This window comes from Bradyrhizobium sp. USDA 4353 (assembly GCF_054063215.1).
Map to the genome: position 1 here is coordinate 1 of NZ_JBSSGB010000001.1, position 57,671 is coordinate 57,671.

Genomic DNA, 57,671 nt, shown 5'->3' on the forward strand with positions numbered 1-57,671 from the left:
CATCGAACGAGCACCACGTAGACTCATATTGGCTGCTAATTCGCAGAGAGAGATCCAGCCGTCGCAGCACGGACGGTGTGCTCCCTCTCCCCGTTCTTCACGGGGGCGCGACGAGCTTCGCTCGCGCTGAGAGGGTTGGGGTGAGGGGCAGCCACACCCACCGACCGTGCGGAGAGCCCCCCTCACCCGGATTGCATCTTTCGATGCAATCCGACCTCTCCCCGCGCGCGGGGAGAGGTGAGAACTGCGCAAGCCTGGCGATGCGGGCTCGAGTAAACACCAGGAGATAACCGCACGATGTGGGCATCGATCGTATCGGAATGGCTGAGCCTGATCTTTCGCTGGCTGCACGTGATTGCGGCCGTCGCCTGGATCGGCAGCTCGTTCTACTTCATCGCGCTCGACCTCAGCCTGAAGCCGCGCGAGGGCTTGCCGAAGGGCGTGATGGGCGAGGCCTGGCAGGTGCATGGCGGCGGCTTCTATCACATCGTCAAATATCTGGTGGCGCCGGCGCAGATGCCGAGCGAGCTGACCTGGTTCAAATGGGAGGCTTACACCACCTGGCTGTCCGGCTTCGTGCTGATGATCGTGGTGTACTATCTCAACGCCGATCTGTTCCTGGTCGACAAGTCGATCCTCGATCTCACGCCGGTCCAGGCCGGCCTGTTCAGCTTCGGCTCGCTGGCGCTGGCCTGGCTGCTCTACGAAGGCGCCTGTCGCAGCGGGCTGGCGAGGCACGAGCTTCCGTTCGCGATCGGCGGCTACGTCTTTCTGGTCGCGCTCACCTACGCCTTCACCCATGTGCTGAGCGGCCGCGGCGCCTTCAACCAGATCGGCGCGATCATCGGCACCATCATGGTCGCCAACGTGTTCGCGGTGATCATCCCCAACCAGAAGAAGATCGTGGCCGCGCTGCTCGCGGGCCAGGCGCCCGATCCCAAGCTCGGCAAGGCCGGCAAGGAGCGCTCGGTCCACAACAACTACCTGACCCTGCCGGTCGTGGTGCTGATGATCAGCAATCATTATCCGCTGCTGTTCGGCACCCGCTACAATTGGGCGATCGTCGCCATCGTGCTGGCGCTCGGCCCCGTGATCCGGCATTTCTTCAACGAGCGTCACAAGGGCAACCCGTCGCCGTGGTGGGTGTGGGGCGTCGCCGCGGCGGGCATGATCGCGATCCTGCTGTTGTCGGCAGCCGGGCCGCGCGACGCCAAGGCGGCGGCCGTAGCGACGCCGAGCTTCGCTGAGGTCACGGATATCGTGACCTCCCGTTGCAGCATGTGCCACGCGGCCGAGCCGGTGTGGGACGGTATCGTCACCGCGCCGAAAGGCGTGCTGCTCGACACCGCCGACAACATCCAGCGCAACGCGCGGCTGATCGCGCGCAACGCGGCCTGGTCGAACGCGATGCCGCCCGGCAACATCACCGAGATCACCGGCGACGAGCGCGCCGTGCTCGCGGCGTGGGCTGGCGCGCAGTAGAGAACACGCCGCTGTCCAATAAAGCGCCCTCTCCCCTTGTGGGAGAGGGCATGTAGGAAGGTGCCGCACGCTCGGTTGGGTGAGGGGTTTCTCTCAACGAGCGTCGCTGGCGGAAAGGGACCCCTCACCCAACCGCACGTGTGGATGGGCCGTGCATGCCCTCTCCCACAAGGGGAGAGGGCGCTGCATCGGACAGCATGCGTCGCTGATCGTCCGTAGATGGGCAAAGGCGCGCCACCGCAGTCCATGTGATGCGCCGCTGCATCACGCGCCGTGCCCACCATTCGCACCGCGGACGCGGATCGACGGTGGGCACGCTGCTGCCTTCGGCAGCCGCTTTGCCCACCCTACGGCAACTCCAAACTCCGCTGTCGTCCCGGCCTTGAGCCGCCGCAACGCGCTGGCGCGCGTCGTAGCTTGTCCGGGACGACGATGGGGAGATGACTGATTCACATTTCAAAGAGCGCAGCGTGAGGATCAGTAGGAACATCAGGACATCACAGGACGTGAGATCGCAGTCCCGCGGCGCATGGCGCCCGGGTGATGCATCGGTCGTGTCCCTCTCGGCGACGAGAGGGCGCAGGGAAGGCCGGACCTCGGCTGAGGCCCGTGGCCCCCGTGCGAGAAAAATGCACGGGGCAGGAACCACAGGTACAGCCGGACAGACCCGGCCCTCCCTGCGCGATGGGTTTCACGCTTATGGCGTGCTCTCCCCGGTGTCCGGCTTTTAGCCACCGTCGCCTGCGGGCTCATCATCGCCCAAAGACTTGACGCCAGCTTCGGGGCGCCAGGACCACACGCTTTTGCGTCCGCGCCGGACAGCGCTCGTCGCGCACCGCCAACACGGCCACCGCTCCCCACCCCCACGTATCGTGACGACGCGTACGCCCCTCTGCATGAGGCGGGATGGCGATAGACAACCACAATTTCCGATAAAGCGAAACAAGAATATTTTTGGCGAGAAGACTGGACAGGCCAAATCAGCCTGAGAGCACTCACAAAATTCGTCTTGGGGCGCACGTGTCGCAGAGGTGTTCGTGGCGAGCATTCCGCCGTCGTCCGAACTGTTAGTCACCCGTCGCGACATCCGAGGCACGCCTGGAACAGGACCGCACCCGGACAATACCCGCGATGCGACAGGTCTATCCAAACTTCACTCCAGTTGGCGCGACCAGTGCGTGAAGCGCATGAGGAGACAACCGGACGCTCACAACTCGTAGTTGATGGCGATTACAGGCAACGACGAATGATCTCGGGCGCATTCGATTGTCCGCATCCGCTTGCGGCAAAATTTACCGTCCATTTGGACGCAGCTTGGCGGCCGGCATGTTCACGCTAGAGTGAGTTCAACACTCAGCTCTCAGCGAAACGCCCCATCATGTCGATCTCCGTCAAAGGCCTTCTGGCCATTGTCGCGCTCATCGCGCTTGCCTGCGTGGCAAGCTCGGTCCTGAAACTTTATCTCGGGCTGCTGTGCATTTCGCTGCTGGTCAGCTTTGCCGTGGTCGGCGTGATCGCCCGACTGGTGGACGGCATCGCGCGCCGGCGCCATCGCGGCCCGGAACGGCGGCGCGGCCGGCGGCGCCGCGCGTCGGCGCGCGTCCAGAGCCCGCAGCCTTTGCCGATCACGAGCGTCGACCGCATCGATACGCCGTCAGCCGCGGGGCAACTGTGATGAGCAGGATGCGGGCCGTCGGATGGGCCACGCTGCTTTGCCTCATCACCTGCACGAGGACGCATGCCGAGCGGCCTGCCTTCTCCGTCGTCGATCATCCCTCGCAGGACGGCCGCTGCGTCGAGGACATGGGACGCGGCGACCTCGATCGCTCGGAGACCGCCTGCCTTGCCCAGATCCCGAGCTTCGCCCAGCGCAGCGGCGCCGCGCTGAAGCTGACGTTCCGCAACGGACGCAGCCGCATCTATCGCAACCAGGATGCCAAATGCGCCGAAGGCGACACCAAGGCCTGCGTCAAGTTTCAGCTGACGGGCTACTTCCCCGAGCATGATCTGTTCCTGGTGGAATGCGGCCGCCTCGACGGCGTCGATTGGCTCCTGGTGCGCGGCGACAATGGCGACGAGATCGGCATCGTCGCGCCGCCGCATTACTCGCCGGAGAAGCGCTGGCTGGTGGCGGTCGCCGCGCGCCTGAGCTCGTCGGGACCGCCCGAGGGCATCGATATCATCGCGACCAAACGTGATCGCACCTTGAAGGATTGGCACTATCGGACGCCGGAGGACAGCAAATGGCGCTACGAGTTCGAACGCTGGGACGGCGAGGACCAGATCATCCTGTCAGCCAAGCCGATCGAGGACACGATGGCGCCGCGCCTGATTGCGATCCATCGGAAGAAGAGCGAGTGGCAGTTCAAATAGCCGCGCTGATCGCCTCGATCCGCCGCCCGTATCTCAGCCCCTCGTCCGCTTCCGCTTCGCTTCGAGCGCCGTCAGATAGGCCGCCATCATCTCAGGCAGAGCAGCAACGACAACGTCGCGGCTGCGCGGGTCCTGCTCGCGCGTGAACAGCAGCGTGCCGAGCACGACAGCGTCGAAGGTCGTGGCAGCCTGCGCGCCAAGCTCGGCGCCGAGCCTCGCGCGCATCACGCGGTCGATCACCGCCCTGAACTCGGCATGCATGGCCTGGTCGTGCAGATCCAGCGTCGCCAGCGCATCGGGATGGCGCACGAAGTAGCGGATCGCCCAGCCAATCAGTTGCTCGATCATATCGGCGGGCGACAGCGCCGCCCACTCCGCGTCGCTTGTTTGCAGCACGCGATCGAACGCCGGCTGCAGCTCGGCATCATGCCGCTCGGCCAAGGCATCGAGCATCTGATCTTTGTCGCGAAAGAAGTGATAGACCGAGCCGATCGATGCGCCCGCGCGCTCGGCCGCCGCATGCATGCTGACCGCTGCCAGGCCGGACTCGGCGATGAGCGCTGCGGCCGCGTCGAGCAACTGCTCGCGACGCTCGCGCCCGCGCGCCTGGCGCGGCGCCCGCGCCGTGCCGCGCGTGGCAGCGTCCGACTTGGTCACGTCTTTCCGTCGCACGTCCTGCATCGCTCTCGTATGGCCATCCCGGTGCGCGGCGAAGCGCTGTGCCTGCCGGCAGAGGGATTCTTGGCCCACCAACGGGAATTTTACTAGACAATTTTTTCTAGAAATGATTGTCTAATTCACGCGCTGTCAAGGGAACAATGATCTGCTCGTTCCCGAAAGCCCTGACCCTGCCAACCGGCGACCCCGGCGCGGGTTCATTGGCGCGATGTGCAAACGTCCTAAAATGCGCCGGACTCGCGACGACCGCAGCTGCGAGCCCAGGTCGGAGCGACGACGATCAACCCTCAGGCCCGAGCCGAACGTGCAACCCATGATTCCATCCACGCGATCTTCCCCTGCGGCGCGCACCTCACGCTCCCGCCTGCTCGCAGCGCTCGGCTGCGCCGCGGTCGGTCTGCTGCTCGCGGGCTGCGAGCAGAAGACGGCCGCGACCGCGCCACCGGCGCGGCTGGTCCGGACCGAGATGGTGAAGCTGTCGGAGCGGCGGCAATCGATCACGCTGACCGGCGACGTGCAGGCGCGCGTGCTGGCCGAGCTGTCGTTCCGCGTCAGCGGCCGCGTCACCGAGCGGCTGGTCGAGGTCGGCGCCCACGTCAAGGCCGGGCAGGTGCTCGCCAGGATCGATCCGGCCGAGCAGCAGGCGGATCTCGATTCCGCCCAGGCCGCCGTGGTGGCCGCGGAGTCGCAGGTCAAGGTCGCGACCTCCAACTTCAACCGGCAGCAGACCTTGATCACCAGCGGGTTCACCACCCGCGCGACCTTCGACCAGGCGCAAGAGAATTTGCGCACGGCAGAAGGATCGCTGGAAGCCGCGAAAGCACAGCTCGGCACCGCCAAGGACGCGCTGACCTACACCGAGCTGCGTGCCGATGCCGACGGCACCATCACCGCGCGCAACATCGAGGTCGGCCAGGTCGCGCAGGCGGCGCAATCGGTGTTCACGCTGGCGCATGACGGCAGCCGCGATGCGGTCATCGATGTCTACGAGGCCGCGCTGTCGCTGAAATTCGACGACAGCAAGGTGGCGCTGGCGCTGCTCTCCGATCCCTCGGTCACCGCCAAGGGCACCGTGCGCGAGGTGTCGCCGACCATCGATCCGAAGTCGGGCACCGTCCGCGTCAAGATCACGATCGAGAATCCGCCGCCCGAGATGGTGCTCGGCAGCGCCGTCAGCGCCACCGGCTTCATCAAGCCGGAGCAGCGCATCGTGCTGCCATGGAGCGCGCTCAACGCCGCGGGCAAGACGCCGGCGGTGTGGCTGGTCGACGCGAACAAGACGGTGTCGCTCAAGCCGATCACGATCGAGGACTACGAGACCGGCACGATCATCGTGTCCAGCGGGCTCAAGCCCGGTGACCGCATCGTCACCGAGGGCGGCAAGCTCTTGAGCGTCGGGCAACAGGTCCGCTTTGACGAGGAGGCGCGGTCGTGATGATGCCGATGCGTTCTGTATTTCCCCTGCTCGCGCTCGGCGTCCTCGCCGGCTGCAATGAGAAGACCGAGGCGCCCGAGCCGGTCCGGCCGGTGCTGTCAATGAAGGTCGAGCCGCAGGCCGCCAACGCGTCCGCCGTCACCGGCACGATTGAGCCGCGCTACAAGGCTGATCTGAGCTTCCGTGTGCTGGGACGGTTGATCGCGCGTCCGGTCTATGTCGGCGACAAGGTCACGCAGGATCAGGTGGTCGCCGCGATCGATCCGGCCGCGCTGGAGCTTGCGGTGCGCGCGTCTGCCGCGGAGGTGTCGCGCAGCCAGGCGCAGCTCACCAATGCGACGGGCACCGAGGGCCGCCAGCGCACCTTGCTGGAAACCGACGCGACGACCAAGGCGACCTTGGAGAGCGCAGAGCAGTCGCGCGCGGCCGCGCAGGCCTCCGTGATCAAGGCGCAATCCAATCTCGCCAAGGCGCGCGAGCAGCTCGGCTACGCGCAACTGAAAGCCGATTTCGCCGGCATCGTCACCGCCGTCAGCGCCGAGGTCGGCCAGGTGGTATCGCCGGGCCAGAGCGTGGTCACGGTGGCGCGGCCGGACATTCGCGAAGCGGTCATCGACGTCGGCGACGACATCGCCGGGGGCTTGCAGGCGGGCACGCCGTTCACGGTGCGGCTGCAGGTCGATCCGAGCGTCAGCGCGACCGGCAAGGTGCGCGAGATCGCGCCGCGCGCCGACGCCACGACGCGCACGCGCCGCATCCGCATCACGCTCGACAATCCGCCTGAGATCATGCGCCTCGGCACCACCGTCACGGCCAGCATCGACGCCGAGCAGAAGATGGTGATCCGCCTGCCGCGCTCGGCCGTGCTGGAGCAGAACGACAAGCGCTTCGTCTGGCTGGTCGATGCAGCGAGCAAGACGGTGAAGCGGCAGGAAATCACGGCCGCCACCAACGAGGACGGCAGCCTCCGCATCACCGGCGGCCTCGAAGCCGGGCAGCGTGTCGTCACCGCCGGCGTGAACAGTCTCAAGGATGGCCAAGCCATCCGCATCGATCAGGAAACGCAGCCGTGAAGTCCTTCAATCTCTCCGACTGGGCGCTCGAGCACCGCTCGCTGGTCTGGTACTTCATGATCGCCTTCATGGCGGCGGGCCTGTTCTCCTACATCCATCTCGGACGCGAGGAGGATCCGGCCTTCACCATCAAGACGATGCTGATCCAGGCCAAATGGCCGGGCGCCTCCGCGGAGGAGATGACGCGCCAGGTCACCGATCGCATCGAGAAGAAGCTCGAGGAGCTGCCGGCGCTCGACTACACCAAGAGCCTGACCGTGCCCGGCCAGACCACGGTGTTCGTCAATCTGCGCGACACGACCAAGGCGCGCGACGTGGTGCCGACCTGGCTGCAGGTCCGCAACCTCATCAACGACATCAAGGGCGACTTTCCCTCGGGCGTCGTCGGCCCCGGCTTCAACGATCGTTTCGGTGATGTGTTCGGCAACATCTACGCCTTCACCAGCGACGGCCTGAGCCAGCGCCAGTTGCGTGACCGCGTCGAGGAGGTCCGCGCCAAGGTGCTGACGGTGCCGAATGTCGGCCGCGTCGACATCGTCGGCGCCCAGAACGAGGTGATCTATCTCGAATTCTCGCCGCGCAAGGTGGCAGCGCTCGGCATCGACCAACGCACGATCCTGAACGCACTGCAGGCGCAGAACGCGGTGTCGCCGTCGGGCGTGCTGCAGGCCGGACCCGAGCGGGTCGCGGTGCGCGTCTCCGGGCAGTTCACCTCCGAAGAGAGCCTGAAGCAGATCAATCTGCGCATCAACGACCGCTTCTTCCCGCTCACCGACGTCGCCACCATCACCCGCGGCTATGAGGATCCGCCGACCTCGCTGTTCCGCTTCAACGGCCAGCCGGCGATCGGGCTTGCGATCGGCATGAAGGCCGGCGCCAACCTGCTCGATTTCGGCGAGGCGCTGAAGGAGGAGATGACCAAGGTCGTCGCCGACCTGCCCGTCGGTGTCGGCGTGCATCTCGTCTCGGATCAGCCGAAGATCGTCGAGGAGGCCGTCGGCGGCTTCACCAAGGCGCTGTACGAGGCCGTCATCATCGTGCTCGCGATCTCCTTCGTCAGCCTCGGCGTCCGCGCCGGCCTCGTCGTCGCGATCTCGATCCCGCTGGTGCTCGCGATCACCTTCCTGTTCATGGCCTATACCGGCATCTCCTTGCAGCGCATTTCGCTCGGCGCGCTGATCATCGCGCTCGGCCTGCTGGTCGACGACGCCATGATCGCGGTCGAGATGATGGTGGCGCGGCTTGAAGTGGGAGACAGCTTACGCAAGGCCGCGACCTACGTGTACACGTCGACCGCGTTCCCGATGCTGACGGGCACTTTGGTGACGGTCGCCGGCTTCATTCCGATCGGCCTCAACAGCAGCGCCGCCGGCGAGTTCACCTTCACGCTGTTCGTCGTGATCGCGGTGTCGCTGGTGGTGTCGTGGATCGTGGCAGTCCTGTTCACGCCGCTGCTCGGCGTCACCATCCTGCCCGCGACCCTGCCGGCCCATCACGCCGAGGGCGGCCGTCTGACGCGGATGTTCCGCGCCATGCTCAATGCTTGCATGCGCAACCGCTGGACCACGATCATCGTGACCGTCCTGGTGTTCGCGCTGTCGGTGTTCGGCATGCGCTTCGTGCAGCAGCAGTTCTTCCCCTCCTCCGACCGCAACGAGCTCGTCATCGACTTCAACCTGCCGCAGAACTCCTCGATCGCCGAGACCAATGCGCAGATGGCGAAGTTCGAGCAGGAGGCGCTAAAGGGCGATCCGGACATCGACCATTGGTCGACCTATGTCGGCTCCGGCGCGCAGCGCTTCGTGCTGTCGTTCGACGTGCAGCCGGCCGACGTTTCGTTCGGCCAGATCATCATCGTCACCAAGAGCCTGGAGGCGCGCGATCGCGCGCGCGGCAAGCTGCAGGCCTATCTGACCAAGACCTTCCCCGGCACCGATGCCTATGTGCATCTGCTCGACATCGGCCCGCCGGTCGGCCGCCCCGTGCAGTACCGCGTCAGCGGGCCCGAGGTCGCCAAGGTACGCGAGATCGCCCAGGAGTATGCCGGCGTGATGCGCGGCAACAACCATCTCGGCGCGGTCATCTTCGACTGGATGGAGCCGTCGCGGGTCGTGAAGGTCGACGTGCTGCAGGACAAGGCGCGCCAGCTCGGCGTCACCTCCTCCGACATCGCCAACGCGCTGAACGGCGTGCTCGACGGCACCTCGATCACCCAGGTGCGCGACGACATCTACCTGATCGACGTGCGCGGCCGCGCCCAGGCCAAGGAGCGGCAGTCCTTGGAGACCCTGCGCGACCTGCAACTGTCCGGCTCCAACGGCCAGTCGATCCCGCTCGCCGCGCTGGCGACCCTGCGCTACCAGATCGAGCAGCCGGAGATCTGGCGCCGCTCGCGCCTGCCCACGGTGACGCTCAAGGCGAGCGTGATCGACCAGGTGCAGCCGAACACGGTGGTCGATCAGCTCAAGCCGGCGCTGGCGGCCTTCAACGCCAAGCTTCCGGCCGGCTACAAGGTCGTCACCGGCGGCGCGGTCGAGGAAAGCGCCAAGAGCCAGGCGCCGATCATCGCGGTCGTGCCGATCATGCTGTTCACGATGGCCACCATCCTGATGCTGCAGCTGCAGAGCTTCCAGCGGCTGTTCCTGGTGTTCGCGGTGGCCCCGCTGGCGTTGATCGGCGTCGTCGCCGCGCTGCTGCCGAGCGGCGCGCCGCTGGGCTTCGTCGCCATTCTCGGCGTGCTCGCGCTGATCGGCATCCTGATCCGCAACTCCGTGATCCTGATCGTGCAGATCGAGCATCTGCGCGAGGAAGGGCGGCCGCCCTGGGAGGCCGTGATGGAGGCGACCGAGCACCGCATGCGGCCGATCATGCTGACCGCAGCCGCCGCGTCGCTCGCGCTGATCCCGATTGCGCGCGAGGTGTTCTGGGGCCCGATGGCCTATGCGATGATGGGCGGCATCATCGTCGGCACCGTGCTGACCTTGCTGTTCCTGCCGGCGCTCTACGTCGCCTGGTTCCGGATCAAGGCGCCGGACGCAAAGGCGGAGCCCGAGGCCAAGCCGCACGGGGCGTAGTCGCCCGGGAATCGCGGATATTTGCATGGGATAAGCCGTCCGCGTGGGTTAAACGCCGCGCGGCGGCCGGTTAGATTCGGCTCCCATGGAGAGATGCGAATCATGACCGATCCTCAGATCGTCTGCCCCTCCTGCCGCACCGAGATCAAGCTCACCGAGCAGCTCGCAGCGCCCCTGATCGCGGAGACGCGCCGGCAGTTCGAGAAGCAGCTTCAAGCCAAGGAGGCCGATTTCGGCCGCCGCGAAGCGCAGCTCAAGGCCGCGCAGGAGCAGATCGCGCAGGCCAAGGCTGCCATCGACCAGCAGGTCGCCGCCAAGCTGAAGGCCGAGCGCGCGGCGATCGCGCAGGCCGAGGCTGAGCGGGCGCGCCAGGCCGTCGCCGATGAGATGAGCAACCGCGATCGCCAGCTCGCCGAGCTGCATCAGGTGATCGTCAGCAAGGACGCCAAGCTCGCGGATGCGCAGAAGGCGCAGGCCGAGATGCTGCGCAAGCAGCGCGAGCTCGACGAAGCGCGACGCGAGCTCGATCTCACCATCGAGACCAAGGTGCAGGAAAATCTGGTCGCGGTCCGCGACAAGGCGCGGCTCGAAGCCGAGGAGTCGCTGAAGGCCAAGGTCGCCGAGAAGGAAACCCAGATCGCCGGCATGCAGCGGCAGATCGAGGAGCTCCGCCGCAAGGCCGAGCAGGGCTCGCAGCAGCTCCAGGGCGAGGCGCTGGAGATCGAGCTGGAATCACAGCTACGCGCGCGCTTTCCGCGCGACCTCGTCGAGCCCGTGCCGAAGGGCGAGTTCGGCGGCGACGTGATCCATCGCGTGGTCGGCCCAGGCGGCCAGGCCTGCGGCGCAATCCTGTGGGAATCCAAGCGCACCAAGAACTGGAGCGATGGCTGGCTGGTCAAGCTGCGCGACGATTTGCGCGCGGCGAAGGCGGATATCGCGCTGATCGTCTCCACCGCTTTGCCAAAGGGCGTCGACGGCTTCGACCTGATCGACGGCGTCTGGGTTGCCGAGCCGCGCTTCGCGCTGCCGCTGTCGCAGGCGCTGCGTCAGTCGCTGATCGACGTCGCCTGCAGCAAGCTCGCGCAGGAGGGCCAGCAGACCAAGATGGAGATGGTCTACGCCTATCTGACCGGTCCCCGCTTCCGCCACCGCATCGACGCCATCGTCGAGCGCTTCACCGAGATGCAGTCCGACCTCGATCGCGAGCGCAAGACCATGATGCGGCTCTGGGCCAAGCGCGAGGAGCAGCTGCGCGGCGTGCTGGATTCCACGGCGGGACTGTATGGCGATCTGCAGGGCATCGCGGGACGTGCGATGCAGGAGATCGAGAGCCTGGATGTGCTGCTGATCGAGGGCAAGAGCGAGGCCGCGGAGTAGTCAGCGCTTAAGCACGCGCCGCATGCATCAGCATCTGATTGCTCTGTCGTACGAAGTTTTTGGCCCCGATCTCGCAGCTGGCGCAGTGCAACCTCGCCCCGCCAGGGCGAAGCGAAGCTTCGCTAAGGCGGGGAGAGGTCGGATTGCATCGCCAGATGCAATCCGGGTGAGGGGGTACAGGTCTCACCACACACATCACCCGCGCGGCTGCCCCTCACCCCGACCCTCTCCCCGTAAGAACGGGGAGAGGGGGCGCACCACGGATCGTGCGGCGATAACTTAGTCTAGATCAATAATGCGCTCACGCCGCCGGGATGATCTTGCCGGGGTTGAAGATGTTCTGCGGGTCGAGCGCCTGCTTGACGGCGCGCATGGCGTCGAGGGCTTCCTGGCCGAGCTCTGATTTCAGGTATTTCTGCTTGCCCTGGCCGATGCCGTGCTCGCCGGTGCAGGTGCCGCCCATCGCCTGGGCGCGCTCGACCAGGCGATGCATGAAGTCCTCGCCGCGGGCCATCTCGTCGGCATCGTCGACGTCGCACATCAGCGAGCAGTGGAAATTGCCGTCGCCGACATGGCCGACGATCGGCGAGGTCAGCTTGAGACGCGCGAGATCCTCCTCGGTCTCGCCGACGCAATCGGCCAGACGCGAGATCGGCACGCAGACGTCGGTGGCGACGACGCCGACGCCAGGGCGGATGGCCTTGACGGACCAATAGGCATCGTGCCGCGCCTGCCACAGCCTGGTGCGATCCTCCGGCTTGGTGGTCCAGGCGAAGTCGCCGCCGCCGCACTCCCTGGCGATCTCGGCGAAATTCCGCGACTGCTCGGCGACCTCGGCCTCGCTGCCGTGGAACTCCAGGAGCAGCAGCGGCGTCTCCGGCAGGGTCAGCTTAGAATAGGCGTTGCACGCCCGCACCTGCGCCGCGTTGAGCAGCTCGATGCGCGCCATCGGAATGCCGGTCTGGATCGCGAGGATCGTCGCCTGGCAGGCGCCGCGCACGGTCTCGAACGAGCACGATGCGGCTGCGATGGTCTCAGGAATGCCGCGCAGCCGGATCGTCATCTCGCAGATGATGCCGAGCGTGCCCTCGGCGCCGATGAACAGATGAGTGAGGTCGTAACCGGCGGCGGACTTCTTCGCGCGCGTACCGGTCTTGATGATCTCGCCGTCGCCGCGCACCACCTTCAGCGCCAGCACGTTCTCGCGGATGGTGCCGTAGCGCACGGCATTGGTGCCCGAGGCGCGCGTGGAGGCCATGCCGCCGAGCGACGCGTCGGCGCCGGGATCAATCGGGAAGAACAGGCCCTGGTCGCGCAGATATTCGTTGAGCGTCTTGCGGGTGATGCCGGGCTGGATGACACAGTCGAGATCCTCGGCATGCACCTCCAGCACCTTGTTCATGTCGCGCATGTCGATGCAGATGCCCCCCGCAGGTGCGTTGACCTGGCCCTCCAGCGAGGTGCCGGTGCCGAACGGGATGATCGGCACGCCGAGCGGGGCGCAGATGCGAACGACGTCCTGGATGTCGGCGGTCTCCTGCGCCAGCACCACGCCATCCGGCGGCTGCGTCGGCAGCCAGGTCGTGGTATGGCCATGCTGCTCGCGCACGGCCTGCGAGGTGATGAGCTTGTTGCCGAAGCGGGCGGCGAGCGCGTCGAGCGCGCTTTTCAGCGCCTCCGGCGCGGGCCGCTTCAGGTCGTGATGAGGGATCGTCGTCGCCACTTTGTCCTCCGGAAGTTGGGCGGACCGTGGCAAAGGACGCAACAGGGGTCAAGGGAGCAAACGGTAGAGCCGATGAGCGATAATGCAGTGCCCACACAGGCCGGCACAGGCCCGTTCCTGTCGTCCATCATGCAGATCGAGCCGCAATGGATCGACTACAACGGCCATCTCAACATGGCCTATTACAACGTGATGTTCGACCGCGCGATCGACCAGATCTGGGCCGAGCTCGGCATCGGCCCGGCCTATATGAAGGAGCGCCAGGGCTCGACCTTCACCGCCGAATGCCATGTGCGGTACTTGCGCGAGATCCATCTTGGCGATCCCGTTCAGATCGCGGTGTGGCTGATCGCCGCCGACGAGAAACGGCTGCACACCTTCGAGGAGCTGCGCCACGCCGGCGAAGGCTGGATCTCCGCGACCTCCGAGAACATGTCGGTTCATATCGACATGACCAAGCGCAAGGTCGCGCCGTTCCCTCAGGACATCCAGGCCAACATCGGCCGCGTGTTGCAGGCGCATGCTGCGCTGCCGCGCCCAGAGGGGCTCGGCCGCGCCATCGGCATGCCGGCGAAACGATCAGTCTGATCGCACCCAGTCCGGCAGGCGATCGAACCAGGGCTGCGCCTCTTCGAGCTGGCGGGCGAGTTGCAACAGCCGCGCCTCGTCGCCGAGGCGGCCGACGAACTGCACGCCGAGCGGCAGGCCGTCGGCGGTCCAATGCAAGGGCACGCTCATCGCCGGCGTGCCCGTGAGATTGGCGAGTTGCGTGAACGGGACGTATTGCAGGCTGTCGCGGGCGATCTTGTCGATCATGCCGTCGAGCGCGCCCCAGCGTGTCAGCAGTCCGAGCAGGCCGATGCGGTCGAGCATGTCGAGCAGGGTCTGCTCGGCGGTCGACGGATCGCCCTGCCCGTGGCTGACCGGCGGATGCGCGAGCGTCGGCGTCAGCAGCAAGTCGTAGCGCGCATGGAAACCCGCGAGCGCGCGCGCAAAGCCGTTCCATTTCAGGAGCTGCCTGGTCAGTGCGCCCGCCGAGATCGCGCCGCCGAGCGTCGACAGCACCCGCGTCAGCAGCTCGAACTCCTCGCGCTTCGCGCCCTTGGCGCGGGCATCGGCCACGAGGGCTGCGACCTGGCCGAAATAGATGTGCAGGAACGAGGTCGCGAGCGCGGCGCCGTCGAGGTCGGGCGTCGCCTCTTCCAATTCGTGACCGAGACCCTGCAGAAGCTTCACCGCGCTGTCGACCGCGAGTTTCGCCTCATTGTGAACCTCGGTGCCGATCGGCGAGGCCGTGGTATAGCCGATGCGCAGCCGGCCGGGATCGCGCGCCGTGACGTTGGCGAAGACCACGCCGGGCTCGGCCACCAGGAACGGATCGCCGGGCTCAGCGCCCGCGATGACGTCGAGCGCCAGCGCCGTGTCGCGGACACTGCGCGAGATCACGCCTTCGCAGGAGGCACCAAACCAGTATTCGCCGAAGCCGGGCCCTGACGACACCAGCCCGCGCGACGGCTTCAGCCCGAACAGGCCGCAACACGCGGCGGGAATGCGGATCGAGCCGCCGCCGTCATTGCCGGCCGCCATCGGCACCACGCCCGAGGCGACCGCCGCGGCGGCACCGCCGCTGGAGCCGCCCGGCGTATGCGCCGCATTCCAGGGATTGCTGACACGGCCGAAGGCTCGGGAGTCGCTGACGCCCTTGAGCGCGAGCTCCGGCAGATTGGTCTTGCCGAAGATCACCAGGCCCGCTTCGAGATAGCGCCTGACGACAGAGGCATGCTCGGCGGCGACCACGGCGGACAGCGCCTTGCTGCCATAGGCCGTCGGCAGGCCCGCATAGTCCTGCGCGCAATCCTTGATCAGGAAGGGCACGCCGGTGAACGGGCCGGAGGCCAGCTTCGCCAGCTGGGTACGCGCCTCGCGCTCCATCAGTCTGCAGACGGCATTGGTCCGGGGCTGGGCCCGCTCGTTCTGCGTCAGCGCGAGCTGCAGCAGCTCGGCCGCGCTGGTCTCGCCCGCCTTGACCGCAGCGGCCAACGCCGTCGCATCGCGCTGCACGTAGTCCCGAACGTCCACGCTACCCTCCCCATGCGCCATTGTTTGCCGTCATCGTAGCTGATTCTGGCTGCAACAGAGGCGCAGTTGCGCCGAAAGCGGCGGCATCGCGGCATCCCGAAGGCAATCCTGGCGGTATGATGCTTGGCCTCGGTCGATTTGACGGCCGGATTGCGCATCTCGCCCTGATTTTAGTTAATTTGATTCAGATCATTCGTCGCGTTCCTTGCGTCGGCCTAACCTTACGCATCGTTAGTTGCGTAGAGTTGACGAGAGAGCGATGGGACGCCTCGCAAGCCTGCTGAGCAGAGCGCACGGACCGCATGACGATGTCGCGGCCGTCCCCGTGACCACCGCCGACTACTTCATCCTGCTGTCGCGCGCGATGGAGAACCTGCCCGATTCCAGTCCCGAGCGTCGGGCCGAAGTCTATCAGTCCGCACGCCAGGCGCTGGTGACCCAGCTGCAGGCGATGGATCCGCCCGTCTCCCGATCCCGCATCAAGGCCGAGCAGCGCGCGCTGGACGACGCGGTGGAGACGCTCGAAACCCGGGCGCAGACCGCACCGGATCCGACGGACGATCCTGAGACTAATGAGCAGCCAGCCGATCCAGAGATTTCAAATCTTTCAATTGCACCGAGTGAAGACGACAGCATGACCCAGCATCAGTTTCAATCCAGGTTTGCCCCCCGCCCCGCCGTCGAGGAGAAGCCGATGTCACGGCTCGATGAAATCAACCGCGTGCTGCGCAAGCTGCAGAGCGACTCCTTCGGGGTCGAGGCCTGCGCCTTGATCTCCGAGGACGGGCTGATGATCGCGAGCGTGCTCGCCGCCGACATGGAGGAGACGCGGGTCGCCGGCATGACTGCGACGCTTCTCTCGCTCGGCGGCCGCGCCGCCATGGAGCTCGGCCGCAGCCATCTGCAGGAGGTCATCATTCGCGGCGAGTCCGGCTACGCCGTGCTGGTCAGCGCCGGCCGCGGCGCGCTGCTGCTGGCGCTGACCAACGAGAACAGCAAGCTGGGCCTGACCTTCTTCGACATGCGCGAGGCCGTCCGGTCGCTGCAGAAGGTGCTGTAGCGCAATCATACAAATGGGCCGGCGCGCCGCGCCGGCAGGAGGTGCGTACATGGCCAATACCGTCCTCTATGATGACGGCGTTCACAAGAACATCCTGCTGGAGGATTTCAGCGCCGGCGATCTCGCCGTGCAGGCGAACCAGCACCTGATCATCCACGACCGCGTCGGCATGCTGCTCGATCCCGGTGGCCACAAGGTCTACTCCAAGGTGCTGGGCGAGACCTTCAGCGAGCTCTCGGGCGGCCGGCTAAAATATCTGTTCCTGTCGCATCAGGACCCCGACATCGTCGCGGCCATCAATGGCTGGCTGATGACCACCGATGCCGACGCCTACATCTCCTCGCTGTGGACGCGCTTCGTGCCGCATTTCGGCTTCGACCACATCGTCGCCGACCGGCTGAAGCCGATCCCCGACGAAGGCATGGTGTTCGATCTCGCCGGCTGCAAGCTCTATGCGCTGCCCGCGCATTTCCTGCACAGCGAGGGCAATTTCCAGCTCTACGATCCCGTCTCCAAGATCCTCTACAGCGGTGATCTCGGCGCCTCGATCGGCGTCGACTACATCGTGACGCGCGACTTCAAGGCGCATATCCGCTTCATGGAGGGCTTCCACCGCCGCTACATGGTGTCGAACCGGGTGATGAAGGCATGGGCTGACATGGTGCGGCCGCTCGACATCGAGATCATCGCGCCACAGCATGGCGCGCTGTTTCCGGACCAGGCGATGTCGCAGCAGTTCATCGAATGGTGCGCCGGGCTCGAATGCGGCATCGACCTGATCACGCCATTGTTCAAGGTGCCGGGGTTCAAGGTGCCGGTGGGCTGACATGCTGGCGCCTTCGCCCAACATCGTGTTTTCTCCGCCTGCGCCGCGCGCAGATGCGTATCTCGTCGCCGGTGAAGATGCGCCAACCTGGCTCGCGGCCGCCTTTGCCATCGCGGGGACCCTTGTCGCGGTCATGTCGGCCGCGCTCTGGCAACAGGCAGCGGCTGCCCCGGACACCGTGGCCGCCGTGCCGCAGACGATGATCACCCAGCCAGCGCCGAAGCCGCAGGACACGCCGGTGCCTCTGCCCGCACTGATCACGGCTCCTCCGATGCCCTTGCCCTCGGCGATCCCCATCGAGCCGCCTGCCCCGCCCGTATCAACTGCCCGCACCGAGCCCCAGAGCGCTGCGAAGGCGCCCGCCGAATGCTTCGCACCGCTGGCCATTGCGTTCGAGCGCGGCAGCACGCGGCCCCATCCGGGCGACATGAAGCGCGCACAGGCGGTGCTGCAAAAGGCGCTCGCGCGGCATGGCGATGCGACCATCCTGATCGAGGGCCACGCCGACGCCAGCGGCAGCGAGGATCTCAACGTGCTCTTGAGCTACTCGCGCGCCAAGGCCGTCGCGGAGCTCTTGAGGAAGGACGGCATTTCGCCGCAGCGGATGTCGGTGAGCGCAGCCGGCGCAGGCACCGCGCGCGGCGACTCCGCGGCGGCCGCGAACGATCGCAAGGCTGTTCTGCGCATCGCCGGTGTCGACGATTGCGATCACCTCACGGAAGCGAAGCGACCATGACCTTCTATGCCATCGTGAGCGGCCTCGGTGCCGCCATCCTGCTGCTGACCGCAGGCTATCTGTTCGGTGCGCGCCAGGGCGCTGTCGCCCGCGATCATCTGCGCCGGCAGGTGCAAGTGCAGGCCGCCAGCCTCAATCAGTTGCAGGACCAGAGCAGCCACGACGCCAGCGAGCGGGAGACGAGCCTGCGCAGCGCGATCCAGGACTTGCTGGCGCCGCTGGTCGAACGCGAGCGCATCTCGCTCGATCTCGCGCAACTCGCCGCGCGCCCTGGGCGGCGCCGCGAGCTCGTGCCGCTGCTCGACCGGATCGCCGAGGTCGGCCGCTTCGAGACCGTGCTGTTGACGAACGAGGAAGGGCTGCCGCTGGCGGCCAACACAGCCGGCCATCACACCGAGCAATTGGCGGCGGCGGCGACGCGGCTGGCGCTGGTCGCCGAGAAGATCGCCGACGAGAACCACATCGCGCCGCTCTCGGTGATGTTGCGCGACGAAAGCGAGACGACGACGCTGTGTCGCATCTTCCGGGTGCAGGATCAGACGCTCACTTTGACGGCGCTGTCCAACGATGCCCGGCTCGCCTCCGTCGCGCTCGATCCCGCGCTGGCCAAGGTGCAGGTCGCGCTGACCGCGCCGGCCTGAGCCACAACGCAAAGGGCGCAGCACCTCTTGCGAGGCACTGCGCCCTTCGCCGACCTCATTGTCAGGGGATGAGGCCGACTACACGCGGGATCGGCCGCGGGCGAGGCCCACGACAGCCGACACCAGGAACAGCACGATGGCGATGAAGAAGATGATCTTGGCGATCTCGATGGACGCACCGGCGATGCCGCCGAAGCCGAGGATGCCGGCGATCAATGCGATAACCAGGAAGGTGACGACCCAGCCTAACATGACACGACCTCTGTCTCTCGATTGCGGTTCAAAGCGACGCGGAGCTTGCGCCGTTGCCAGGACAATCGAGGCCGGGAACAAAGGTTCCGGCGCTTTCGGGCGGTAAAAATTCGCGATTCGGCGGAACAAATTTGGCGGAAACCGGCGTGCAGCGCCCGCCGGCTGCCGATTTAGGGCTGTAAAACGCGCCGGGCGGCCCCATATCACCGACAATCCCTGCTATGAGGGCTCCTCCCTGCAGACCCCTTGATGTCGTCGTATGATGCCGTCAGAGGGATGAGACTGATTCGCTGATGACCGAGCCCAACCGCGTGAGCCGCTTTCCTGCGCCTGACCACCAGCCCGCACCGGGCGGCATTGCCGCCCGCGCCCGCGCCGCCGCGAGCGGCGGTGCGCGCTATCTCGCAGGTCTGAACCCGGAGCAGCGCGAAGCTGTCGAGACGCTGGATGGTCCGGTGCTGGTGCTGGCCGGCGCGGGCACCGGCAAGACGCGTGTGCTGACGACGCGCATCGCGCACATTCTCAGCATGGGCCGTGCGCGTCCGAGCGAGATCCTGTCGGTGACCTTCACCAACAAGGCCGCGCGCGAGATGAAAACGCGGCTCGCCGAGATGCTGGGACAAGCTGTTGAAGGCATGCCGTGGCTCGGCACCTTCCACTCGATCTCCGGGCGCATCCTGCGCAGCCATGCCGAGCTGGTGCAGCTCAAGTCCAATTTCACCGTGCTCGATGTCGACGACCAGATCCGCCTGCTCAAGCAATTGCTGCAGGCCGAGAACATCGACGACAAGCGCTGGCCGGCGCGCATGCTCGCTGGGCTGATCGACGGCTGGAAGAACCGCGGCCTGGCGCCGTCGCAGGTGCCCTCGGGCGAAGCCGCCGTGTTCGCGAACGGCAAGGGTGGCAAGCTCTATGCGAGCTATCAGGAGCGGCTGAAGATCCTCAACGCCGCCGATTTCGGCGATTTGCTGCTCGAGAGCATCCGGCTGTTCCGCGAGAACCCGGACGTGCTGCGGCAGTATCAGAGCCGCTTCAAGTTCATCCTGGTCGACGAGTATCAGGACACCAACGTCGCGCAATATCTGTGGCTGCGGCTGCTGTCGCAGGCGCCGACGCGTGCTCCCGCCACAGCCGCCGCTGCCCCCTCTCCCCTTGTGGGAGAGGGTGGATCAGTTGAGCGCAGCGAAACTGAGCCGGGTGAGGGGTTCTCTCCGCTTGCTCCTGCGCCTGCGGACAGAGACCCCTCACCCGCCTCGCTGCGCTCGGCACCCTCTCCCACCTTGCGAAGCTCCGCTTCGCTTGGGGGAGAGGGGAAGGACGTTTCCGCGGCCACGACTGCTCCCAAGAACATCTGCTGCGTCGGTGACGACGACCAGTCGATCTATGGCTGGCGCGGCGCCGAGGTCGACAACATCCTGCGCTTCGAGCACGATTTTCCTGGCGCCAAGGTCATTCGCCTCGAACGCAACTACCGCTCGACCGGCCACATCCTCGCCGCCGCGTCGCATCTGATCACGCACAACGAAGGCCGGCTCGGCAAGACGCTGCACACCGAGGACGTCGAGGGCGAGAAGGTCACCGTCACCGGCGCCTGGGATTCGGAAGAGGAAGCGCGCGGCATCGGCGAGGAGATCGAGGAGCTGCAGCGCAAGGGCGAGCATCTCAACGACGTCGCCATTCTCGTGCGCGCGTCCTATCAGATGCGCGAGTTCGAGGACCGCTTCGTCACGCTCGGCCTGCCCTATCGCGTCATCGGCGGCCCCAGATTCTACGAGCGCGCCGAGATCCGCGATGCGCTGGCATACTTGCGCGTCATCAACTCGCCGGCCGATGATCTCGCCTTCGAGCGCATCGTCAACGTGCCGAAGCGCGGGCTTGGCGATGCCACCGTGCAGATGCTGCACGACCACGCGCGCAAGCGCCGCATCCCGTTGTTCGAGGCGGCGCGCGCGGTGGTCGAGACCGACGAATTGAAGCCGAAGGCGCGGGGATCGCTGCGCGGACTGATCCTGCAATTCGAGCGCTGGCGCGCCCAGCGCGAGGTGACGCCGCATACGGAGCTCGCCGAGATCGTGCTCGACGAAAGCGGCTACACCGAGATGTGGCAGAAGGACCGCTCGGCCGACGCGGCCGGACGCCTCGACAACCTCAAAGAGCTGATCCGCTCGATGGAGGAGTTCGAGAATTTGCACGGCTTTCTCGAGCACATCTCGCTGGTGATGGACCGCGAAGGTGCTGGCGACGAAGAGGCCGTGTCGCTGATGACCTTGCACTCGGCGAAGGGCCTGGAATTCGACAACGTGTTCCTGCCGGGCTGGGAGGAAGGCCTGTTCCCAAGCCAGCGGACCCTCGACGAGCAGGGCCGCGCCGGCCTGGAGGAGGAGCGTCGCCTCGCACATGTCGGCCTGACTCGCGCCCGCCGCCGCGCGAAAATCTATTTCGCCACCAACCGCCGCATCCACGGCACCTGGACCACGACGATCCCGTCGCGCTTCCTCGACGAGCTGCCGGCGGCGAGCGTCGAGATCACCGAATCCAAGGGCGGCTCAGGCTGGGGCGGCGCCGGCGGCTACGGCCCGTCGCGGTTCGACAATGTCGAGTCGTTCGGATCGAGCTATTCGACACCCGGCTGGCAGCGCGCGCAGGCGCGGCGTCCCGGCGCCGCGCGCGGCGGCTCCGAGAGCGGCTTCAGCGAGCCACAATCGCCGTTCAGCGGCCGCGATCCGTTCGGCGGCACTTTCGGCCGCAACAAGCGCGGACCGCTGACCATCGAGGGCGAGTTGGTGGCGAAATCCACCGGCGCCACGTCGGAGTTCGCGCCTGACGACCGCGTGTTTCACCAGAAGTTCGGCTATGGCCACGTCATCAAGATCGACGGCAACAAGCTGACCATCGCCTTCGACAAGGCCGGCGAGAAGCACGTCGTCGACAGCTTCGTGCAGCGGGCGTGACCTCGCGGCCACGGCAGGATCCGCCGCTGCGCGCACGATCGCAATCGAACTTCACACTTCGCCTTGGTTAGGCCTTGACCGTGGCGGCGCGCGTCGTATGAGATGCGTGCATGGTCCGGGGATGCAATCTGTTCATTGTTGCGATCGCGCTCAGCGTGCCGTCGTTTGCGACGGCGCAGACGATGAGCTTTGGCGACTCCGCAGGGCTGATCGCATCGAGCTGCGGCGCCGACATCACCGCCAATTGCCGCGGCGTCAATCTCGATTCCAATCGGCTGAAGGAATGCCTGTCGCGTAACCAGGACGTCGTGTCCCCGCAATGCAAGGCGACGTATTTCAAGGCGTTCGAGGCGATCCAGAAGCGCATCTCGGCGCGCGTCACCGTGGCGAACGCTTGCCAACGTGAGATCGTCAAGCTGTGCGGCGGCTCGACCAAGGAAACCAGCAAATCGATTCCCTGCCTGCTGACCACCAACGGCGTCAGCGCGCGCTGCCAGCAATCCCTGGGCGAGGCGGGGTATCGCTGATGCGGCGGACGTCGACATCGCGGCTGGGACTGATCGCCGCATCGCTGCTGCTGGCAAGCGCGCCTGCGCGCGCGCAGGAGGTGACGCGCGAGGATATCGTGCGCCAGCTCAGCCGCTTCGAGACCGCGCCGGCGCTCGATCTGCCCGCGCTCAAGCAGCAGACCCAGGAACGCTCCAAGATCCGCAGCCGCAACGAGCCGCCGCCGCAGAAGCGGACGCCGATTGCGCCGGAGCTCATGAACCTGCCGGCCTTCAACGTCGACATCCAGTTCGACCAGGATACGCCGATCGTCCGACCGGAATCGTATCAGGCCGTCGGCCGGATCGCCGACGCGATGGTGTATGCGGACCTGCTGCCCTACACCTTCCTGATCGTCGGCCATGTCGAAGCCAACGGCAAGCGCGAGTCCAACGTCATCCTGAGCCAGCGCCGCGCCGACGCGATCCGCGACATTCTTGCGAATACCTTCAAGATCTCGGTCAAGCGGCTGCAGTCGATCGGCCTCGGCGAGGAGCAACTGCTCGACCCGTCGAAGCCGACCGCCCCCGTCAATCAGCAGATCCAGATCATGACGGTCGCGAAGACCGTCGAAGAGGCTGCTCCGCCGCCTGCGGCCCCGGCAGCTCCCGCCGCACCCGGCAAGCAGGCCCCCCGCAAGCACCGCAGCTGACGCAAGCGAGGTCTGCGCTGGCGCCTTGAACCCGCGGCGTCACCGGCACGACTGTTCTCCAAAGGACTCTTTCGGCGTCTGGTGCCAATGGAACCCGTTCTCAGACGGGTGCATTGGGCTTTCCGCGCAGCCGGCCAGAGTGCCCTGGGCATCATTGTCGGTTTGTCCATGCAGCCGCTTGATGGTATAGCCCCCTCTTTACGGCCGTCGATTGAGCGGGGGTCGATCTCAGTGACGAGCGAGCCAGTCATGAACGCCATGTTTCGACGCCAGATGATCGACTACGTCGAATACCATCGCGATCCGCGCAACGGCTTGATGCATGTGCTCGGAATCATCCTGCTGTTCCTCGGCGCCGTGCTCCCCTTGAGCTTGTGGCATTTCGACGCTTTTGGCATCCGGATCAGCCTGGGCGCCGTGCTGGCCCTGCCGGTGCTGGTGTATTGGCTGCTGCTCGATGCCGCACTCGGCGCCGGCATCCTGGCCTTCGCCGTGCTGTTCCTTGCTGCGGCCATGATGATTGCCGATCACGTCCACGGATTGGCCCTCTGGGCCTTGTTTGCCGCGCTCGTGATCGTCGGGCTGGTGTCGCAGGCCGTGGGCCACAAGTTTTTCGAGCGGAACAATCCGTCTCTGCTGGATCATCCAGCGCATCTGTTTCTTGGACCGATGTTCGTGATGGCGAAATTGTATATGGCGTTGGGTTTCCGGCCGTCGGTGGCCGACCTCATCGCGCCGAACTGGTCGCCTGATCGGGTGGCATCGGACCGTCTTCAAGGCGATCAACGCTCGCGTCCCTGATGAAAGTCCTCGTTACCGGCGGCAGCGGTTTCATCGGCCACCACCTCGTCTCCGCACTGGCGACGCGGGGCGCCGAGGTGCGGGTGCTCGACATCCGCTCGCCGAGCCACATGATCGCCGATGTCGAGTATATCGAAGGCTCGGTGCTCGATGCCGGCCTGGTGAAGCAGGCGGTTACCGGCGTCGATCAGGTCTATCACCTCGCCGGACTGCCGGGCATGTGGATGCCCGACCGCGAGGACTTCTACCGGGTCAACTGCGTCGGCACGGAGACGGTGCTGGCCGCCGCGCGCGCCGGCCGTGTCCGCCGCTTCCTGCATTGCTCGACTGAATCCATCCTGTTCGACTATCCGGGCTCGACCGGCGCCGCTGCTGCGCCGACCGCGCCGCCGGCTGAGGCGATGCCGGGCGCCTATACCCGCTCCAAGGCGCTGGCCGAGGCGCGCGCGATGGCCGCGGCCGCGGACGGCTTTCCCGTCGTGGTGGGCACGCCGACGATGCCGATCGGGCCTCATGACAGCAACCTGACACCGCCGTCGCAAATGCTGCTACACTTCCTGGACAGCCGCGTGCAGCTCTATCTCGATTTCATCGTCAATCTCGTCGACGTTCGCGACGTCGCCGCGGGCCTGATCCTGGCGATGGAACGCGGCAAGGTCGGCGGCCGCTACGTGTTCGGCGGCGAGAGCCTGCCGCTCAGCCGCATCCTGGAGCTGATGGCGGCGATCAGCGGCCGCAAGCATGTGACCGTTTCGGTGCCGGGACGCCTGGCGGAGCTCTCGGCCGGCATGCTGGAGTTCATCTCCGATCACCTCACCAAGCGCTGCCCCTCCGGCACCGCCGAGGGCGTGCGGATCGCCCGCTCCGCCTCGGACCTGTCGATCGACAAGGCCAAGCGGGAGCTCGGCTATGCCCCGCGCCCGATCGAGCCCACCTTGCGCGAGACCATCGCCTTCCTGCTCGATTCCGAGCAGGCCAAGCGGCTCGACGAGAAACAACACCCTTTTCGCACCGCGGCCGAATAGCTAAGAGCGGCCGGTCCCACGTCTCATAACGGTTTCCAAGACATGTCCGGCGATGCCAGCCCCATCTCGTCAGTTGCGTTCAGCGGCTGGACCACCACCTGGCCCACCTCCCTGCTCGCCATCATCTGGCTGATCTGGCTCGCCAGCTGGGTCGGCGCCTCGTTCTGGTCCGGGCAGACCCGCAAGCATGTGACGGTGATCAAGACCAGTCGCTACCACGCGCTGATCGTGCTCGGCGGTATCCTGTTCACGCCGTGGACCTCGCGCCTTCTCGGCGAGAGGCCGTTCTGGCACCCCGGCGAGACCGGCGTTTACCTGCTGACGATCGTGACCCTGGCCGGCATCGCGTTCACCTGGTGGGCGCGCATCCATCTCGGCCGGTTCTGGTCGAACGCCATCACCCACAAGGAAGGCCACAAGGTCATCGACACCGGCCCCTACGGCATGGTGCGGCATCCGATCTATACCGGCCTGATCCTCGGCATGATCGCCACGGGCATCGCAGTGGGAACGGTGACTGCCGTGCTCGGCGCGATCCTGATCTCGCTCGGCATGGCCTGGAAGGCGAAGATGGAAGAAGGGTTCCTGGCGCAGGAGCTGGGCCCCGATTACGTCGCCTACAGCCAGCGCGTGCCGATGATCATCCCGTTCCTGCCGGCGGGCTAATCCGGCGGTGGGCCTAAAACACACGACACAACGCCGCGATCTCCTTCTCACCCTGCCCTGGAGGGGGAGTGTCGATCGCGCGCGAAGCGGGCGAGCGGGGTGGGGTGAAGCCGCGGAACCGGTGCAAGTGGAGAGATCACCCCACCCCGGCTCACATGACGCTGCGCTCCATGTGAGCCGACCCTCCCCCTCCAGGGGAGGGTGAAAGCGCGGCTGTTCTAGCGCCGGACGGCGGCTTCCGGCGGCTGGGATGCCGGCTGGTTGGCCGCCTGCGGGAGCAGATGGCGCGGCAGGATGATGCGCTGGCCGGGGACCAGCGGCTGGGCGGCGAGGCCGCGATTGGATTGCTGGAGCGCCCAGAGCGGAACGCGGTTCGCTGCCGCGATCTGGTCGAGGGTTTCGCCCGGGCGCACCGGCATGGCGACGCCGCTGTCCCACAGCTCGACCGAAACCTTCGGCGGCACCAGATAGCGCAGCTGGACCGGATCGACGTCGGCGGTGGCCGAGGTCTGCGACAGCTGGCTGATCATGCTGACCAATTGAGCGTGCACATCCTCCATCTTGTCGATGTTGATATGCGTGACCTCGTCATGATCCTTCATGTCGAAGCTGGCGTAATGACCGCGGAAGCCGGGCTCCGGCTTGACGTCGCCGCCGCCGAGGATGTTGTCCGACAGGAACAGATTGATGAAGCGCTGCACGTTCGGCGGCACGCTCTTGGTGGCATGCGCGGGGTCGACGGTGACCACCAGCGCCACCGGGATGTTCTGCTCCTGCAGCGTAATCGCGATGCGGACGCTGCACAGCCCGCCCATGGAATGGCCGATCAGCACGATCGGCGCCTGGTCCTGGCGGTAGTTCTTGGCCACCTGCAGCGCGATCAGGTCGCAGAGGGTGAATTCGTAGACGCTGGCCCAGAAGCCGGCCTTCTCGATCTTCTCGGCGAGGCGGTCCATGCCGGTCGAGAACAGCGGGCCGAGCGCACCACGGAACAGATAGACCCGCGGCGGCGGCAGCGTTGGGACGGGCTCCGGCGAACGCTCCGGCGCCGCAGGGCGGATGGCGGCCTGGGTTGGCGCCGTTGCGGTCTTGGCGGGCTTGCTGGGCGTGGTCGCAGTGGCGGCTCCCGCCTTGGCCGTCGCCGGCGCTGATGTCGCGACGAGCCCGATGACCAGCAGCCCGGACAGTCCCTGCCCGGCCACGGCCTGGGCGGCGTCGAGCCAGCCCCTCGCAATTCGCGACAAACGGGTCATTCGCGCTCCCGGGAAAGCTCAAGCTTGAGATCAGGCAGGACCATGTCCTCCCTGCCATACCGCTTGTCGTCGCCGAATGGGAGCATTTTGGGGCGCGTCAGGCGCCCCACCGGGTGACTACCGGTATCCAGTAGCGCTGGCCGCCCGCTGCGGCGCCGCCATGCGGGTGGGCGGCGCGGCGGGCTGACGTCCCTTGCCGCCGAACACGACCGAATCGATCGCCCCGATCACCTTCTGCTGCATGATCTGGTTCTTCTCGATCGTAATGTGGCCGACGCCCGGGACAGCCGACCCCACGTCGACATTCTCCAGCTTGCCGTGGAAGCCGTCGTCGCGGCGGACCGGCTCGCCGGCGCCGCTGGCGATGTAGAAGTTGATGTAGCGCTCGGCATTGCCGCCGACGAGCTTGGTCTTGAACACCGAGTCGAGGCCGATCGCGAGCTTCACCGGCACGCCGAGCTGCCCGAGCTTGTTGATCATGTCCGGCAGCGCGGTGGCGCCGGAGGAATGGCCGACCAGGATGATCGTCTTGATGCGGCCGGCGCGATAGGCGGCAGCGGCCTCGTCGGCCAGCGACGACCACGATACGAAATTGGCGACCGTGTTCGGGATGCCCTGGGAATCCAGCTTGCCGGCGATGTCGTCGAGCCCGAGCGAGAAGATGTTGAGCACGCCGCGCAGCAGATAGACATGCGTGGTGCTGGCCGCGGCCGCGGCCGCCGGGCTCGGGGCGGCGCGGACCGGTCCGGCTCCGAGCGGGAGAACGAGCGCGAGCGCCAAGGCGACCATGCCGAGCCAGCGCGCCGGCAGGCTGCGCGTCGAAATGGTGCGGGTGGTGCTGAAACGTGGCGTCATCGGTCCTTCTCCACGGCGGAAATGTCGAGACGGCGCGAACCGTACAAGAGATGCTCGCGGACGCAACATGGCGCGACACCGTGGACGGCGTTCGTCCCTCCGACGTGGCCGCACAGCAACACTGGATGGAATTGGCCACCGAAAAGCCGCGATAGTGACACGATCCATTCACGGGCCCGCGATTGCGGGACGGCATCGTCGTTCCTATCTGTGCGCTTCCCTCGCCTCTGCGCCGTTCTCCTCGGCGCAGCTCCCGAATCGCAACGAATCCCCCGTGATGGCTCCCGTCATTTCCGTGTCCGGCCTGTCGAAGACCTATCCGTCGGGCTTCACCTCGCTCAACAACATCAACCTCACGATCGAGCGCAGCGAGATCTTCGCCCTGCTCGGCCCGAACGGCGCCGGCAAGACGACGCTGATCAGCATCATCTGCGGCATTGCCAATGCGTCCACCGGCAAGGTCGCGGTCGGCGGTCATGACATCAACGCCGACTACCGCGCCGCGCGGTCGATGATCGGCCTGGTGCCGCAGGAACTGCACACCGATTCGTTCGAGAGCGTGTGGGCCACCGTCAGCTTCAGCCGCGGGCTGTTCGGCAAGCCGAGGAATCCGGCGCTGATCGAGAAGATCCTCAAGGACCTCTCGCTGTGGGACAAGAAGGACGCCAAGATCATCACACTGTCCGGCGGCATGAAGCGCCGCGTGATGATCGCCAAGGCGCTGTCGCACGAGCCGCAGGTGCTGTTCCTGGACGAGCCGACCGCGGGCGTCGACGTCGAGCTGCGCAAGGGCATGTGGGACGTCGTGCGTGAGCTCAAGGCGGCCGGCGTCACCATCATCCTGACCACGCACTACATCGAGGAAGCCGAGGAGATGGCCGACCGCGTCGGCGTCATCAACAAGGGCGAGATCGTGCTGGTCGAGGACAAGGCCACGCTGATGCAGAAGCTCGGCCGCAAGCGGCTGAGCCTGCAGCTGCAGCACAAGATCGAGACGATCCCGGAAGCGCTGGCGCCCTACCAGCTTGCGCTGTCCGATGACGGCTGGAAGCTGTCCTACGATTACGACACCAAGGGCGAGCGCACCGGGATCACCAGCCTGCTCGGCGATCTCCGCACCGCCGGCATCCGCTTCGTCGATCTCGAGACCAAGCAATCCTCCCTCGAAGACATCTTCGTCAGCCTGGTGAGCCAATGAACCTGCGAGCCGTCGGCGCAATCTACAAATTCGAGATGGCGCGCACCTGGCGCACGATCCTGCAGAGCATCGTGTCGCCGGTCGTCTCGACCTCGCTGTATTTCGTGGTGTTCGGCGCCGCGATCGGCTCGCGCATCAGCGAGGTTCAGGGCGTCAGCTATGGCACCTTCATCGTGCCGGGCCTCGTGATGCTGTCGGTGCTCACGCAGAGCATCGCCAACGCCTCGTTCGGCATTTACTTCCCGAAATTCATCGGCACGATCTATGAGATCCTGTCGGCGCCGATCTCGCATGTCGAGATCGTGCTCGGCTATGTCGGCGCGGCCGCGACCAAGTCGATCATCCTCGGATTGATCATTCTGGCCACGGCCGGGCTGTTCGTGCCGCTGCACATCCAGCATCCGGTGTGGATGCTGTCGTTTCTGGTGCTGACGGCGGTCACGTTCAGCCTGTTCGGCTTCATCATCGGCATCTGGGCCGACGGCTTCGAAAAGCTGCAGATGATTCCGATGCTGGTGGTGACGCCGCTGACGTTCCTGGGCGGCAGCTTCTACTCGGTCAACATGCTGCCGCCGACCTGGCACTCGATCGCACTGCTCAACCCGGTCGTCTATCTGATCTCCGGCTTCCGCTGGAGCTTCTATGAGATCGCCGACGTCCGGGTGGAGATCAGCGTCGCGATGACGCTCGCGTTTCTGGCGATCTGCATGACGGCAATCTGGTGGATCTTCAAGACCGGCTACCGGCTCAAGCGCTGAGCCGGCGCTGCGTCAGTCTGCCTTCAACGGGCGCAGTGAAAGCGGCCGTAGCCGTCACGGTAGCCGCGGCAGTGATAATGCCGGTGGTAATAAGAGCGGTGCGGGATGCCCAGCGCGCCTTCGACGGCGCCCACGGCACCACCGACACCGGCGCCGACAGCGCCTCCGACCACCCCGCCCACCGGGCCGGCGATGCGGTTGCCCTCGTGAGCGCCCTCATGGGCGCCACGGATGATGCCCTGGGCATGAGCGAATTGCGGGAGCGCCAGCCAGGACAGAGCGAGAAAGAACAGCGCAAGCGCTGCGAGCAGATAGGTCAGGCGCTGCGGCGCGCGGTCGTCGAGCACCGCCGTCTTGGCCTTCATCGTGAGCATTTTGAATCCTGGGAACCGCATGGAGGAATGTCTGAAACGCTGATGCGGCCAAAAGGTTGCGCGCTGGCGGCAAATGCGGCCGATTAGAGAAGTCCTAAACTCCGGTCCCGGCGGCGGCGTGATCAGTCGCGAAAATGTCAGCCTCGATGAACGAGCCCAAGCCTTTGCCTGTCACGCGCCCGCCATTAAGGTTGAGACACCGCCAAGCTGGAACAAAGCCTGGACTTCCGACATAGTGCAGGCCGATAGCGAGCCGCGGCATTTTGAAGTCTTGTTCTGAGGCTCTTTTGGACGTCACGTTCTGACAGTCGCAGGCCCGGAGGCCAAAGGTTACATGCGTAGGATTCTTTTTGCGGTTGCCGGCTTTGCCTTGCTGTCCGCCACGCCGGCGCTCGCCAAGATCGACATCACCGTCGACAAGAACAACCAGATCATGACCGTGGCGGTCGATGGCGTCGAGCGATACCGCTGGCCGGTCTCGACTGGCATCCCCTCGCGCGAGACGCCGAACGGCACCTTCCGGGCCTTCCGCATGGAGGCCGACCACTTCTCGAAGGAATTCGACGACGCGCCGATGCCGCACTCGATCTTCTTCACCAAGGTCGGGCATGCGATCCACGGCACCGACTCGGAAGGCCGGCTCGGCACGCCCGCCTCGCACGGCTGCGTCCGGCTATCGAAGGCGAATGCCACGACGCTCTACGACCTCGTGCAGAAGGACGGCGTGCTCAACACCACGGTGACCCTGACCGGATCGGCGGAGGTGGCGCTGGCGCGCAATCCGCGCCGCGGCACCGCCGTGGCCCGCCGCGATACCCAGCCGCAGCAATATGACGACAATGGCGAGCCGGTGGTGCTGACGCCGCAGCCGCAATTGCTGCCGGGACGCCAGATCGTGCCGCAGCAACGTCCGGATGACGGCTACATCTATCCGGCCGACGGCAGCGACAACGGCGTGCGCTATCCGGCGCCGCGCGGCACCAGCCGCCAAGTGTACGGCGCGCAGGCCTATCCGCAGCAATATGATTACGACAGCGGCAATCCGAGCTACGCGCAGCCGCGCTATTACCAGCCGCGCCAATACTACCAGCCGCGCGGCTATTACACCTATCAGGATTGATCCGATCCACTTTGAGCCTGAATGCAGCCGGACGCGCCCTGTCGCCTCCGGCTGCATTCGTTGCAGGGCAGCCTGATGCGGGGCATGCTCATTCGGCGCTGGCGCGCTCGAGCGTGGCGGGCGCAGCTTCCGTACTCGCCTGCCCGCGCGCGGCGGGCGCACGCTTGCGGCGCTGCACGAGATATTGGTCGGCGAGCACGCCGATCAGGATCACCGTGCCCATCACCGCGAAATTCAGCGAGCTCGGAATGCCCAGCAGGTTGACCAGGTTCTGCAGCACCTGCAGCAGGATCGTACCGAGCACGACGCCGATGATCGAGCCCTCGCCGCCGCGTAGCGAGCAGCCCCCGAGCACGGCCGCCGCGATGGCGTAGAGCTCATAGAACGAGCCGTGCACCGCCGGCGAGATCGAGCGGGTGTACATCGCGAGCAGCACGGCCGCGAGCGCGGTCAATCCGCCGCAGATCACATAGGCTGCGATGGTGACGCGATCGGAACGAATGCCGGAATAGCGCGCCGCCTCGTCATTCTTTCCCACTGCATAGAAATAGCGGCCATAGACCGAGCGGTGCAGGACCACCCACGCAACCCCCGCCACGATCACAAGCGCGACGATGCTGTGCGGCAGCGGAAAGCCGAGCACATTGGTGCGGCCTGCGGTCAGCCATTCCAGCATCGGGAAGCTCGCGCCATAGCCGAAGCCGGCGGTCGCGTCCTCGGTGTAGTAGCGGGCGGCACCGCGATAGATCAGCAAGCCGCACAGGGTCACGACGAAGGGCTGAATCTTCATCTTGGTGACGAGCGTGCCGTGGATCATGCCGATGGCGACGCCGCCCGAGATGATCAGTGCAAAGGCCAGGATCCAGTCGATGTCGCGGTTGACGATCAGGTCGATGAACAGCACGCCGAGCAGCGCGATGACGGATCCGACCGCCAGCTCGATGCCGCCGACGATGATGACGAAGGCCTCCGCGATCGAGAAGATGCCGAACATGCCGACCTGGTTGGCGGTGTTGGACAGGTTGCCGACCAGCAGGAAGCGCGGGTTGATGAAGGCCACGACGGCGCCGACCACCAGGATCAGGACCAAGAGGCTGAGATCTTTCTTCTGCACGGGGCGCCTCGCTCAGATGGTGTGGCCGACGGCGAGCTGCAGCACATTGTGCTCGCTGAACTCGGCCCGGTCCAGGAAACCGGAAATCCTGCCCTCATGCATCACGGCGATGCGGTCGCTCACCCCGATCACCTCTTCCATGTCGCTCGAGATCATCAGGATGGCGACGCCGGCGTCCGCCAGCCGCCGCAGCATATCGTAGATCTCCTGCTTGGCCCCGACATCGATGCCGCGCGTCGGCTCGTCGAAGATCAGGACCTTCGGCCGCATCGACAGCCATTTCGCCAGCACGACCTTCTGCTGGTTGCCGCCGGACAAGGTGCCGACCTGCATCTTGACGTCGGGTGCCCGGATCTTGAGGCGTTCGCGCTGGCGGTCGGCGTTGTCGGTCTCGCGAGACCTGTCCACCAGACCGAGGCTTGCGTAGGACGCGAGATCCGGCAGGGAGATATTCTCGGCGATCGGAAAGTCGAGCAGCAGGCCGCAGCCTTTGCGGTCTTCCGGAATGAGATAGATGCCGCGGTCGATCGCCGCGCGCGGCTCGGTGATGCGGACGGGCTCGCCATCGAGGCTGATATTGCCGGCCAACAAGGGTTCGACACCGAAGATGGCGCGCGCGAGCTCGGTCCGTCCGGAGCCGACGAGGCCGGCAAGGCCGAGGATCTCCCCGCGGCGCAGTTGCAGGCTCACGGCCCGGCGTGGATAGGTGGACGTGACGGCATCGACGACATTGAGAACAGTGTCGCCCGGCAGCGTAGCCGGCGGCACGTAGCGCGACCGCAGGTCCCGGCCGATCATCAGCCGGATCATCGCCGCCGGATTGAGCTCACCGCGCGTCAGCGTGCCGACGGTGCGGCCGTCGCGCAGCACGACGGCGCGGTCGGCGCATTGCACCACCTCGTTGAGGCGATGGGTGATGAAGATGACGCTGACGCCGTCGGCCTTCAGGCCGGCGATGACCTGCATCAGCCGCTCAGTCTCCGACAAGGTCAGGCTCGAGGTCGGCTCGTCCATGATGACGCAGCGCGCGTTGAGCGACAGCGCCTTGATGATCTCGACTAGCTGCCGCTGCGCCAGCGACAGCTCCGCCAGCGGCGTATCCGGCTCGAAGTCCGCCGCGAGGCGCGCGATCAGCGGCCGCACCTTGGCGCGCAGCGTGGCGCGGTCGATCAGCCGCAACGGTCCGCCGAACACCGGCTCGCGGCCGATGAAGACATTGTCCGCGACGTCGAGATTGTCGAACAGGTTCAGCTCCTGATGCACGAAGGCGATGCCGGCCGCGATCGCATCCGTCACGGTGTAGCTGGTGCGGTCGACGCCATCGATACGAAGCGTGCCGCTGCTCGGCGGTACGACCCCGCCGAGCACACGCATCAATGTCGACTTGCCGGCGCCGTTCTCGCCGAGCAAGGCAATCACCTCACCGGGCGCGACCGACAGGCTGACGTGGTCGAGCGCGACCACGCCAGGATAGGTCTTGCCGATGTCGATCAGCTCGAGAAAAGGCCCGGACACGCCGGCCGCCGCATCACTTCTTGAGCATCGACTTCATCTGCGCCATGAAGTCCTCGACATTGCCCTTGTCGATGACCTTGCCGGGCACGATGATGATGCCGTTCGCCGGCACGCCGGACTTGTCGCCCTGCACGACCTTGGCCATCAGCTTCATGCCCTGATAGCCCCACTCATAGGGCTGTTGCACGACGGTGCCTTCGATGGCGCCGTCCTTGACGCCGCCGAGGGTGATCGGATCCTCGTCGAAGCCGATGATCTTGATCTTGCCGAGCTTGCCGGCCTCCTTCAGCACCTCATAGATGCGCGGCGTGTTGTAGGAGTAGAAGCCGACCAGGCAGCTGACATCCGGCATCGCGGCCAGAATGTCCTCGACGTTGCGCTTGGCGCGGGTCTGGTCGATCTCGTCGCCGCGGACGTCGACCAGCTCGACCTTCGAGCCCTTGATCGTCTCCTTGACGCCCTCGATGCGCTCGCGCGCATTGTCGGCGCCGGGCAGACCGACGAAGCCGACGCACTTGCCGCCGTTCGGCAGCGCCTTCAACATCAGCTTGCCGGCATCCTTGCCGAGTTCGGTGTTGGAGGAGCCGATATAGGCGATGCGCTTCGACTGCGGCGCGTCGCTGTCGGTGGTGAACAGCACCGTCTGGCCGGCGATCTTGTTGAGGTGCTCGGTCTGGTTCTTCGGATCGACCGCGCTCACCATGATGCCGGCCGCGCCGGCGGCGACGAGGTCATCCAGCATGCGCTGCTGCACGGCGGCCGCGGCCTGCTCCGGATATTTGAGCTGGAGATTGTAGTCGGGCAGCTCGCCCTGCGCCTTCTTCAGGCCGGCCTCGGCGATCTTCCAGAAGTCGGACGCGCCGTTGACCACGAACGCCAGGACCTTCTTGTCGGCGGCTCCTGCCGAGCCGACGCCGAGCGCCATCGCCAACAGAGCAGACGCACCAGCCATCCAAAGACGCTTCATCGAACCCCTCCCATGTCAGCCGGTCTGCTTGATGCGACCGGCATTTGTAATCACCACAAGAACTCATAGGCCCGAGCGGACAGCGTCCGCTCGGTCGGGCCAAACATCTCCGCTCGATCCCAGCAGCCCCGACGTGCTCGTTCCGCTAGGCCAAGCGGCATCAGCCCAAGGGGTCGTGGAGATGTGAATCGAAGATCGCCCGTGCGTGCCTGTGCCGGCCCTTCGAACATCATTGTGGTCGGGAACCAGATATGAGGCACGCACCTCAGGTAGCATGGTCGGGGCAGCCACGCAACAAAGCCGATGAGAAAAGCGGATATTCCTGCGTTTTGCGGCGCAATACGCGCACATAGCCATCCATGCGCCTGGCGAGCTTCTACTGCAATGCAACCGAAAGGAAAGCGCAGTGCGAGGTGCGCACCTCTTGTCACCGCGCGTGTCATGGTCGCCGCAACGAACCGCAGGCCTTCCGGGCGAGGCGCCGTCGGCGCGCGCTATTCGCCATCGCGCAGCCGCCGATACACGGCGCCGAGAATGTTGGAATAGTCGTCGGTCCAGACCCGCTCGCCATCGGTGGGCTCGGTCTCGGTCCATTTGTTCGACGAGGCGAGCTTGCCGACATCGGCCTCCTCGCGCGCGCTGACGACGACGTCGGTGGCAAAGATGTACTCGTCGTCCCGGCCGGAGTCCTCGTTGTAGACCCAGCTCTTCATGTCGTTGGCGTCGGCAATGCCGACCACGACGCTCTCCAGCTCCAGATGACGGTTGGAGACGTGCATCACGACCGCGCCCTGCGGCGCCAGCTTGGCCTTGTAGATCGCCATCGCCTCCTCGGTTGCGAGGTGGATCGGGATCGCATCGGACGAATAGGCATCGACGATGATGAGGTCGTAGACGCCGTCCGGCTCCTTGGCGAAGGTCAGCCTGGCATCGCCGATGACAGGCTTGAAGTCCGGCGCACAGCTCTTGATGTAGCTGAAATATTTCGGGTCGCTGGCGGTATCGACCATGGTCTGGTCGATCTCGAAATACTTCCAGTCCTCGCCCGGCTCCGCCGCGCAGGTCAGCGTGCCCGAGCCGACGCCGATCACGGCGACCTTGAGCGGCGCGCCCTTGCGCTCGCGGATCGCGGTGATGGCCCGGCCGATGCCGCCGTCCTTGTGATAATAGGTGATCGGCTCGGGACGTCCGGTCACCTTGGAGCCGTCGGCGTTGAGATACTTTTCCGCGCCGTGGATCGTCGTGCCATGCATCAGCACGTGATAATGGCCATCGGAGGTGACCACGATCTTGTGCACCCCGAAGAAGCTGCGCACCGTCTCGACGCGGCCGTCATCGGCCGGATAGGCGCGGATGAGGACGAGCGCGAGCGCAGCCGTTGCGAACACCTTCCAGCGGTCGCCATTGAGCAGCAGCGCGAGCAGCGCCGCCAGCACGCCCACGGCGCCCGCGACATAGACGCGATGATCTTCGAGATAGGTCGTGACCTTGCCGGTCATGGCAGCCGGAACCAGCAGGGCGACGGCGATCGCAGCCAGCACGATCCAATACCAGCGTGTCAGCTGCGGCCAGCGCTCGGTCACTGCCGGGCGGCACAGTGCGGCGAACGCGAGCAGGATGGGATATTCGGCGACCCAGGAGAAGGTGAATGGCGCAATCAGCCCGGCGAACAGGCCGCCGACCATGCCGCCGAACGACAGCGCAACGTAGAAGCCGGTGAGATATTTCGCGGCCGGCCGCGTGCGCGCGAGCTCGCCATGGCAGGCCATCGCGATGATGAAGAAACAAAGCTGGTGGCCGCCGAGCGTCAGCGCGAGGTTCTGCTCGCCGCCGAAGGCGAGCAGCACGACGACGCCGGCGATCGCGAGCGGCTGCAGCGCCAGCATCCATTTGTGCGGCAGCAGCGGCCGCGTCTGGAACACCAGCACCCAGGTGAGCAGATAGAGCGACAGCGGCAGCACCCAGAGCAAGGGCGCGGCAGCAACGTCGGTCGAGATGTGGGCGGTCACCGCGATCAGCAGGCCCGAAGGCACCGCTGCGAGGAAGATCCAGCGCAGCCGCAGCAGCCAGCGCGGTGCCGGCGCGTCGCTTTGATCGGTCTGCAGCAAGCTCCTGATGGTCACCGGCGAGCGCAGCAGCAGCACGCCGCAGCCGGCGATCAGCGCGATCAGCAGGCCATAGCCGCCCGCCCAGATCAGGTTCTGCGTGCGCAGGCTGAAGATCGGCTCGATCAGCAGCGGATAGGACAACAGCGCCAGGAAGCTGCCGATGTTCGACGAGGCGTAGAGAAAGTAAGGATCGGGTCCCGATGGATGCCCCGTGCGCACGAACCACGCCTGCAGCAGCGGATTGTTGGCGGCGAGCGCAAAGAACGGCAGGCCGATCGAGGCCGCGAACAGGCCGAGCAGCCAGACCGCATAGCCCGATGTCGGCGGATCGCCCCAGTGGCCCGCGATCGACAGCGGCAGGCTCAGCAACGCGAAGCCGAGCAGCAGGAGATGGATCGCCACCGGGATTACCCGGCTGCGCAGTTGCGTCAGGAAATGCGCGTAGGCGTAGCCGGCGAGCAGCAGCGCCTGGAAGAACACCATCGCCACCGACCACACCGCCGGCGAGCCGCCGAGCCGCGGCAGCACCATCTTGGTGAACAGCGGCTGCACCGAGAACAGCAGCAGCGCGCTGACGAAGATCGCGGCGGTATAGACGACGAGCACCAGCCGGTTGCGGGCGGCGGAGGGCTGGGCGACGGCGGCGGGCGAGGCGATTGAGGTCATGACAACTCCAGCATCGGCGCGGCCGGTATCGGATGCAACGGCCGGATCGCGACGCGCAGACGACACATAGCGGATCGAAGGGCGGTATGGCGAGCAGCTGCGGCAAAACCGAGTTCCCCTTGACGCGGCGCCGATCCGGGGCGACAGCACGTGCAGAGGTTCCCGGCGCACCGGCACAGCCGGTCATTAAGCAAGGCTATTTGAAGCGGACATGAACGAGACCGACGTCATCATCATCGGCGCGGGCCATAATGGCCTCACCTGTGCCGCCTATCTCGCCAAAGCGGGGCTGCGCGTGCATGTGGTCGAACGCCGGAAGGTGATCGGCGGCGCCGCCGTGACCGAGGAATTTCACCCGGGCTTCCGCAACTCCGTCGCGTCCTACACGGTGAGCCTGCTCAATCCGCGCGTGATCTCCGACCTCAGGCTGCATGAGTACGGCTTGGAGATCGTCGAGCGCCGCGCGCAGAACTTCCTGCCCTCCCCCGATGGCCGCTATCTGCTGACCGGCGAGGGCCGCACCCAGGCCTCCGTCGCTCGCTTGAGCCCTGGGGATGCCGAGGCGATCGGCCCCTTCTCGGCGCGGCTGGAGGCGATCGCGGATGTGCTGCGCAGCCTGGTGCTGCGGGCGCCGCCGAACCTCGTGGCGCAGTTCGGGCTGCCGGCGATCCGCGAGGCGTTCAATGCGCTGGGCACCGCCAACACGCTGCGCGGGCTGTCGCTGGAGCAGCAGCGCGACCTGCTCGATCTGTTCACACGGTCCGCCGGCGAAATGCTCGACGAGATCTTCGAGACCGACCTGGTCAAGGCGCTGTTCGGCTTCGACGCCATCGTCGGCAACTATGCCAGTCCCTACGCGGCCGGCTCGGCCTATGTGATGCTGCATCACGCCTTCGGCGAGGTGAACGGCAAGAAGGGGGTCTGGGGCCACGCCATCGGCGGCATGGGTGCGATCACCCAGGCGATGGGCCGGGCGCTGAAGGAGCTGGGCACGCTGGTGGAGGTCGACTGCGGCGTCCGCGAGGTGATCGTCGAGCGCGACCGCGCCGTCGGCGTCGTGCTCGAGGACGGCCGTACGCTCCGCGCCCGCTACGTCGTCGCCAACGTCAATCCGAAGCTGCTCTATACCCGGCTGGTGCCGGCCGGAGCGCTGCCCGCGCCCTTCCTCAGCCGCATCAGAAACTGGCGCAACGGCTCGGGCACCTTCCGCATGAATGTGGCGCTCAGCCGGCTGCCCTCGTTCAGCGCGCTGCCCGGCGAGGGTGATCATCTCTCCGCCGGCATCATCCTGGCGCCCAGCCTCGGCTACATGGACCAGGCCTATCTGGATGCGCGGGCGCATGGCTGGAGCCGCGATCCCGTCGTCGAGCTGCTGATCCCATCCACGCTCGATATGACGCTGGCGCCGGCCGGACAGCACGTCGCCAGCCTGTTCTGCCAGCACGTCGCGCCGGAGCTGCCCGACGGGCGCTCCTGGGACGATCATCGCGACGAGGTCGCCGATCTCATGATCGCGACCGTCGACCGCTACGCGCCGGGCTTCGCGGCCAGCGTTCTCGGCCGGCAGGTGCTGTCACCGCTCGACCTCGAGCGACAGTTCGGCCTGCTCGGCGGCGACATCTTTCACGGCGCGCTGAGCCTGAACCAACTGTTCTCGGCCCGTCCGATGCTGGGCCACGCCGATTATCGCTCGCCGCTGAAGAGCCTCTACCATTGCGGCTCGGGCAGCCATCCCGGCGGCGGCGTCACCGGCGCGCCCGGCCACAATGCGGCGCAGGCCATCCTGGCCGATCATCGCGCCCTGTTCGGTTGAGGACAGGCTGTGGACGGACGGTGGAAAGACCTGCCCGTCACCGCGTGAATAAGCGGTGCAAGACCGGCATTGCCGGATGTGGACGATCGCCGCAAAGGCTGTGCACAACGCTGTGGGACGTCTGTGGATCAGTGGTTGAATTGGCTGTCCAAAAACGAAAAACCGGGCACTCAGGCCCGGTCCCTCGAGAACGCCGCTGCGGCAGATTTACTTCAGTGACGAGTTGATGGAGTCGAACTTGCTGCTGAGCGAAGAGCCCAGTCCGTTGACGGCGGCGATGATCGCCAGGGAGATGCCGGCTGCGATCAACCCATATTCGATCGCCGTGGCACCGGATTCGTCGCGCAAGAACTTAAGAACAATGCTCTTCATCTCTACCTCATTTCCCAGCCCAGGAACCAAGGCTTTTCGGTTCCTATGGCAGGAACAGTAGCCAGGGAGAACCTAAGGTTGGTCTAATGAGGGTCGATCAACTCGTTGAGATATTTTCCGGCAATTGCGATGCAACTTTTAGGCGACGGGCACGCGCGGCAACGACAACCGGAAGCTGCCGCCATTTCACGGCTTTTCCGCCAAAGAGCTTGCGCCGGCGGTGAGATCGCTTAACCACAGCCGACGAATTCTCCCGGACCATGCCCATGACCTCGACTGAGACGCCCGCGACCTACAAAGCCACTTTCACTGTCGCGGACGAAGCCACCGCCCGGCCGGCGGTGGATGTCCTGACCGAAGTGTTCTTCGAGGGCGACGCGGCGGTTGCCGCCTTCGAGCGGCCGGATGGCCAATGGGATGTCACGGTCCACTTCGCCGATCCGCCCGACCAGGCGCTGGTGCGTGAGCTGGTCGGCGGAGCAGCGGGAGCCGCCGTCGCCGAGAACCTGACCTTCGAGGCGGTCGAGGCCAAGGACTGGGTCAAGGCCAGCCTGGATGACCTCGTCCCCGTCCCGGCCGGCCGCTTCATGGTCCATGGCCAGCATGATCGCGAACGGGTGCCCGGAAACAAGCTGGGCATCGAGATCGAGGCGGCGCTGGCGTTCGGCACCGGCCATCACGGCACCACGCGCGGCTGCCTGCTGCTGCTCGACCATGTTCTGAAGCGATGGGCGCCGCGCCACGTGCTCGACCTCGGCACCGGAACCGGCGTGCTGGCGATCGCGGCCGCCAAGGCGACCCGTCGCTCCGTGCTGGCCAGCGACATCGATGCGCCCTCGGTCAGGGTCGCGCGGGACAATGCCCGGCTCAATGGTGCCGGTCCCCTGGTCCAGGTGATCCGCGCCACCGGCTTTGCCGCGGCGGAATTTGCCGAAGCCGGCCCGTTCGACCTGGTGCTGGCCAATATTCTCGCCAACCCGCTGCGGCAACTGGCGGCGCCGATGCAGCGCCACCTCGCGTCCGGAGCCTTCGTGATCCTGTCAGGCCTATTGACGCCGCAAGCGCGCGCCGTTGTCGCCGCATATCGCGCGCGCGGCCTGGTTCCGGTCAGGCATCTCAGGATCGAGGGCTGGAGCAGCCTCTTGCTGCAGAATCAGCGGTGAGAGCGGGCCAGCTTGCGTCACCATTGACGATCGCTGGCCTGCGATGGGCGTGACGTTGCGGCGAACGCGCGACGATTACGTCTTCGGCTGACTTGGCTGTGAGCCCGCCTCGGAACTCTTGCGGGATCCGCGACGGACACGAGGTTCGACGAGACGGTTGACGAGATGGGCCAGCGCGCTACGCGGCTTCTCGACCGGTGTGGGAGCAGGCGCGTGTGGCGCCGGCGCCGACAGTTTCTCGAAGGTAAAAGCAGGCATTGTGCATCCCCTCGCCGCTGAGTTGAGGCACTCCCCGGATCGTGCGACCGTGGCTGATCTTTACGATCTTGGTCGTCCTATCCGCACGTTTCCTCGCCGCATCTCTTTCGGATGACCGGCATGCGACAGCAAATCTTTTTGCACAGGCGAATGCAAGGAGATTCTTCGTGCACTGCACGCCTAACTGGATGAGTATCCGTTACGCGATAAGACCCACGCCTAAAGTATGAGACCGATGTTCGAAGCCCTGTTCCAGACGTTCGAAGAACCCGAAACCGGCGTGGCGCTGACGGCAAGGCTCGCCGCGCTGCGCGAGGAGCTGGCCCGGCGCAAGCTCACAGGCTTCATCGTGCCGCGCGCGGACCAGCAGCAGAACGAATATGTGCCGCCCTCGGACGAGCGGCTGGCGTGGCTGACCGGCTTCACCGGCTCGGCCGGCCTGGCGATGGTGCTGCCGCAGCAGGCCGCGATCTTCGTCGACGGCCGCTACACGCTGCAGGCCGGCAAACAGGTCGACGGCAAGGCGTGGAGCGTCGAGTCGCTGATCGAGCCGCCGCCGGAGACCTGGCTGACCGCTCATCTGCAGAGCGGCGACCGCGTCGGCTTCGATCCCTGGCTGCATACCACGGCCGCGGCGGAGCGCTTTGCGGCCGCCTGCGCCAAGGCCGGCGCGGAGCTGGTGCCGGTCGAGAGCAATCCGATCGACAGCATCTGGACCGAGCGCCCGCTGCCGCCGCTCGGTGCGGTCTCCATCCACGGCGCGGAATTATCCGGCGAGGCCGAGGCCGAGAAGCTCGGGCGCATCCGCCAGGAGATCGAGCGGCTCGGCGTCGAGGCGCTGGTGTTGTCCGACTCGCACAATGTGGCCTGGACCTTCAACATCCGCGGCGCCGACGTGTCGCACACGCCGCTGCCGCTGTCCTATGCGCTGGTGCCGAAGAGCGGACGGCCGACCATCTTCATCGACAGCCGCAAGCTCTCGAACCTCGCGCGCGATCATCTCGAGCAAAGCGCCGACGTGGCCGAGCCCGATGCGTTGACGACGCGGCTGACGGAGCTCGCGCAATCGGGCGCTGCGATCGCGCTCGACAGCGCGACAGCGGCGGATGCGCTGACGCGATTGATCCAGGGCGCCGGCGGCAAGCCCGTGCGCGGCGCCGATCCGGTCAGCCTGCTGAAGGCGGCCAAGAACGGGGTCGAGATCGAAGGCACGCGGCGCGCGCACCGGCGCGACGCCGTCGCGCTGGCGCGCTTCCTCGCCTACATCGATCGCGAGGCGCCCAAGGGCAGCTTGACCGAGATCGATGCGGTCGAGGCGCTGGAGAGTTTTCGGCGCGACACCGGCGCGCTCAAGGACGTCTCGTTCCCCACCATCTCCGGCACGGGTCCGAATGGCGCGATCGTGCATTATCGCGTCACCCGCAAGAGCAACCGCCGCATCATGCCCGGTGATCTGTTGTTGATCGATTCCGGCGCGCAATATCAGGACGGCACCACCGACGTCACCCGCACCATCGCGGTGGGCACCCCGACCGACGAGATGCGTGATCGCTTCACCCGGGTGTTGCGCGGCCATCTGGCGATCGCCCGCGCGCTGTTTCCCGACGGCACCACCGGCGCGCAGCTCGACACCCTGGCGCGCCAGTTCCTGTGGCAGGCCGGCATCGATTTCGAGCACGGCACCGGCCACGGCGTCGGCAGCTATCTGTCGGTGCATGAAGGCCCGGCGCGGATCTCCAAGCTCGGCACCACGCCGCTCAAGCGCGGCATGATCCTGTCCAACGAGCCCGGCTACTACAAGACGGATGCCTTCGGCATCCGCATCGAGAATCTCGAGCTGGTGGTGGCCAAGGAGATCACCGGCGCGGAGAAGCCGATGAACGGGTTCGAGGCGCTGACCTTGGCGCCGATCGATCGCCGGCTGATCGATGTCAACATGCTCAGTGCCGAGGAGCGCGCCTGGCTCGACGCCTATCATGCCCGGGTTAAAGAGACTGTTCGCGCAGCCCTCGATGAGGCCGACCAGCTCTGGCTCGATCAGGCGACCGCGCCATTGTAGTCGCCCAACTATCAGGGCAGTAACTACAAGATCGTCACGATAGTCCCTGGAACGACGAAGCTGAGCACCCTCGACAATAAGCGCGGTGCCCATGACTGGGCCCTCTCGCCTTGCGGGAGAGGGCATGTAGGACAGTTCGGCGAGCTCGGTTGGGTGAGGGGTATTTCTCCACACGTGCGCACGCGGAGAGATACCCCTCGCCCAACCGAGGATTGGATGGGCCGGCGATGCCCTCTCCCGCAAGGGGAGAAGGCACAGTCACGCACAGCGCCGAATGACGTTCAAGCAGCCCGTCAGGCGCTTAGGGCACGGGGGGTCACGACCACCGCCGGCCAAACGCCGGCGGCTCGGCGCCGGGACTGAACGGATAGATCTCTCCAAGATTGCGGCAAGCGCAGCGTGCCCAGCCGACAGATCAGGGCACGAACTACACGAGCACCGTCGCAGCATCGGTTGCAACTGTCCCGCTGCCGGCATGGGCGCATGCGGAAACAGGCATTTCCGTGACGCGGGAGGTCGCTACAGTCGGGCCGTTCACCTGATTTGAGCGGCACCATGCATGGAATGATCAGCAGACCGCCGGGCGCGATCGGAACGCGCGCGGTCCCGTCGCGCACGCTGCTGATCCTGCTGGTCGTGATGACCGGGCTGGCGCCCATCTCGCTGTACCTGCTGGTTCCGGCGCTCCCGCTGCTCGCGACCACGTTCGGACACGACGCCTCCGTTGTGCAGATGACGGTGTCGTTCTACATGATCGGCATCGCGATCTCGCAGCTTCTGCTCGGACCGCTGTCCGACCGGTTCGGTCGCCGCCCCGTGATGCTGGCGGGGCTCGCGCTCTCGATCGTGGCGAGCTTCGGCTGCATCTTCGCCGAGACCTTGCCGCAGCTGATCGCGGCGCGCTTCTTCCAGGCGCTCGGCGGCGCCAGCGGCATGGTGATCAGCCGCGCCATCATCCGCGATCTCTATCCGCGCGAGCGCATCGGCGCGATGATCAGCCTGGTCGTGGCCGTGATGATGATCGCGCAGATGCTGTCGCCCCTGACCGGCGGCCTGATCGAGATCGCGTTCGGCTGGCATGCCATCTTCTACGTCGTCGCAGCGGTGTCGATTGCGGTCGGCGTCGCGGTGACCCTGGCGCTGCCCGAGACACGCCCTGCCCGCGTCGAAGGCGCGAGCTTCCGGCGCGACGTCGTCATGCTGGTCAAGAGCCGCGCCTTTCTCGGCTACATGCTGTGCCAGGTGCTGGCCTCGCAGATCATCTTCGCCTTTGCCGGCGGCGGACCCTACATCGTCGAGGTGCAGATGGGCCGCTCCTCGGCGGAATATGGCGCGTGGTTCGCGACGACAGGCTTCGCCTATTTCGCCGGCAATTTGTTCTGCGTCCGCTACGCGCCGCGTCATTCGCTCGACCGGCTGATCTGGTTCGGACTGATCTTGCAGCTCACGAGCGCGGCGCTGAACTTCACCTGGAGCCTGTTCGGCTTCAACCAGATGCCCTCGGTGCTGTTCGGGACGCAGATGCTGCTGATGTTCGCCAACGCCTTCGTGATGGCGAACTCCGCGGCCGGCGCCATCAGCGTCCGGCCGGGCGCCGCCGGCACCGCCTCCGGCGCGATGGGCTTTCTGCAGATGGGCCTGGGCGCGCTGACCTCGCAGCTCGGCGCCTATCTCGGCGGTCACTACGCGACCACGCTGCCGCTGACATCGGCGATGCTGACGCTGTCGCTGGCCTGTGCCTGCAGCATGATCTTCCTCGTCCCGCGTACGCCGATGACGGTGACGAAGGAGCTGATCGAGCAGGCGGAGGAGGATGAAACCGGGGTGATGTGAGGGATCGCGCTCGCTACTCCCCAATCAGTTGCAGCCACTCGTCCTCGGTCAGCACCTTGACGCCGTGCTTTTCGGCCTCCTTCAGCTTCGAGCCGGCCCCGGGACCGGCGACGACGTAGTCGGTCTTCTTCGACACCGAGCCAGAGACTTTGGCGCCGAGCCGTTCGGCCGTCGCCTTGGCCTCGTCGCGCGTCATCTTCTCCAAGGTACCGGTGAACACCACCGTCTTGGTCGCGATCGGCGAGTTGCGCTTGGGTTTCTCGGCATCGAGGATCTTCACCTCTTCGGTCAGCCGCTCGACGATGCCGCGATTGTGGTCCTCGCGGAAGTACGCGGCGACGCTCTTGATCACGGTGTCGCCGATCTGGTCGAGCGCATCCATCTCGGCGATCGCCTCCTCATCGGCGGCGGCGACCTTGAGGCAGGCGTCGTGGAACGACTCCCACGAGCCATAGCCGCGCGCCAGCGCCAACGCGGTGGTTTCGCCGACATGGCGCATGCCGAGCGCATAGATGAAGCGTTCCAGCGCGATCTCGCGGCGCGCGTCGATGGCGTTGAACAGATTGCGCACCGAGGTCTCGCCATAGCCCTCGACCTCCTCCAACTTCAGCTTGGCGTTGCGCTTCTGCAAGGTGAAGATGTCCGAGGGCTCCTTGACCCAGCCTTCATCGAAGAAGAACTGGATCTGCTTCTCGCCGAGTCCGTCGATGTCGAAAGCGCGGCGTGAGGCAAACAGCTTGAGGTGCTCGATCTTCTGATAGGGACAAGCGAACTCGCCGGTGCAGCGCGCGCGGGAGCCCTCCTCGCCGGCCGCGGTCTCCTCGCGGACCACGTCAGTGTGCAGCGGGCACGGGCATGTCTTGGGGAATTGAAATTCCTTCGCTTCGGCGGGCCGCTTGTCGAGGAGGACGTCGACCACCTGCGGGATCACGTCACCGGCGCGCTGGATCACGACGGTGTCGCCGATCCGGATGTCGCGGCCTTCGCGCAAGCTCTCGCCCTTGTTGCCGATGCCCTTGATGTAGTCCTCGTTGTGCAGGGTGACGTTCTGCACGATGACGCCGCCGACGCCGACCGGCTCGAGCTTTCCGACCGGCGTGAACGAGCCGGTGCGGCCGACCTGGATCTCGATGTCCTTGAGCACGGTCATGGCGCGCTCGGCCGGGAATTTGTGCGCGATCGCCCAACGCGGCGTGCGAGAGACGAAGCCGAGCCGCTCCTGCCAGTCGATGCGATCGACCTTGTAGACGACGCCGTCGATGTCGTAGTCGAGCTCGGCGCGCTGCTCCTCGATGGAGCGATGGAACGCGATCAGTTCCTCGACCGAGTGGCAGAGCTTGGTCAGCGGATTGGTGGTGAAGCCGCAATGCTCGAACCATTTGATCATGCCGCTCTGCGTGCCGGCCGGCATCGCGCTCATCTCGCCCCAGGCATAGGCGAAGAAGCCGAGCGGACGGGACGCCGTGATGGTCGGATCCTTCTGGCGCAGCGAGCCCGCGGCGGAGTTGCGGGGATTGGCGAAGATGGTGTCGCCGGCTTCCTTCTGGCGTTCGTTGAGCGCGAGGAACGCCTGCTTGGTCATGTAGACCTCGCCGCGGATCTCGCAGATGTCCGGCAGGTTGCGGGCCGTGCAGCTTCTGCGGCACGTCCCTCAGGGTACGGATGTTGGCGGTGACGTCCTCGCCCTCGGCGCCGTCGCCGCGGGTGGCCGCCGTAACCAGTTCGCCACCTTCGTAGCGCAAGGACATCGACAGCCCGTCGATCTTAGGCTCGGCAGAGAAATCGATGCGATCGTCATCCGCGAGCTTGAGGAAACGCGCAATGCGGCCGACGAAGTCGCGCACGTCCTCCTCGGCGAAGGCGTTGTCGAGCGACAGCATCGGCACGGCGTGCCGGACCTTCTTGAAACGGCCGGACGGCGCTGCGCCGACCTTCTGCGAGGGTGATTCCGTGCTGACCAGCTCGGGAAAGCGCGTCTCGATGGCGTTGAAGCGGCGACGCAGCTCATCATACGCCGCGTCCGAAATCTTCGGCGCATCGTCCTGATAGTAGAGACGATCGTGGGTTTCGAGCTCGAGCGCCAGCCGCTTCCATTCGACCTTGGCCTGCGCCTTGGTGAGGTCGGCAACGTCGATGGGCTGCTTGGGTTTTGCTGTCGATTTTACTGTCTTGGCCATGCTGCGGACTGTCTGCTCGTCAAACCCGGGGCGACCCGAAGGCCGCCCCGGGGGACGGTTTACACAATGCGCGCGGCGGAGCCAAAAGCGTTCGGGTCGAACCCTCAACTTATGCCGCGGCAGCCTCCAGCAGACGGTCGGCGGCGGCGCGGGCCTCGGCGGTGACCTCGGCGCCGGCCAGCATGCGGGCGATCTCCTCGCGGCGGTGCAGGGTGGCCAGCGTGTTGACGCGGGTGACGACGCGCTTGCCGCGGTCGAGCGCATCCTTGGAGATCAGGAGATGCTGGTCCGCCCGCGCGGCGACCTGCGGGGCATGGGTCACGGCCATCACCTGGACCCCGTGCGCGAGCCGCGCCAGCCGGGCGCCGATGGCATCCGCCACCGCGCCGCCCACGCCGGTGTCGATCTCGTCGAACACCAGGGTCGGCGCGGAGCCGCGGTCGGACAGCACCACCTTGAGCGCCAGCAGGAACCGCGACAGCTCGCCGCCGGAGGCGACCTTCATCATCGGGCCCGGCCGTGTTCCCGGATTGGTCTGCACCCAGAACTCGACCCGGTCGATGCCTTCCGGACCCGGCGCATCGGCGTCGCTGTCGACCTGGGTCATGAACTTGGCGCGTTCCAGCTTCAGGGGCCCGAGCTCGGCATGAACCGCGCGGTTCAGCTTCTCGGACGCCTTGGTGCGAGCCGCCGACAGCTTGGCCGCCGCGGCGGCATAACGGCCATCGGCTGCCGCTGCCGCGGCTTCGAGCTTCTTCAACTGCTCGGCGCCCGCATCGATCAGCACGACATCAGCAGCGTATTTCGCGGCCAGCGCCGCCAGGCCGTCGACCGGGGTCGAATATTTGCGTGCCGCGGCGCGCAGCGCGAACAGCCGCTCCTCGATGCGCTCGAGCTCCAAAGGATCGAAATCGGTGGCCGCCAGTGCCGCGGTCAGATGCTGGTCGGCCTCCTCCAGCGCATTGATCGCGGCATCCATTGCCTTGACGGCCGGGTCGACCAGCGCCGGCGAGCTGACCGCGCGCCGCTCCAACCGACGGACGGCCGCAGCCAGCGCGGCAATCGGCGACTGGTTGCCGCTGACCGCATCCTGCGCATCACGCAGGTCGCCGGCGATCTTCTCGCCCTGCATCATCGCGGTGCGCCGGGCGGCAAGCTGCGTCTCCTCGCCCTCCTTCGGCGCCAGCTTCTTCAATTCATCCGAGGCATGCCGCAGATAGTCGGCCTCGCGGGCGGCGCGCTCCATGCCGGCGCGATGCTGGTCGAGCGCCGTGACGGCGGTCCGCCGGGCGGCCCACAGCGCCTCGACGCCGGCGACCTCTTTCTCCAGACCCGCGAAGGCATCGAGCAGGCGGCGGTGGGTGGCGGCATCCACCAGGGCGCGCTCATCGTGCTGACCATGAATCTCGACCAAGGTGGCGCCGATCGCCTTCAAGGTCTGCACGCTCACCGACTGGTCGTTGATGAAGGCCCGGGTGCGACCGTCGCCATACTGGACGCGGCGCAGGATCATCTCGCCATCGGCATCCAGGCCGTTGGCAGCCAGGATGCGCGCGGCGGGATGGTCCTTGCCGATTTCGAACACCGCGGTGACCTGGCCCTGGTCGGCGCCGTGCCGCACCAGGCTGGCGTCACCCCGGCCGCCAAGGGCCAGGGCAAAGGCATCGAGGAGGATCGACTTGCCGGCGCCGGTCTCGCCGGTCAGCACCGCAAGCCCACGGGAGAATTCGAGATCGAGTCGTTCGATCAGGACGATGTCACGGATCGACAGTCGCGCCAGCATGGAACCGAAGTCCTTCGTAACGGGGCAGGATGCCCCTGAGCGAACGACTCGATGCTAGCAGCAAAACGAGAACAAAACAAGAATTGAGAACAAAGAGAGACCAGCTTCAGCCGGTCCCGGACGCGGTCAGCCGAGCCCCAGCTTCTTGAAGGCGCGCGAGATATAGGAGCCCTTGTTCTCCTCGGGCTCGACGCCGCCGGACTTCACGAGATTATAGGCATCCTTGTACCACTTACTGTCCGGGAAGTTGTGGCCGAGCACGGCGGCTGCCGTCTGCGCCTCGCCGACGATGCCGATGGTCATGTAGGCCTCGGTCAGGCGGTACAGCGCTTCCTCGACATGGCGGGTGGTCTGGTACTGCGTCACCACGGTCTTGAAGCGATTGATGGCCGCGGTGTAGTCGCGCTTCTGCATGTAGTAGCGGCCGACGTCCATCTCCTTGCCGGCGAGCTGGTCGCGGGCGCCCTCCATCTTGGCCTTGGCGCTGGTCGCGTATTCGGAGGTCGGATATTTGCGCACCACCTCTTCAAGCGCCGCGATGGCCTTCTCGGTGCGGCCCTGGTCGCGGCTGATGTCCGGGATCTGGTCGTAATGCGAGGCGGCGATCAGGTATTGCGCGTAGGCCGCGTCAGGGCTGCCCGGATGCAGGGTGACGTAGCGCGTCGCGGCGCCGATGCAGCCGTCATAATCGCCAGCCTGATAGGACGCGTAGGCCGACATCAGCAGCGATTTGCGCGCCCAGTCGGAATAAGGATGCTGGCGATCGACCTCCTCGAACTTCTTGGTCGCCGCCTTCACATCCTTCTTCTCGTTCATCAGGAACAAGCCCTCATTGTAGAGCTTGTCTGCCGGCTCATCGACGAAGGTATCGTCCTTGGCCAGGAACTTGTCCCAGAGACCGCCGGTGCCGCAGCCCGCCAGGGGCAGCGCGAGCATGACCAGCGACGCTGCGAGCCGAACGCCGCGGGCGGCCGAGACGGGATGGGGGAATTCGCGCGTGAGACGCTGGTTCGACATGCTTCTCTGGAACCCGATGCCTGTGATCTGATCTACGCCGCGCACCATGACCATCGTCTCATGATCGCGAAGGAAAGAGCCCCGCTTGTGGCGCATCACGCTGCCACGGCCTCTCTAGCTGAAAACACTTCGTCAACCAACCGCATAGGAAGCCAATCCGTCCGGATTAAGGCGAGACCGAGGCTGCCGCCTCGCATCATGGTTACCGACGGAAAAGCCTCTGGAAAAGCTACAAAAACAGCGAAGACCCGGAACGGTCCGGGATCGTTCGGCAACAATGGCTAACGAAAATGATGAGAAGCCATCGCTGCGCCGAGCGCACGATAAAGCCCTGCAGACCCCCGCGACCAGGACCTCGTCAGGCCATCACGACCAGACGATTCGCGGATCAATGAGCTCAGGACACGTCCGGGCCGAAGGCCGGGGCGATCATGCCACCGACCATGCCGCCGACGACCTCGGCCGCCACGCGGGGACGGCGCACGGTCTCACCTTCGACCAGCCTCCAAGCCGTACGGTCGGCCATCAGCGCGGTCAGGACGGCGTGGTTGAGCTTGTGGCCGCCGCGGACCGAGCGGTAGGTGCCGAGCAGCGGCAGGCCGGCCAGCGCCAGATCGCCGATCGCGTCCAGCACCTTGTGGCGGGCGCATTCGTCGGCGTAGCGGAGACCTTCCGGATTGAGCAGACGCTCCTCGTCGAACACGAGCGTGTTGTCGAACGACGAGCCGAGCGCGAAGCCGGCGTTCCAGAGACGGGAGACATCGCTCATGAAGCCGAAGGTGCGGGCCCGCGCGATCTCGCGGCGGAAGCGCTCCGGATTGAGCTCGAAATGATAGGCCTGACGGCCGATGACGGCGTTGGCGAAGTCGACCTCGACCTCGACGCGGAAGCCGGAGCTGTTGGGGCGAAGCTCGCCCATCGAGGCGCCCATCGTCACCTGGACCGGCTTGAGCACCTGGATGTAACGGCGGGGAGCGGACTGGTTGATGATGCCGGCCTGGTCGATCGCAGCGACGAACGCAGCGGCGCTGCCGTCCATGATCGGCACTTCGGGACCGTCGACCTCGACCAGGGCGTTGTCGACCCCCATGCCGCGCAGCGCGGCCAGGATGTGCTCGGCGGTGGAGACCAGCGGACCGTTGCGGTCACCGAGAACCGTAGCCAGCTCGGTGGCGATCACCGATCCGAAGGAGGCCTGGACCTCGCGGTCGGCGCCATCGAGGCCGGTGCGGAGGAACACGATGCCGGAGTCGATCGGCGCAGGCCCGATCGTCAGGCTGACCGGCGCACCCGAATGGACGCCCACACCCGTGACGGTGGCTTGCGAACGAAGCGTTGTTTGCCGGCTGAATTTCATCGACGACTGCCCAAGACCCCGCCTGAACCCTTCATCGGCCGCCCCTCGCGAACCGACTCATTTCCAGGCATCCCCAAGTCACGGCAGAACTTAACGAGCCCCCCAAAGAGCGCCAACTCACGCTTCTTTACGGATTGTTACCCCATCTCTGCCGTATTCGCGCCAACCCTTAACCAAACTGGAACGTGGCCTTAACCCTCCCCGTTCCGCATCTAAACACCGAAAGAATAATTAATCATTTAAAATCAGTTAGTTGATCGACCATTCGGGGTTCCCGAGAGGCCAATGAACAGGCCCGGCTCTGACGAGCCGGGCCTGTTCAGCACCCGCGGGGCTGTAACAATTCTCACGTGGCCTGCCGGCGCAGGAAGGCCGGGATATCCAAATGGTCGTCGCCCTGTGGCGCGGGGGCCACAGGCGCGGGACGGCCATGGACGTCCAGACCCTGCGGAGCGGGACGGCGTGCGTATTCCGAGACGGGCGATTCGTGACCCGCGACCTGCTGGGCAACGTTCCGCTGCGGCTTTCGTTCCGGCAGCGGCGGCATCTGCGGCATCGCCGGGGCGGCGGCACGGCCCGACATCGGCGGCTCGCTCTCCTCGTCACGACGGCCGAGGCCGACATTGGCGAGACGCTGCAGCAGCGACATCCGGGTCTTCTGCGGATGCTCCTCACCCTCGTCACCCCGCGCCTGCCGGATCTCGGCCTGGGCCGGCATCGGCAGGTCCTCGAACTTCGGCATGCGCGGCGCGCGGGTGGGAACCCGCTCGGCGGCCTGCGGGATGAAGGTCTCCGGCGGAGCAGCCGGCTCGACCGGCGCGGCGCGCTGGGCTTCCGGCTCGGGGAACAGCGACGGCTTCTGCGCGATCGGACGCACGGTCACGTCGCCATAGGACGCCGCGGTCGGCACCGGAGCGGGAGCCGGTGCGGGCTCGTTCGCCATCGCCGCAGCCACGGCAGCCAGAGTGTCGCGCTCGAGATTCGGAGCCGGGCGCGGCGCCGGTGCGACCGGCGCGGGCGCAGGTTGCGCGACGGCCGGAGCCTGCGAGGCCTGCTGCTCGAGCTTGGCAGCGCGTTCCGCCAGCCGCTGATTGTCGGCGCGCAGGCGCGCGGTCAGGTCGGCGAGACGGCTTTCAGGAAGACCCGCATGAGCGGTCGGGGCGGCGGCAATCGGAGCGACAGCCGCCGCCGGCTGTGCAGTCGTCGTGACGCCACGGTTGAACTGCGCCTGCTCGATGCCGGTGGCAACGACGGAGACGCGGATCAAGCCGTCGAGCGATTCGTCGAAGGTGGCGCCGACGATGATGTTGGCGTCCTGGTCGACCTCCTCGCGGATGCGGGTCGCGGCTTCGTCGACCTCGAACAGCGTGAGGTCCTTGCCGCCGGTGATCGAGATCAAGAGGCCGCGGGCGCCCTTCATCGAGGAATCGTCGATCAGCGGGTTGGCGATCGCGGCTTCCGCGGCGGTCAGCGCGCGCTTCTCGCCGGAGGCCTCGCCGGTGCCCATCATCGCCTTGCCCATCTCGCGCATGACGGCGCGGACGTCGGCGAAGTCGAGGTTGATCAGGCCTTCCTTGACCATCAGGTCGGTGATGCAGGCGACGCCCGAATACAGCACCTGGTCGGCCATCGCGAACGCGTCGGCGAAGGTGGTCTTCTCGTTGGCGACCCGGAACAGGTTCTGGTTCGGGATGATCAGCAAGGTGTCGACCACCTTGTGCAGCTCGGAGATGCCGGACTCCGCGGTGCGCATACGGCGCGCGCCCTCGAAGTGGAACGGCTTGGTGACGACACCCACGGTGAGGATGTTCATCTCGCGCGCGGTCTTGGCGATGACCGGAGCAGCGCCCGTGCCCGTGCCGCCGCCCATGCCGGCGGTCACGAACACCATGTTGGCGCCCGAGAGATGATCGCGGATCTCGTCGATCACCTCCTGCGCGGCGGCCGCTCCAACGTCCGGCTGCGAGCCGGCGCCCAACCCTTGCGTCACCTGCGTGCCCATCTGGATGATGCGCTGCGCCTTGGACATGGTCAGCGCCTGCGCGTCGGTGTTGGCGACGACGAAGTCGACGCCCTGCAGGCCGGCCGTGATCATGTTGTTGACGGCGTTGCCGCCCGCGCCGCCGACGCCGAACACGGTGATCCGGGGCTTCAGCTCGTGGATATCAGGAGGGGTAATAGTGAGTGCCATGATTGCCTCTCGATCACGCGCGCGTGGGTTCGCCCCGGCCGCCGGCCGTGGGTGGTGTTGGTGAAAATCTGTTGGGACGGACGTCGGTCATCAGAAGCCCTCGCGTAGCCATCGTCCGACCTTTCCGAAGTAGCCGTCGGTTCCTGTCCCGACCTGCCGCGTATGCCGCGGTTCGACGTGTTCGAGATGCGCGTATTGCGGATAGACCAGGAGCCCGGTGGGCACCGCGAAGGCGGCGTTCTTGGCCTCGTTGGGAAGACGGCCGAAGCCGAGCGGACGGCCGACCCGCACCGGGCGGTCGAGGATCCGGGTCGCCAATTCGACCAGACCCGTCAGCTGGGAGGCGCCACCGCTGAGGACGACGCGCGCCTTGGGTTCTGCCGCAAAGGGCGAATCCTTCAGCCGGTCGCGGACCATTTCAAAAATCTCCTCTGCGCGGTGCCTGACGATGTTCGCGATGGTGGCGCGGGACACGATCTGCGGAACATCCCGCTCGTTGTCACCGGCCGTCGGAACAGACATCAACTCACGCGCGTCGGACCCGCCAGTCAGCACCGTGCCATATAACGTCTTGATTCGCTCGGCATCTGCAATGCACGCTGATAGTCCGCGCGCAAGATCCATGGTCACGTGATGCCCGCCGAGCGCAAATCCGGAGGCATGGACGAAGCGGCCGCCGGAATAGATTGCGATCGTCGTGGTGCCGGCGCCCATCTCGACCACGGCAGCGCCGAGGTCGGCCTCGTCGTCGGTCAAGACCGAGAGACCGGCAACATACGGGCTTGCCGCCATCGCCTCGACATTTAGATGGCAGCGCTCGACCACCAGCATCAGGTTCTTGGCCACGGTGGCGTCGGTCGTGACGACATTCATGTCGACACCAAATTGTCGTGCCAGCATGCCGCGGGGATCGCGGATGCCCTTCACGCCGTCGAGCGTGTAGCCGACCGGCAGCGCATGCAGCACCGCCCGCCCCTCGCCGGTCGCATGATGCATGCCGGTCGATGTCACCCGGCTGACATCGGCCTGCGTCACGGCGCCGCCGCGGATGTCCGAGGTCGCCTCGATCAGGTGGCCCATGACGCGGCCGCCGGCGACCGGCAGCAGCACGGACTCGACCCGCACCTTGGCCATGCGCTCGGCCAGCGCGACCGCCTGCCGCACCGCCTGCTCGCATTCGACCGGATCGACGACCGCACCAGCCTTGACGCCGCGCGACTGGATCTGGCTGTAGCCGATCAGCTCGACCGCATGGGTGCGGCCGCGCAGCGCGTCGCTCGGCGGCGCCGGCCTCAGCCGCGCGATCATGCAGGCGATCTTGCTGGTGCCGACGTCGAGCGAGGCCACCAGCGCGGTGCGCTTCTGGCCCATCGGGCGCGTCTTCGGAGTCTGGCGATCGAAGCCGGTCATGCGTCACCGGCTTTCTTCTTGGACTTCTTGTCCTTGAACAGGTCCTCGCGCGCCTTCGCCGCATCGTCGGACAGCTGCACCGTCAAACGGTCGGACAGCCGCATGTCGATCGCGACGATGTCGCGCGAGAACAACTTGTCATCCTGGTCGAGCTGGCTGAGCGTCGCCAGCGCGTTGCCGACGTCGTTCTCCGGCAGACGAATGTCGAGGCCGTCCTTGGTGCGCAGGTTCCAGCGGCGCTCGCCAACGAACACGGCGGCCTTGGTCACGGCGCGCACCTGCGGATAGCGCGCGAGCAGCGCCAGGAAATCACGCGCACGGCTCTCGGCGCCCTTGCCGACCACGAGCGGCAGCGTCAGGAACGGGCGCGACACATATTGTTCGAGCACGGCGCCGTCATCGGCGATCACCGACAGCCGGCCGTCCTGCTGCCACAGCGCGAACGCCTTGCGCTCGACGATGTCGATCTGCAGCTGGTTCGGGAAGAACTTCTGCACCGTCGCCTCGGCGATCCAGGGATTGGCCTTGAGCTTGTCGCGAACGGCGGCGGCATCCAGGAACAACAGCGAGGAGCGGCCGGAGACGCCACCGATCGCGAGGATCTCGTCCTGGGTCAGCTGCTTGCGGCCGTTGATTGCGACTGCGGTGATCCGGAAGCCGGCCGCATTGGCGAGCGCATTGCGCGTGTCGGACAGCGCCGCATTGACGTCCTGCGCATGACCGCCCTTGACGATGCCGAGCCAGACGCTGCCGAACAGCAAGCCGACGGTCGCGATGGTGCCGAGACGGCGCGGCAGATAGCGCTCGACCAGCTCGACCACCCGCGGCGGCGCCTCGCGCTCGACCAGCGGCGCCAGCGTAGCCGGCCTGTGATCTCGTGGGACCGGCCGCCCGCGGTGCGGCTGCTTCTTGCCGGCGCGCGCCAACCTCACGCGCGGAAGACGGGCTGAGACATACTCGCGCAGCAGGATCGCCGCGCCAAGGGCAGCGGCTTTCAGGTCAGCTTGAGGCCTCTGCGATCGAGCGAGGCGTCCTGCACCATCCATTGCACGAGCTCATCAACTGTTGCGCCCGCAATACTCGCGGACCCACGCCCACGGTCCCGGCGGCTGGTGACCATCGCAATGACGAGGTCACGACCCGGCAGCCGAGCACCACTGAGGCGCCAGCGTTAACCTTCGGACGTCCTGGTAAACAAAAAGTAAAATAGGTCCGAGGAGACGATTTTTTTCTCCGATTTATGAGGACCTTGCTCGGAATTCTTAAGCATTTTACGGGTTACAGGAACCTCCGGGGAACGACGGGCCGGGTTCCTCCGGTGCGATGAGCGAACACTCGTTAACGGCGGACGCGGCGTTCCGCCAAGGCGATCTGCTGCTGCAGGAAGTCCGGGAAGGCAATGCCCTGGGCGGCCAGCGCCTTCGGATAGAGCGAGGCGGCGGTGAGACCGGGCAGCGTGTTGGTCTCGAGATAGACCGGTCCGTTTGCCGAGACGATGAAGTCCGTGCGCGAGTAGCCGCCGCAGGACAGCGCCCGATGCGCCTTGATTGCCTCTCGCTGCAGCGCTGCCGTCACCTCCGGACTGAAACGCCCCGGACAGATCTCCTTCGTCGCTGCGGCCAAGTACTTCGCGAAATAGTTGAAGGCGCCATCTGCGGGAAGGATCTCGATCGGCGGCAGCGCGATCAGCGAGCCGTCCGCCTGCTCGAGCACGCCGCAGGTCGCCTCCGTCCCAGTGACGAACGGCTCGATCAGATACTCCTCGGTCGCGGCGGCCGCCTTGACGGCGATGAGGTCCTGCTTGGCGTTGACGAAGATTAGTCCGAAGCTGGAGCCGTCCTTGACCGGCTTGGCGATCAGCTTGCCGTAACGCGCGAGCGCCGCTTCCGCATGCTCCGGCACAATGCCTTCCGCCGCGGTGACGCCGCCGAGCACGGCGAACCGCTTGGCCGCAACCTTGTCGAAGGCAAGGTGAGAGGACGCCGAGCCCGAGCCGGTGAACGGCACGCCCCGCATCTCACACATCAGTTGAAGCTCGCCATTCTCGGCGCGTCCGCCATGCAGGCCGAGCACCAGGAGCCGGTCCTCGGCGTGGGCGCGATCGAGCGCCGCGGCGAGCGTGCCGATCCTCTGGCCGTCGGCCGTGAACGGCTCCTCGAACGGCTTGGCATGGGCGATCAGCGCCGGCCCGCTCGCCTGATGCACGGTGTCATCGGCGTCCCAGAACCAGAGGTCGGCTTCCGGCAGCGCCGCGTGCAGCGCCTTGGCGCTGGCGACCGAGACGAGGCGTTCCTTGTTGGTGCCGCCGAACAGAATCGTGGTGCGCATCAATGGCTTCTCGATTGATTTCAAAACGCGGTCGCGGACTCCAGGACTTCACTTGAACCGGCGAGCGTCAGCTCGCTTTGATTCCGATCCGCTTGATTTCCCACTGCAGCTCGATGCCGGAAGTCGCCTTGACGCGCTCGCGCACGGTCTCGCCGAGCGTCTCGATGTCGTCGGCGGTGGCGCTGCCGGTGTTGATCAGGAAGTTGCAGTGCATCTCCGAGACCTGCGCGCCGCCGACCTTGAGGCCACGGCAGCCGGCGGCATCGACGAGCTTCCAGGCCGAATGTCCCGGAGGGTTCTTGAAGGTCGAGCCGCCAGTCTTCTCGCGGATTGGCTGCGCGGTCTCGCGATGCGCCTGCACCTCGGCCATGCGCGCCCGGATCGCCTCCTTCGCTGAAGGCGTCCCGCGGAATCGCGCGGCGGTGAAGATCAGCGAAGGGTCGACACCGCTCGCACGATAGGTGAACTTCATGTCGGCATTGGTGAAGCGATGCGTCACGCCCTGGCGATCGATCGCGGTCGCCTCGATCAG

At 66.2% G+C, this 57,671-nt stretch carries 45 protein-coding genes and 1 pseudogene (1 of these 46 running past the window's edge); 25 read left to right on the forward strand and 21 right to left on the reverse strand.

What is annotated here, in order from left to right:
* Positions 1-297 precede the first annotated feature (297 nt).
* The 3 genes from ACVILH_RS00005 to ACVILH_RS00015 all read left to right on the forward strand — a co-directional run bounded on the left by ACVILH_RS00005 (position 298) and on the right by ACVILH_RS00015 (position 3,855).
* Positions 298-1,482 carry a urate hydroxylase PuuD gene (locus ACVILH_RS00005; protein WP_456711039.1) on the forward strand — a complete coding sequence of 395 codons (1,185 nt, stop codon included), beginning with the start codon at positions 298-300 and terminating at the stop codon, positions 1,480-1,482.
* Positions 1,483-2,860: 1,378 nt separating this feature from the next.
* Positions 2,861-3,157: a hypothetical protein gene (locus ACVILH_RS00010; protein WP_456711040.1), complete on the forward strand. Its 297-nt coding sequence runs from the start codon at positions 2,861-2,863 to the stop codon at positions 3,155-3,157.
* Positions 3,157-3,855 carry a hypothetical protein gene (locus ACVILH_RS00015; protein ID WP_456711041.1) on the forward strand — a complete coding sequence of 233 codons (699 nt, stop codon included), beginning with the start codon at positions 3,157-3,159 and terminating at the stop codon, positions 3,853-3,855. The genes ACVILH_RS00010 and ACVILH_RS00015 overlap by 1 nt, the downstream gene beginning before the upstream one ends.
* A 33-nt stretch (positions 3,856-3,888) precedes the next feature.
* On the opposite strand, the gene ACVILH_RS00020 is transcribed toward ACVILH_RS00015, so the two are convergent.
* The gene (locus ACVILH_RS00020; RefSeq protein ID WP_456711042.1) at positions 3,889-4,527 is read right to left on the reverse strand and encodes a TetR/AcrR family transcriptional regulator; all 639 of its coding nucleotides are present in this window, start codon (positions 4,525-4,527) and stop codon (positions 3,889-3,891) included.
* A 319-nt stretch (positions 4,528-4,846) separates the two neighbouring features.
* On the opposite strand from ACVILH_RS00020, the gene ACVILH_RS00025 reads away from it, so the two are divergent.
* From ACVILH_RS00025 to ACVILH_RS00040, 4 genes are all read left to right on the forward strand, one after another.
* On the forward strand, positions 4,847-5,968 hold the full coding sequence (locus ACVILH_RS00025; protein ID WP_456711043.1) for an efflux RND transporter periplasmic adaptor subunit: 1,122 nt from the start codon (positions 4,847-4,849) through the stop codon (positions 5,966-5,968).
* Positions 5,968-7,041 carry an efflux RND transporter periplasmic adaptor subunit gene (locus ACVILH_RS00030; RefSeq protein ID WP_456716828.1) on the forward strand — a complete coding sequence of 358 codons (1,074 nt, stop codon included), beginning with the start codon at positions 5,968-5,970 and terminating at the stop codon, positions 7,039-7,041. Before ACVILH_RS00025 ends, ACVILH_RS00030 begins: the two co-directional genes overlap by 1 nt.
* Positions 7,038-10,115, forward strand: a complete 3,078-nt coding sequence (locus tag ACVILH_RS00035) for an efflux RND transporter permease subunit (protein ID WP_456711044.1) — start codon at positions 7,038-7,040, stop codon at positions 10,113-10,115. Before ACVILH_RS00030 ends, ACVILH_RS00035 begins: the two co-directional genes overlap by 4 nt.
* A 102-nt stretch (positions 10,116-10,217) precedes the next feature.
* A complete protein-coding gene (locus ACVILH_RS00040) occupies positions 10,218-11,492 on the forward strand; it encodes a DUF2130 domain-containing protein (protein WP_456711045.1) in 1,275 nt (424 codons plus the stop codon).
* Between the two features lie 301 nt (positions 11,493-11,793).
* Here ACVILH_RS00040 and ACVILH_RS00045 read toward each other — a convergent pair whose 3' ends face one another.
* On the reverse strand, positions 11,794-13,215 hold the full coding sequence (locus ACVILH_RS00045) for an FAD-binding oxidoreductase (RefSeq protein ID WP_456711046.1): 1,422 nt from the start codon (positions 13,213-13,215) through the stop codon (positions 11,794-11,796).
* Positions 13,216-13,287: 72 nt separating this feature from the next.
* Here ACVILH_RS00045 and ACVILH_RS00050 point away from each other — a divergent pair, with 72 nt between their 5' ends.
* Positions 13,288-13,803 (forward strand): thioesterase family protein, encoded by a 516-nt coding sequence (locus ACVILH_RS00050; RefSeq protein ID WP_456711047.1) that lies wholly within the window; start codon positions 13,288-13,290, stop codon positions 13,801-13,803.
* Here ACVILH_RS00050 and ACVILH_RS00055 read toward each other — a convergent pair.
* Positions 13,795-15,294, reverse strand: coding sequence for an amidase (locus ACVILH_RS00055; protein WP_456711048.1), 1,500 nt, complete (start codon positions 15,292-15,294; stop codon positions 13,795-13,797). The two genes, ACVILH_RS00050 and ACVILH_RS00055, sit on opposite strands and share 9 nt — an antisense overlap.
* 259 nt (positions 15,295-15,553) lie before the next feature.
* Between ACVILH_RS00055 and ACVILH_RS00060 the strand changes: the two genes are divergently transcribed.
* From ACVILH_RS00060 to ACVILH_RS00075, 4 genes are read left to right on the forward strand one after another with little or no spacing between them, the layout of a single operon-like run.
* Positions 15,554-16,354, forward strand: a complete 801-nt coding sequence (locus ACVILH_RS00060; protein WP_456711049.1) for a roadblock/LC7 domain-containing protein — start codon at positions 15,554-15,556, stop codon at positions 16,352-16,354.
* A gap of 49 nt (positions 16,355-16,403) precedes the next feature.
* Complete coding sequence (locus ACVILH_RS00065) at positions 16,404-17,180, forward strand: oxygen-binding di-iron domain-containing protein (RefSeq protein WP_456711050.1); 777 nt, start codon at positions 16,404-16,406, stop codon at positions 17,178-17,180.
* Between the two features lies 1 nt (position 17,181).
* Positions 17,182-17,916 (forward strand): OmpA family protein, encoded by a 735-nt coding sequence (locus ACVILH_RS00070; protein WP_456711051.1) that lies wholly within the window; start codon positions 17,182-17,184, stop codon positions 17,914-17,916.
* Positions 17,913-18,557, forward strand: a complete 645-nt coding sequence (locus tag ACVILH_RS00075) for a hypothetical protein (protein ID WP_456711052.1) — start codon at positions 17,913-17,915, stop codon at positions 18,555-18,557. Before ACVILH_RS00070 ends, ACVILH_RS00075 begins: the two co-directional genes overlap by 4 nt.
* A 78-nt stretch (positions 18,558-18,635) precedes the next feature.
* On the opposite strand, the gene ACVILH_RS00080 is transcribed toward ACVILH_RS00075, so the two are convergent.
* A complete protein-coding gene (locus tag ACVILH_RS00080; protein ID WP_006614063.1) occupies positions 18,636-18,809 on the reverse strand; it encodes a DUF1328 domain-containing protein in 174 nt (57 codons plus the stop codon).
* Positions 18,810-19,102: 293 nt separating this feature from the next.
* On the opposite strand from ACVILH_RS00080, the gene ACVILH_RS00085 reads away from it, so the two are divergent.
* From ACVILH_RS00085 to ACVILH_RS00110, 6 genes are all read left to right on the forward strand, one after another.
* Positions 19,103-21,760 (forward strand): ATP-dependent helicase, encoded by a 2,658-nt coding sequence (locus tag ACVILH_RS00085; RefSeq protein WP_456711053.1) that lies wholly within the window; start codon positions 19,103-19,105, stop codon positions 21,758-21,760.
* 110 nt (positions 21,761-21,870) lie between these two features.
* Complete coding sequence (locus ACVILH_RS00090; RefSeq protein ID WP_456711054.1) at positions 21,871-22,287, forward strand: hypothetical protein; 417 nt, start codon at positions 21,871-21,873, stop codon at positions 22,285-22,287.
* A complete protein-coding gene (locus tag ACVILH_RS00095) occupies positions 22,287-22,958 on the forward strand; it encodes an OmpA family protein (RefSeq protein WP_456711055.1) in 672 nt (223 codons plus the stop codon). Before ACVILH_RS00090 ends, ACVILH_RS00095 begins: the two co-directional genes overlap by 1 nt.
* 249 nt (positions 22,959-23,207) lie before the next feature.
* The gene (locus ACVILH_RS00100) at positions 23,208-23,759 is read left to right on the forward strand and encodes an Mpo1-like protein (protein WP_456716829.1); all 552 of its coding nucleotides are present in this window, start codon (positions 23,208-23,210) and stop codon (positions 23,757-23,759) included.
* Positions 23,759-24,784 carry an NAD-dependent epimerase/dehydratase family protein gene (locus tag ACVILH_RS00105; protein WP_456711056.1) on the forward strand — a complete coding sequence of 342 codons (1,026 nt, stop codon included), beginning with the start codon at positions 23,759-23,761 and terminating at the stop codon, positions 24,782-24,784. Before ACVILH_RS00100 ends, ACVILH_RS00105 begins: the two co-directional genes overlap by 1 nt.
* A 42-nt stretch (positions 24,785-24,826) precedes the next feature.
* Positions 24,827-25,450, forward strand: coding sequence for a methyltransferase family protein (locus ACVILH_RS00110; RefSeq protein WP_006614069.1), 624 nt, complete (start codon positions 24,827-24,829; stop codon positions 25,448-25,450).
* Positions 25,451-25,668: 218 nt separating this feature from the next.
* On the opposite strand, the gene ACVILH_RS00115 is transcribed toward ACVILH_RS00110, so the two are convergent.
* Positions 25,669-26,703 carry a LysM peptidoglycan-binding domain-containing protein gene (locus ACVILH_RS00115; RefSeq protein ID WP_456711057.1) on the reverse strand — a complete coding sequence of 345 codons (1,035 nt, stop codon included), beginning with the start codon at positions 26,701-26,703 and terminating at the stop codon, positions 25,669-25,671.
* A gap of 117 nt (positions 26,704-26,820) precedes the next feature.
* Positions 26,821-27,558 carry a hypothetical protein gene (locus ACVILH_RS00120; protein ID WP_456711058.1) on the reverse strand — a complete coding sequence of 246 codons (738 nt, stop codon included), beginning with the start codon at positions 27,556-27,558 and terminating at the stop codon, positions 26,821-26,823.
* 277 nt (positions 27,559-27,835) lie between these two features.
* On the opposite strand from ACVILH_RS00120, the gene ACVILH_RS00125 reads away from it, so the two are divergent.
* Positions 27,836-28,756, forward strand: a complete 921-nt coding sequence (locus ACVILH_RS00125) for an ABC transporter ATP-binding protein (protein ID WP_456711059.1) — start codon at positions 27,836-27,838, stop codon at positions 28,754-28,756.
* Positions 28,753-29,514, forward strand: a complete 762-nt coding sequence (locus ACVILH_RS00130) for an ABC transporter permease (RefSeq protein WP_006614073.1) — start codon at positions 28,753-28,755, stop codon at positions 29,512-29,514. The genes ACVILH_RS00125 and ACVILH_RS00130 overlap by 4 nt, the downstream gene beginning before the upstream one ends.
* A 23-nt stretch (positions 29,515-29,537) precedes the next feature.
* Here the strand turns inward: ACVILH_RS00130 and ACVILH_RS00135 are convergent, their stop codons facing one another.
* Positions 29,538-29,888, reverse strand: coding sequence for a hypothetical protein (locus tag ACVILH_RS00135; RefSeq protein ID WP_456711060.1), 351 nt, complete (start codon positions 29,886-29,888; stop codon positions 29,538-29,540).
* 334 nt (positions 29,889-30,222) lie between these two features.
* Between ACVILH_RS00135 and ACVILH_RS00140 the strand changes: the two genes are divergently transcribed.
* Complete coding sequence (locus ACVILH_RS00140; RefSeq protein WP_456711061.1) at positions 30,223-31,008, forward strand: L,D-transpeptidase; 786 nt, start codon at positions 30,223-30,225, stop codon at positions 31,006-31,008.
* Between the two features lie 88 nt (positions 31,009-31,096).
* On the opposite strand, the gene ACVILH_RS00145 is transcribed toward ACVILH_RS00140, so the two are convergent.
* The 4 genes from ACVILH_RS00145 to ACVILH_RS00160 form a co-directional block, all read right to left on the reverse strand.
* On the reverse strand, positions 31,097-32,122 hold the full coding sequence (locus ACVILH_RS00145) for an ABC transporter permease (RefSeq protein ID WP_456711062.1): 1,026 nt from the start codon (positions 32,120-32,122) through the stop codon (positions 31,097-31,099).
* Positions 32,123-32,134: 12 nt separating this feature from the next.
* Entirely contained in the window at positions 32,135-33,637 is a 1,503-nt protein-coding gene (locus ACVILH_RS00150; RefSeq protein ID WP_456711063.1) for a sugar ABC transporter ATP-binding protein, read from the reverse strand.
* A 13-nt stretch (positions 33,638-33,650) separates the two neighbouring features.
* A complete protein-coding gene (locus ACVILH_RS00155; protein ID WP_456711064.1) occupies positions 33,651-34,604 on the reverse strand; it encodes a sugar-binding protein in 954 nt (317 codons plus the stop codon).
* Between the two features lie 494 nt (positions 34,605-35,098).
* The gene (locus tag ACVILH_RS00160) at positions 35,099-37,378 is read right to left on the reverse strand and encodes a spermidine synthase (protein ID WP_456711065.1); all 2,280 of its coding nucleotides are present in this window, start codon (positions 37,376-37,378) and stop codon (positions 35,099-35,101) included.
* A gap of 211 nt (positions 37,379-37,589) precedes the next feature.
* Between ACVILH_RS00160 and ACVILH_RS00165 the strand changes: the two genes are divergently transcribed.
* Positions 37,590-39,191: a phytoene desaturase family protein gene (locus ACVILH_RS00165; RefSeq protein ID WP_456711066.1), complete on the forward strand. Its 1,602-nt coding sequence runs from the start codon at positions 37,590-37,592 to the stop codon at positions 39,189-39,191.
* Positions 39,192-39,398: 207 nt separating this feature from the next.
* On the opposite strand, the gene ACVILH_RS00170 is transcribed toward ACVILH_RS00165, so the two are convergent.
* Positions 39,399-39,563: a Flp family type IVb pilin gene (locus ACVILH_RS00170; RefSeq protein WP_006614081.1), complete on the reverse strand. Its 165-nt coding sequence runs from the start codon at positions 39,561-39,563 to the stop codon at positions 39,399-39,401.
* Between the two features lie 266 nt (positions 39,564-39,829).
* On the opposite strand from ACVILH_RS00170, the gene ACVILH_RS00175 reads away from it, so the two are divergent.
* The 3 genes from ACVILH_RS00175 to ACVILH_RS00185 all read left to right on the forward strand — a co-directional run bounded on the left by ACVILH_RS00175 (position 39,830) and on the right by ACVILH_RS00185 (position 44,876).
* Positions 39,830-40,726 (forward strand): 50S ribosomal protein L11 methyltransferase, encoded by an 897-nt coding sequence (locus ACVILH_RS00175; RefSeq protein ID WP_456711067.1) that lies wholly within the window; start codon positions 39,830-39,832, stop codon positions 40,724-40,726.
* A gap of 493 nt (positions 40,727-41,219) precedes the next feature.
* Positions 41,220-43,043 carry an aminopeptidase P family protein gene (locus ACVILH_RS00180; RefSeq protein WP_456711068.1) on the forward strand — a complete coding sequence of 608 codons (1,824 nt, stop codon included), beginning with the start codon at positions 41,220-41,222 and terminating at the stop codon, positions 43,041-43,043.
* Between the two features lie 555 nt (positions 43,044-43,598).
* Positions 43,599-44,876 (forward strand): multidrug effflux MFS transporter, encoded by a 1,278-nt coding sequence (locus ACVILH_RS00185; RefSeq protein ID WP_456711069.1) that lies wholly within the window; start codon positions 43,599-43,601, stop codon positions 44,874-44,876.
* A 13-nt stretch (positions 44,877-44,889) separates the two neighbouring features.
* Here ACVILH_RS00185 and ligA read toward each other — a convergent pair.
* The 9 genes and pseudogenes from ligA to murB form a co-directional block, all read right to left on the reverse strand.
* A pseudogene (ligA, locus tag ACVILH_RS00190) lies at positions 44,890-47,053 on the reverse strand (NAD-dependent DNA ligase LigA).
* Positions 47,054-47,162: 109 nt separating this feature from the next.
* On the reverse strand, positions 47,163-48,836 hold the full coding sequence (recN, locus tag ACVILH_RS00195) for a DNA repair protein RecN (protein WP_456711070.1): 1,674 nt from the start codon (positions 48,834-48,836) through the stop codon (positions 47,163-47,165).
* 126 nt (positions 48,837-48,962) lie between these two features.
* Positions 48,963-49,853 carry an outer membrane protein assembly factor BamD gene (locus ACVILH_RS00200; RefSeq protein WP_456711071.1) on the reverse strand — a complete coding sequence of 297 codons (891 nt, stop codon included), beginning with the start codon at positions 49,851-49,853 and terminating at the stop codon, positions 48,963-48,965.
* A 397-nt stretch (positions 49,854-50,250) separates the two neighbouring features.
* Positions 50,251-51,210: a UDP-3-O-acyl-N-acetylglucosamine deacetylase gene (gene lpxC / locus ACVILH_RS00205; protein WP_456711072.1), complete on the reverse strand. Its 960-nt coding sequence runs from the start codon at positions 51,208-51,210 to the stop codon at positions 50,251-50,253.
* Positions 51,211-51,556: 346 nt separating this feature from the next.
* Positions 51,557-53,401, reverse strand: coding sequence for a cell division protein FtsZ (gene ftsZ / locus ACVILH_RS00210; RefSeq protein WP_456711073.1), 1,845 nt, complete (start codon positions 53,399-53,401; stop codon positions 51,557-51,559).
* A gap of 90 nt (positions 53,402-53,491) precedes the next feature.
* Complete coding sequence (gene ftsA / locus ACVILH_RS00215) at positions 53,492-54,811, reverse strand: cell division protein FtsA (protein WP_456711074.1); 1,320 nt, start codon at positions 54,809-54,811, stop codon at positions 53,492-53,494.
* A complete protein-coding gene (locus ACVILH_RS00220; protein WP_456711075.1) occupies positions 54,808-55,857 on the reverse strand; it encodes a cell division protein FtsQ/DivIB in 1,050 nt (349 codons plus the stop codon). The genes ftsA and ACVILH_RS00220 overlap by 4 nt, the downstream gene beginning before the upstream one ends.
* Positions 55,858-56,149: 292 nt before the next feature.
* Entirely contained in the window at positions 56,150-57,139 is a 990-nt protein-coding gene (locus tag ACVILH_RS00225) for a D-alanine--D-alanine ligase family protein (RefSeq protein ID WP_456711076.1), read from the reverse strand.
* A gap of 67 nt (positions 57,140-57,206) precedes the next feature.
* Positions 57,207-57,671, reverse strand: partial view of a UDP-N-acetylmuramate dehydrogenase gene (murB, locus tag ACVILH_RS00230; RefSeq protein ID WP_456711077.1) — the 3' portion only. It continues 459 nt past the right edge of the window; only the last 465 of its 924 coding nucleotides appear in the window; its start codon lies beyond the right edge, outside the window; it ends in the stop codon at positions 57,207-57,209.

Bases quoted from the DNA above. Each gene is read 5' to 3' on its own strand.
- ACVILH_RS00005 (WP_456711039.1), top strand. From the start codon at position 298: ATGTGGGCATCGATCGTATCGGAATGGCTGAGCCTGATCTTTCGCTGG.
- ACVILH_RS00010 (WP_456711040.1), top strand. From the start codon at position 2,861: ATGTCGATCTCCGTCAAAGGCCTTCTGGCCATTGTCGCGCTCATCGCG.
- ACVILH_RS00015 (WP_456711041.1), top strand. From the start codon at position 3,157: ATGAGCAGGATGCGGGCCGTCGGATGGGCCACGCTGCTTTGCCTCATC.
- ACVILH_RS00025 (WP_456711043.1), top strand. From the start codon at position 4,847: ATGATTCCATCCACGCGATCTTCCCCTGCGGCGCGCACCTCACGCTCC.
- ACVILH_RS00030 (WP_456716828.1), top strand. From the start codon at position 5,968: ATGATGCCGATGCGTTCTGTATTTCCCCTGCTCGCGCTCGGCGTCCTC.
- ACVILH_RS00040 (WP_456711045.1), top strand. From the start codon at position 10,218: ATGACCGATCCTCAGATCGTCTGCCCCTCCTGCCGCACCGAGATCAAG.
- ACVILH_RS00050 (WP_456711047.1), top strand. From the start codon at position 13,288: ATGAGCGATAATGCAGTGCCCACACAGGCCGGCACAGGCCCGTTCCTG.
- ACVILH_RS00060 (WP_456711049.1), top strand. From the start codon at position 15,554: ATGGGACGCCTCGCAAGCCTGCTGAGCAGAGCGCACGGACCGCATGAC.
- ACVILH_RS00065 (WP_456711050.1), top strand. From the start codon at position 16,404: ATGGCCAATACCGTCCTCTATGATGACGGCGTTCACAAGAACATCCTG.
- ACVILH_RS00070 (WP_456711051.1), top strand. From the start codon at position 17,182: ATGCTGGCGCCTTCGCCCAACATCGTGTTTTCTCCGCCTGCGCCGCGC.
- ACVILH_RS00075 (WP_456711052.1), top strand. From the start codon at position 17,913: ATGACCTTCTATGCCATCGTGAGCGGCCTCGGTGCCGCCATCCTGCTG.
- ACVILH_RS00080 (WP_006614063.1), bottom strand. From the start codon at position 18,809: ATGTTAGGCTGGGTCGTCACCTTCCTGGTTATCGCATTGATCGCCGGC.
- ACVILH_RS00085 (WP_456711053.1), top strand. From the start codon at position 19,103: ATGACCGAGCCCAACCGCGTGAGCCGCTTTCCTGCGCCTGACCACCAG.
- ACVILH_RS00090 (WP_456711054.1), top strand. From the start codon at position 21,871: ATGGTCCGGGGATGCAATCTGTTCATTGTTGCGATCGCGCTCAGCGTG.
- ACVILH_RS00095 (WP_456711055.1), top strand. From the start codon at position 22,287: ATGCGGCGGACGTCGACATCGCGGCTGGGACTGATCGCCGCATCGCTG.
- ACVILH_RS00100 (WP_456716829.1), top strand. From the start codon at position 23,208: ATGAACGCCATGTTTCGACGCCAGATGATCGACTACGTCGAATACCAT.
- ACVILH_RS00105 (WP_456711056.1), top strand. From the start codon at position 23,759: ATGAAAGTCCTCGTTACCGGCGGCAGCGGTTTCATCGGCCACCACCTC.
- ACVILH_RS00110 (WP_006614069.1), top strand. From the start codon at position 24,827: ATGTCCGGCGATGCCAGCCCCATCTCGTCAGTTGCGTTCAGCGGCTGG.
- ACVILH_RS00115 (WP_456711057.1), bottom strand. From the start codon at position 26,703: ATGACCCGTTTGTCGCGAATTGCGAGGGGCTGGCTCGACGCCGCCCAG.
- ACVILH_RS00120 (WP_456711058.1), bottom strand. From the start codon at position 27,558: ATGACGCCACGTTTCAGCACCACCCGCACCATTTCGACGCGCAGCCTG.
- ACVILH_RS00125 (WP_456711059.1), top strand. From the start codon at position 27,836: ATGGCTCCCGTCATTTCCGTGTCCGGCCTGTCGAAGACCTATCCGTCG.
- ACVILH_RS00130 (WP_006614073.1), top strand. From the start codon at position 28,753: ATGAACCTGCGAGCCGTCGGCGCAATCTACAAATTCGAGATGGCGCGC.
- ACVILH_RS00135 (WP_456711060.1), bottom strand. From the start codon at position 29,888: ATGCTCACGATGAAGGCCAAGACGGCGGTGCTCGACGACCGCGCGCCG.
- ACVILH_RS00140 (WP_456711061.1), top strand. From the start codon at position 30,223: ATGCGTAGGATTCTTTTTGCGGTTGCCGGCTTTGCCTTGCTGTCCGCC.
- ACVILH_RS00155 (WP_456711064.1), bottom strand. From the start codon at position 34,604: ATGAAGCGTCTTTGGATGGCTGGTGCGTCTGCTCTGTTGGCGATGGCG.
- ACVILH_RS00160 (WP_456711065.1), bottom strand. From the start codon at position 37,378: ATGACCTCAATCGCCTCGCCCGCCGCCGTCGCCCAGCCCTCCGCCGCC.
- ACVILH_RS00165 (WP_456711066.1), top strand. From the start codon at position 37,590: ATGAACGAGACCGACGTCATCATCATCGGCGCGGGCCATAATGGCCTC.
- ACVILH_RS00170 (WP_006614081.1), bottom strand. From the start codon at position 39,563: ATGAAGAGCATTGTTCTTAAGTTCTTGCGCGACGAATCCGGTGCCACG.
- ACVILH_RS00175 (WP_456711067.1), top strand. From the start codon at position 39,830: ATGACCTCGACTGAGACGCCCGCGACCTACAAAGCCACTTTCACTGTC.
- ACVILH_RS00180 (WP_456711068.1), top strand. From the start codon at position 41,220: ATGTTCGAAGCCCTGTTCCAGACGTTCGAAGAACCCGAAACCGGCGTG.
- ACVILH_RS00185 (WP_456711069.1), top strand. From the start codon at position 43,599: ATGCATGGAATGATCAGCAGACCGCCGGGCGCGATCGGAACGCGCGCG.
- recN (WP_456711070.1), bottom strand. From the start codon at position 48,836: ATGCTGGCGCGACTGTCGATCCGTGACATCGTCCTGATCGAACGACTC.
- ACVILH_RS00200 (WP_456711071.1), bottom strand. From the start codon at position 49,853: ATGTCGAACCAGCGTCTCACGCGCGAATTCCCCCATCCCGTCTCGGCC.
- lpxC (WP_456711072.1), bottom strand. From the start codon at position 51,210: ATGAAATTCAGCCGGCAAACAACGCTTCGTTCGCAAGCCACCGTCACG.
- ftsZ (WP_456711073.1), bottom strand. From the start codon at position 53,401: ATGGCACTCACTATTACCCCTCCTGATATCCACGAGCTGAAGCCCCGG.
- ftsA (WP_456711074.1), bottom strand. From the start codon at position 54,811: ATGACCGGCTTCGATCGCCAGACTCCGAAGACGCGCCCGATGGGCCAG.
- ACVILH_RS00220 (WP_456711075.1), bottom strand. From the start codon at position 55,857: ATGGATGGTGCAGGACGCCTCGCTCGATCGCAGAGGCCTCAAGCTGAC.
- ACVILH_RS00225 (WP_456711076.1), bottom strand. From the start codon at position 57,139: ATGCGCACCACGATTCTGTTCGGCGGCACCAACAAGGAACGCCTCGTC.